Raw genomic sequence first — 43,503 nt, forward strand, 5'->3', positions numbered from 1 at the left:
GCGCTCGATCTCCCAGGCGATGCATATCTTTTGCCAAATAACACCCACACATTGCTAGCCCAACACCTCACGTAACCGGTACCACAACATCCCCAGCGCCAGCAGTGGCGAGCGCAGTGCCTTGCCACCGGGGAACGTCAGATGCGGCACTGCACTGAACACATCCAGGCCGTGGCTGTGGCCCAGGGCGATGCTTTCCGCCAGCAGCTTGGCTGTCCAGTGAGTCACGTTCAGCCCGTGCCCGGAATAGCCCTGGGCGTAATACACGTTGGGGTGTTGGCTCAAGCGCCCGACCTGGGGAAAGCGGTTGGCGGTGATGCCGATCATGCCACCCCACTGGTAGTCGATGCGCACATCGGCCAGTTGCGGGAATACCTTCAGCACCTTCGGCCGCATATACCCGGCGATGTCCTTGGGGTCGCGGCCGGAATAGTGGCAGGCGCCGCCGAACAACAGGCGGCGATCAGCGGTGAGGCGGTAGTAATCCAGGCCGACTTTCTGGTCGCACAGTGCCATGTTCTGCGGGATCAAGCGGCTCGCCAGTGTTTCGGGCAGCGGTTCGGTGGCCACCACGTAACTGCCGGCTGGCAGCACCTTGCCACTCAGCCGCGGTTCCAGGTCGTCCAGGTGGGCGTTGCAGCCCAGCACCAGGCGGCCCGCGCGCACGCTGCCGTGTGCCGTATGCACGGTAACGCTGGGCCCATGCTCGATACGCAGCACCGGGCTTTGCTCGAAAATGCGCACGCCCAGGGTATGGGCGGCGCGGGCCTCGCCCTGAACCAGGTCGAGCGGGTGCAGGTGCCCTGAACCCATGTCCACCAGGCCGCCGGCGTACCGGTCGCTGGCGACGATCTCATGCAGCTGCCCGCTTGCGACCAGCCGTGTTTCGTGGCGGTAACCTAGCGCTGCCAGGTCTTGCAGTTCATCCTTGAAGGCGTCGAACTGCGCGGGCGTGTTGGCCAGTTCGCAAAAGCCCCAGCGCAGGTCACAGGCAATGTCGTAGCGGGCGATGCGCGCGGCGACCAGCGCCACCGAGTCGATGCCGGCCTGCTTGAGGTAGCGCACGCCATCCTGGCCGACATGCCGGGCAAAACCGCTGACATCATGGCCGATGCCGCGAATCAGCTGGCCGCCGTTGCGGCCACTGGCACCCCAGCCGATGCGCCGCCCCTCCAGCAGCACCACCGACAAACCACGCTCGGCCAGCTCCAGCGCCGTATTGACCCCGGTCAGCCCACCCCCGACCACACACACATCAGCGCTCAGGTCAGCGTCGAGGCTGGGGTAGGGGGCCGCATCGCGCGCAGTGGCTGCATAGTACGAAGCGGTGTGTTGGGTATTGAATGACATAGAGGGTCTCGGCTCAGCGGTTGGACTTGATCTTGCTCCAGGAGCGGGTCATGACGCGCATGATCTTCGGGCTGGGGGTACTGGAAATGTACAGCTTGTCCAGTACCTCCTGCGGGGGGTAGATCTCGGGGTTGTCCACCAGCGCGGCATCCATGTAGGCCTTGGCGTCCGGGTTGGCGTTGGCATAGCCGACCGTGGCGCTGACCTTGGCGATCACCTTGGGGTCGAGCAGGTAGTTGATGAAGGCCAGCGCCTGCTCCGGGTTGTTCGCATCCTTCGGAATGGCCAGCAGGTCGAACCACAGGTTGCTGCCTTCCTTGGGAATGCTGTAGGCGACCTTCACCCCGTTCTTCGCTTCCACGGCGCGGTTGGCCGCCTGGAACACGTCACCGGAATAACCGAACGCTACGCAGATATTCCCGTTGGCAAGGTCGGAAACATACTTGGACGAGTGGAAATAGGTGATGTACGGGCGCAGCTCGAGCAAGCGCGCCTCGGCCTTGGCGTAGTCGGCCGGCTTTTCGCTACGCGGGTCCATGCCCAGGTAGTTGAGCACGGCGGGGAACAGTTCATCGGGCGAGTCCATGAAGGCCACGCCGCACTGCTTGAGCTTTTTCAGGTTATCGGGCTCGAACAGCACCGCCCAGGAATCGATGCGGTCTACGCCCAATGCAGCCTTGACCTTTTCCACGTTATAGCCGATGCCATTGGTGCCCCACAGGTAGGGCACCGCATACTGGTTGCCCGGGTCGTTCTGCTCAAGCTGCTTGAGCAGCTTGGGGTCCAGGTGCTTCCAGTTCGGCAGTTTGCTGCGGTCCAGCGGCAAGAATGCACCGGCCTGGGCCTGGCGGGCCAGAAAATGGTTGGAGGGCACTACCACGTCGTAGCCGGTGCGCCCCGCCAGCAGCTTGCCTTCGAGGGTTTCGTTGGAGTCGAACACGTCATAAACCACCTTGATGCCGCTGCTGGCCTGGAAGTCGGCCAGGGTGGTGTCACCGATGTAGTCGGTCCAGTTGTACACGCTCACAGTGGGCGTGGCGTGGCTGGTGGTGGCGAACAGCAGGGTGAATGCCGCGGGGATCAGGGCTTGCAGATGACGCATGGGAACACCTCGTTGGTTTTGTTCTACGAGTTCAGGTGTGGTGGGGGCTGCACAGCCCCCAGGGCGGCTCAGACGCTCAGCATCAGGAACTCGCGCTCCCACGAGCTGATCACGCGCTTGTAGTTCTCGTGCTCGGCCCGTTTGACCGCCACATAGCCCTGCACGAACTGCTTGCCCAGGTACTGCTGCACGGTCTCGCAGTCTTCCATGTGCTGCAGCGCATCTTCGATGGTGATGGGCAGGCGCAGGTTGCGCCGCTCGTAGGCGCGGCCCTGCACCGGGGCGCTCGGGTCGATCTGCTCGACCATGCCCAGGTAGCCGCACAGCAGGCTGGCAGCGATCGCCAGGTAAGGGTTGGCATCCGCGCCGGGCAGGCGGTTTTCCACGCGCATCGCTTCCGGGCTGGAGGTGGGGACGCGCAAACCGGCGGTGCGGTTTTCTTCACCCCACTCGACGTTCACCGGTGCCGAGGTGTCCGGCAGGAAGCGGCGGAACGAATTGACGTTGGGGGCGAACATCGGCAGCAGCTTGGGGATGTACTTCTGCAACCCACCAATGTGGTGCAGGAACAACGGGCTCATGCTGCCGTCGTCGTTGGCGAAGATCGGCTTGCCGGTGGCGATGTCGACCACGCTCTGGTGCAGGTGCATGGCACTGCCCGGCTCGTCGGTGATCGGCTTGGCCATGAACGTCGCAGCCACGTTGTGCTTGAGCGCAGCCTCACGCATGGTGCGCTTGAACACGGTGATCTGGTCGGCCAGGTCCAGCGCGTCGCCGTGGCGGAAGTTGATCTCCATCTGCGCCGGGCCGTCTTCGTGGATCAGCGTGTCCAGGTCCAGGCCCTGGATTTCACACCAGTCATACACGTCCTCGAACAGCGGGTCGAATTCGTTGGCGGCATCGATCGAGAACGACTGCCGGCCGCTTTCGGCCCGGCCGGAACGCCCCAGCGGCACTTGCAGTGGCAGGTCCGGGTCTTCGCAGCGCTTGGTCAGGTAGAACTCCATCTCTGGCGCGACAATGGGTTGCCAGCCCTTGTCAGCGTAAAGCTTGAGCACTTTCTTCAGCACGTTGCGCGGCGACAGCTCGATGGGGTTGCCTTGCTTGTCGAAGGTATCGTGGATCACGATCGCGGTAGGTTCGATGGCCCACGGGATCTGGTACACAGCGCTCGGGTCGGGGCGGCAGACCATGTCGATGTCAGCCGCATCGAGCAGGTTGTAATAGATATCGTCGTCAACGTAGTCGCCGGTGACCGTTTGCAGCAGCACGCTCTCGGGCAAGCGCATGCCACGTTCGTGAAGGAACTTGGCGGTCGGTGCGATCTTGCCGCGGGCGATGCCGGTCAGGTCGCTGATCACGCATTCTACTTCGGTGATCCGGTGTTCTTTCAGCCAGGTGGAGAGCTGATCGAAGGGGGCGTTCATACAGACCTCTTGGTTGGGTTTTTTATGTGGGAGGCGCTGCACCCGCCGAAGCCGTTGCACAGCTTCAAGGGCATCGCGCTTCCCAGGTGACACGCTGGAGGCTATCTTGGGCTCGGCAGCCCATCGCCATCTATCCACTTTCTTCGGCATTCAATGCACCAAAAGAGTGCAATCAGGACAAAGCGTGACAACGCCCAACGCCTTGCAGGTACAAGCTTTCCACACCTCGGATGTGTCCGAGCAGGTTCGCATCACCCCCGGTTGGCAGCAGCAGTACCGGCAGATGTCGCCGGGCCATTTCAGCGGCCAGTTGCGCTGCCTGGGGCTTGACGGCGTGCAGGTCTACGAAGAACGCCTCAACACCCGGGTAGAGCAGTTCTTCCGGGCGCCGAGCGGGTCACTGGCGTTCTGCTTCGACCAGAGCGAGAACAGCCTTTACCTGCTCAATGAACAGAGCCGCAACATCTGGATCACGCCAGAGAATTACCAGGAAGTGGCCGTCGTGTTCGACCAGACGTTTCTCGCCAGCCACGGCCTGGACCCTCGCAGGCTCGACGGTTTGTTCATGGTGCCGCTGGGCAGTGGCCAGAATGCGTTGTTCGGCAGTTGGCTCAGTGCCACCCTGACCCGCCTGGGCGAGGCTGGGTGCCCGTTGCAGGGGCAGGCGTTGGCGGAGCAGTTGCTGGAGGACTGCCTGTTCATCCTCGACAATGCCTGCCAGCGCTTGCAGGGCATGGCCATGGGCCGGCGGGACGAGGAGCGGGCGATCATGCACCGGGTCAGCGAGTGGGCGGCTGACTGCCCGGAAGAAACCTTGAACCTGGTGGAACTGGCGGCGGTGGCGGGCGTGTCGCTGCGCCAGTTGCAGCAGGCTTTCAAGGCCTACACCGGCATGCCGCCCGCGCACTGGTTGCGGTTGCGCCGGCTCAATGGGGCGCGGCGCGATCTGTTGCGGGGCGGTGGCGTGACCGTGGCGGAAGTGGCGATGCGTTGGTCGTTCTGGCATTTGGGAAGGTTTTCAGAGAGTTACCGGCAATTGTTCAAGGAATTTCCGAGCGAGACACTCAAGCGCGTCAAGCGCTGAACCGCCGGCCCGCAAGTGCAGCAGCCGGCGCCGAAAATTGCTATCGTGCCAGCCTGTTTCGACCCGAGGTGCCGATGTTCTACCTGCCTTTGCCCAGTGACCAGGCTGACAGCCTCGCCAGTGTTCCCCTTACCGACTTCTTCAGCAGCGCCAGCCTGCTTCAGGCCGCTGCGGTGTTGTTCGTGCAAAACCTGCCTCGCCAGCCGGCGACTGCCTCCGCCGATGCTCAGGAGCGCCGCTTTGCCGAGATCGTGCGGATCGCCAACGACGTTGAACGTGCCGCGCCTGGGCGCTTCCAGGGGCAGGTGGCGCAGCACTTCGACCGTGAAGCCTTCGCCATGGGCCTGGGCATGCTGGGCGAAAACGGCATTGCGCTGCTCAGTGGTGAAGTGGCGTACAGCGCAGATGAACTGCAGGACGACGAGGGGCAGTGGAATTTCCAGTTCGCCGACCGCTATCGCCAGCGCGCCACGCCGCTGCACCCCGTGCACCTGCCGGCGCTGGCCAGCGACCTGATGCTCAGCGACCAGCAGAACCGGCTGTTGCGTGAATTTCTGGGCGGTATCGACGAATCGGTCGCCGTGCAGGGCTTTGCCGGTACCGGCAAGACCTTTCTGATCCACCAGTTCGCCCGGTTGCTGGAGCCGCAGCGCACCTTGTTGCTGGCCTTGACCGAGGGCCAGTTGCGTGCGCTGCAGGCGCGGGTCAAGGATGCCGCTGCCTACACCGCGCTGACCTTCGGCCAGTTGGCCGACGAGCTGTTGAACCGCGACCTCACCAGCAACGGCTGGCGCCTGCGCGACCCTTACCGCACCAAGCGCTCGTGGCGCCCGCAAGAGGCGCAGGTGGTGCGCTGGCTGGCCATCCCCGACATTGGCCCGCTTGCCGCGCGCGACGTGGTCGCCTTGTGCATCCGCGCGGTGCGGGCGTTTTGCCACAGTGCCGACGCGCAGGTGCAGTTGCACCACCTGCCCTGGGCCGGGCCGGGCACATCGCCGCTGGACCAGGAAGTGTTGCTGGAAAAGGCACGGCTGTACTGGCAGGAGCTGATTCGCCCGTCAGCGCGGGAAATCCAGTTGCCGGTACGCGACTACCACCGGGTCAAGCTGCTGGCGCTGACCGGCCTGGTGATTGACAGCGGCTACACCCATGTCATCGTCGACGAGGCGCACGAGTTGTCGGCACCGATGCTTGCCGTACTTGACCGCAGCCCGCAAGCGGTCATCGCCCTCGGTGACGAACTGCAGAACCTGAACGGCCTCAGTGCGCACCATGGCAGCTTCATCCGCCAGCGCTGCATCGACCACTCGCTGCGCGCAGGGCCGGCGATGGACAACGTGCTCAACCCGCTGATACAGGCGCACCCGGCATCGATCCAGGCGGCCTTCAGTGGGAGCGCCGAGCACTACACCCGGGTCAGCTTCTTCGATGCGGTCACGGTGCCGGAACAGCCCACCGCGTTGATCGTCGATGACGAGTGGGGGCTGTTTGGCTGGTTCCAGCGCCTGACGCACCAGGGCGTGCCGTTCGTGCTGCTGCAAAGCGCGCGCAAGGACTTCGAACTGTTCGTGGAGGATTGCATCGAGCTGTACCGCCATGGCACCCGGCCTCGTCACCCGATGCTGTTCCGCTATGCCAGCTGGCAGGCGCTGGAGCAGGACAAGGGTGAGGACAAGGCATTCGTCGCGGTGGCCAACCTGCTGCGCAAGGGCTACACCCCGCAGCACTTTGCCCAGGCCAAGAGCCGTTACCGCTGGACCAAGGCGCCAAAGCTGTTCCTCGGGCGGGTAAGGGATGTGAAGAACATGGAGTTTGCCCGGGTGATGGTGTCGCCCGAGCTGATGGTCACGCCGCAGGTGGCCGGTAACCGCAATGAACGGGCGCGCCTGCTGGCAGGCTTGTACACCGCCTGTTCACGGGCGCGGCATGAGCTGATCGTGCCGGGGGGGATGCTGGACTGGGTCAAGGACCAGGTGCGCGATTGAGGTTGGCAGAGGCTGCAATGCAGCCCCTGCTTCACTGGACTCAGTTACGGTCCAGCCACACGGTCTGGGCATTGGTGAACTCCCGCACACCAAAGTGCGACAGCTCGCGCCCGAAGCCGCTTTTCTTCACGCCGCCGAACGCCACGCGGGGGTCGGATGCGCAGTAACCATTGATGAACACGCCGCCGGTATCCAGCGCGGCAGTCATGCGCTCGGCCAGCGCATAATCGGCGGTGTAGATGGTCGCCGCCAGGCCGAATTCGCTGTCGTTGGCCAGCTCCACGGCATGCTCGGCGTCACGGGCCGTGATGATCGCCGCCACCGGGCCGAACAGCTCTTGCTTGAATGCTGTCATGTCCGGGGTCACATTGGCGAACACGGTCGGGGCATAGAAGTTGGCAACGCCTTCGACCTTGTGGCCGCCCAGCAGCAGGGTGGCACCCTCGGCCAACGTCGCCTGTACCTGGCCATCCAGCTCGTCGCGCAGGTCGTAGCGGGCCATGGGGCCGATGTAGGTGTCGTCCTGCAGCGGGTTGCCCATGTTCAGCTGCCGGGTTGCCTCGACGAACTTGCGGGTGAACGCGTCGGCAATGCTTGCTTCCACGATCATGCGCTTGGCCGCTGCGCAGACCTGGCCGGTGTTCTGGTAGCGACCGATGACGGCTGCCTGGACTGCGGCGTCCAGGTCGGCGTCAGCCAGGACGATGAACGGGTCGGAACCGCCGAGTTCGAGCACGCATTTTTTCAGTGCGGCACCGGCCTGGGCACCGATCGCCATGCCGGCACGCACGCTACCGGTCAGGGTCACCGCGGCAATGCGCGGGTCGTTGATGGCGCGGGTGACGCCCTCCGGGGTCACGTTCAACACTTCGAAAACGCCTTGCGGCAGGCCGGCATCCTTGAACAGTTCGCCCAGCAAGTAGGCGCTGCCCATTACGTTCGGCGCGTGCTTGAGCACGTAGGTATTGCCGGCCAGGATCGCCGGCACGGCGCCGCGCAGTACCTGCCAGACCGGGAAGTTCCAGGGCATCACCGCCAGGATCGGGCCCAGCGGGCGGTATTCGATGCGGGCCTTTTCGACCTGGGTAGGCTCGGCGGCCAGCATCGCGGGGCCATGCTCGGCATACCAGCGGCACAGGCCAACGCACTTGGCGACTTCGCCGCGGGCCTGGGCGATGGGCTTGCCGATTTCACGGCTGATCATCTGCGCGAAGGCCTCGGCCTTGGCTTCAAGGGTGCTGGCCAAGGCGAGCAGGTACTCGCTGCGCTGACCCAGCGACACTTGGCGCCACTGGCGGTAGCCGGCCTTGGCACGCTGCAGCGCCGCTTCCAGTGCGGCGTCGGTGTCGAACGGGTAGGCGCCGATCTGCTCGCCGGTGTACGGGTCGAGGGAGATGGCGTGGGTCAGGCTGCTGATCGCACTCATGGCAGGGCACTCTCGTCGTTATTGAACAGTGGAGCCAGACTAGTGGGCTATGGCTTTAATGAAAACTGAATAATAATGAGCGAAACATTCACGTTTGGAGAAAGGCTGTGGACCTGGTGCAACTGGAGATCTTCAAGGCCGTGGCAGAGCAGGGCAGCATCAGCGCTGCCGCGCAGCATATCCATCGGGTGCCTTCCAACCTGACCACGCGCATCAAGCAGCTGGAAGAAGACCTGGGTGTGGAACTGTTCATCCGCGAGAAAAGCCGCTTGCGCCTGTCACCCGCGGGTTGGAACTTCCTGGAATACACACGGCGCATTCTCGACCTGGTGCACGAGGCCCGCCTGACCGTGGCCGGTGAAGACCCGCAAGGCACCTTCGCCCTGGGCTCGCTGGAAAGCACCGCAGCCGTGCGCATCCCGGCCTTGCTGGCGGCCTACAACCAGCGCTACCCCAAGGTGGACCTGGACCTGTCCACCGGCCCTTCAGGGACCATGCTCGAGGGGGTGTTGTCTGGCCGGCTGGTGGCTGCGTTCGTCGATGGCCCGGTGTTGCACCCCACGCTGGAGGGCATCCCGGTGTTCGAGGAAGAGATGATGGTCATCGCACCGCTCAATCATGCCCCGGTGACCCGCGCCCAGGACGTCAACGGTGAAAACATCTACGCGTTCCGGGCCAACTGTTCGTACCGGCATCACTTCGAAAACTGGTTCGTCCAAGACCAGGCGGTTCCCGGCAAGATCCATGAAATGGAGTCGTACCACGGCATGCTCGCCTGCGTCAGCGCCGGGGCCGGCCTGGCCATGCTGCCGCGCAGCATGCTCGACAACATGCCGGGCTGCAGCACGGTCATTGCCTGGCCCATGTCGGAAGACTTCCGCTACCTGAAAACCTGGCTGGTGTGGCGACGTGGCACAGTATCACGCAGCTTGAGCATGTTCGTGAAACTGCTTGAAGAAAAGAATGCAAGCCAATGATTTACAAATACTAATCTACGTCTAGTCCGCACGTCTGCACGGCGCTCGCGGTCTGGTACCGCCTCACACCGCAACGGTCTATGAGCAATAATGGCAATTTACTTCCAACTTTCTGATTATCGGACAATAATCAGAAAAGTATTACCTCGTGTGACCGGTCGCGATGAACCGGTCACCGTTTAATCGAGGGGCTACAGCCCCCGCTTGCCGTGTAGACCATCAGGAGAGTCGTAGATGAAAACCCGTCTCGCAGCATCGCTGGCCGTTGCCGTGCTGGCGCTTGCCGGCGCTGGCATGGCACAGGCCGCGCAGGTGTCCGGCGCCGTGGGCGTTACCAGCCAGGGCGACATGACCTACCGCATTGGTATGTCGTTCGACTGGGACAAGAAGTGGCTGCAAAGCGACATCGGCTATGTCAGCGGTTACTGGGACGCCGGCTACACCTACTGGGAGGGCGGCGACGCCAGTGGCGCCCATTCGCTGTCGTTCAGCCCGGTGTTCACCTATGAATTCAGCGGTTTCACCTACACCCCGTACATCGAAGCGGGCATCGGCCTGGCTGCGTTCTCCAAGACTGATGTGGGCGACCAGCGCCTGGGTTCGTCGTTCAACTTCGAGGACCGTATCGGCCTTGGCCTGAAACTGCCAGGGGAGCAGAAAGTCGGGCTGCGTGCGATCCATTATTCCAACGCCGGGATCAAGCAGCCCAACGACGGCATCGAGTCGTATTCGCTGTTCTACAGCAAAGGTTTCTGACAGGTAGGGCTGCTTATGCAGCCCCAGCCGTTCAGAAGGTGTACGCGACGCCAGCCTGTACCGTACGCGGCGCACCCGGGTAGGCATACAGGTTGAATGCGCCTTCGTCATACGCCTTGTTGAACAGGTTCTTCACATCCAGGTTCAGGCGTATATGGTCGTTGACCTGGTAGAAGGTCAGCAGATCAACCACCGTGTATTGCTCCATGGTGTAGGTGGTCGCCTCGGTCTGGCCGTTGCGGTCATCCACGTATTTCACCCCAAGCCCCAAGCCAAGCCCCTTGGCGACACCGTCCTGGAACTCATAGGTGTTGAGCAGGCTGAAACTGTTGCGCGGGATATTGGCCAGTCGCGTGCCGGTTGGCAGGCGGTTGTCCTTGGTCACTTCGGCATCCACATAGGCGTAGCCGCCAATGACGCGCCACTCGGGGGTGACATTGCCAGCAACGTTGATATCCAGGCCCCGGCTGCGCACTTCGCCGGCCGCCACGCTGTAGTTCGGGTCCACCGGGTCGCGGGTCAACACGTTTTCCTTGACGATGTGGTAGACCGCTGCGTCGACACTCAGCTGGCGGTCGAGCGCTTCCCATTTCACGCCCAGTTCGTAGGATTTGCCCTTTTCCGGGTCGAAGCCCCCGCCGCTGGCCGGGGTTCCCGTGTTGGGTTTGAAAGAGCGCGCGGTGTTGGCGTAGACGGCGACCGTGTCGGTGAGGTCATAGACCAGGCCAATCCGGGGCGTAGCACCGTTTTCGCCTTTGCTGAAATCACCGGCATTGTCCAGCTTGTTGTCGTAGTCATGCTCGAAGCGCTCGAAGCGTACGCCTGCCAGAGCCTTCAAACGCTCGGTCAGGGCCACCTGGTCCTGGATGAAGAAGGCCCAGGTCTGCAGGTTCTCCTTGTCCCAGGTCGTGGTGCGGGTCAGCGCCGGCCGTGGCTGGCCAAGTACCGGGTCGTAGATGTCGATGGGGTAGGTGCCCGCCACCGCAGAGGACCGCTGGATGATCGAGTTGTAGTCATAGTTCTCGTACTCCACCCCTGTCAGCAAGGTGTGGCTGAAGCCGCCGGTGTCGAAGTAGCCGGTCAGGTTCAGCTGCCAGTCGCGATCGGTCCACTCCAGCTTGCGGTAGTTGAAGTTACGCTCCAGCGTTCGCCCATCCAGCGGCGCGCCGTTGGCTTCGACCGCATTGCCCTTGAGCGAGCCATCGAGGAACTGGAACCCGCCCGCCAGCGTCCAGTTGTCATTGAGCAGGTGCTCGAAACGCACCTGCGCCATGTTGTTGTCATTGTGCAGCAGGTTGTCGCTGCCTTTTTCCCAGATATAGGTGTCACGCCAGGCGCTGCCACGCTGGGTGGCGTAGCGGGTCAGGCCGCGGTCCAGCGGGTGGTTGTTGCGCATGAAGTCGCCTTCGAACACGACCTTGGTGGTGTCGTTGACCTGCCAGCTGAGCACTGGCGCCACGTCATAACGCTCGCTTTGCACATCATCACGGAAACTGTCGCCGCCCTCGCCAAGCAGGTTCAGGCGGTAGGCCAGCGAGCCGTCTTGGTTCAGCGGGCCGGCGGCGTCGAGGGTGGCGCGGTGCATGCCCTGGTCGTCGAACTGGCTGCCCAGGGTGACCTTGGGGTCTGGTAGCGGCTGCTTGCTGACCACGTTGAAGGTGCCGCCGGGGTCGCCACGGCCGTACAGGCTGCTGGCCGGGCCGCGGATCACCTCCAGCCGCTCGACGGTATTGGCGTCTGGTGCGTTGGGGTAGCCACGGTTGATCGGGAAACCGTTACGGTAGAACTCGCCGGTGGTAAAGCCGCGCACGGTGAAGGTGGTAAGGCCCTGGCCACCGAAGTTGTTGGCCCGGCCGACGCCACCGGCATAGTCCAGGCCGTCTTGCAGGCGCGTGGCACCGGTGTCTTGCAGTACCGCCTTGGGCACCACGCTGACCGACTGCGGTGTTTCGTGCAGCGCGGTGTCGGTGCGGGTGGCACTGGCGGAACGGTTGGCCTTGTAGCCGAGCACTGGGCCATCAGCCCGTTCGCTGTCGGCTGTGCCAGTGATGCTCAGGGCCTGAAGTTCGATCTGGGCCGGGTCGCTGAGCGGTTCGGGCTCGGCGAGGGCCAATGGGGAGACAGCATGAAGCACACAAAGCGAAACGAACGTGCGACGCATCGACTGGACGATCCTGAAGTAGGGCGCTGGGAGAAATTTGCGCCGCGAAATTACTACGAATCATTATCAAATGCATTAATTTTAAATCGCACGCGCGTGCCAGATGCGCTGCACGCCTGGGCCGGCGTTCAATCCTGGTCATCCCACCCGCCACCCAGTGCCGCAAACAGGTTCACCTCTGCCAGCAATTGCGCCAGGCGGTCGTTGATCAGCCCTTGCTGGGCACTGAACAACGCGCGCTGCGCGTCCAGGAAGGTGAGGCTGCTGTCCACGCCAATGCGGTAACGGTGCTCGGCCAGGTCGTAATAGCGTTGGCTGGCCGCGACCAGGTCGCGTTGTGCCTGCAGTTGGCGCTGGTAGGTCGCCCGCGCGGCCAGGCCATCGGCAACTTCCTGGAATGCGCGCTGGACGGCTCGCTGGTACTGCGCCACCTGAATATCCTTCTGCAGGCGCGCGTAATCCAGGCTGGCGCGCAGGCTGCCTGCGGTAAAGATCGGCAGGTTGATCTGCGGTTGGAACAGCCAGGTCCCCGAACCTGCATCGAACAGGCCACTGAGCTGGGGGCTGGTGCTGCCGGCATTGGCGGTGAGGCTGATGCTGGGAAAGAACGCCGCCCGCGCAGCACCGATATTGGCGTTGGCGGCGCGCAACTGGTACTCGGCCTGGCGTATGTCGGGCCGCCGCTGCAGCAAGTCAGACGGTAAACCGGCCGGCAGCCTGGCAATCTGCTCGGCCGCCAAGGGCTGTGCGACCCCCTTCGCAGCAACCGGGGCACCCACCAGCAGCGTCAGCTGGTTGAGGTCTTGCGCGACCAGCCGCCGGTAACGCGCCACTGCCGCCCGGGTGCTGTCCACGCGGGTGCGCGCCTGCACCTCATCCAGTGCCGACAGCGTGCCCGCCCGGCGCTGGTTACGGGCCAGGCGCAGGCTGCGCTGGTCAGTGGCCAGGGTTTCGTTGGCCAGGGTCAGCAGCGCCTGGTCGGCCTGCCAGGTCAGGTACACACTGGCAACGCTCGCCACCAGGCTCAGGCGGCTACTGCGCCGTGCCTGGTCACTGGCCAGGTAGTTCAGCAATGCCTGGTCGTTGAGGCTGCGCACCCGGCCGAACAGGTCGATTTCGTAGGCGCTCAGCCCCAGCGTGGCCGCGTAGCTGGAACTGATCATGCCTTTGCCGGTACCGGTCATGCCCCTGGGCAGGTACTGACGCTGGCCGTGGCCATCAGCCGCCACCTGGGGTAGCCGTTCGGCGCGCTGCACGCGGTATTGTGCCTGCGCAGCCGCGACGTTGAGTGCGGCGGTGCGCAGGTCGCGGTTGTTGGCCAGGGCGGCCTCGATCAACTGGCGCAGCACCGGGTCGCGGAATACCTGCTGCCCGGCTTCGACCGGCGGTGGCGTATCGGCGGTATAGGCGGGCCCTTGCGGAAACTGCGCGGGTACCGCAGGGGCGGGGCGGTGGTAAGCAGGGGCAAGTGAACAGCCGCACAACAGCGCGGCAAACAAGGTCAACACATGTCGGGGCATTGCAGGTTCTCGCAGTCAGGCACCGGCCATCCATTTCGCCAGGCCGTGGCGGCCGCTGACCCCTAGTTTGGCCGTGGCACGCTTGAGGTAGGTTTCCACCGAGCTGTTCTTCACATTCAACCGCTGGGCCATTTCTGGCACGGTACCGCCAGTAAGCAGCCCCAGGCATACCTCCTGTTCACGGGTCGACAGGCGCACGGCCTCGTGCACCAGCCGTTCACAGAACGCCTGGCGCAGCGAACCTGCCTCAAGCTCGCCCTGGGCCCCCCCTGCAGCGCGCGTGGCGCCCTGTTCAAGCAGTTGACCGTGGTGCTCGACCAAGGGCAGCAGGGTGTCGGACAAGCACTTGAGCTGGGACAATTCACCCAGGGCGAAGGCGCGCTGGCACGGCAGGCGATGAAAGCTGATCACCCAGCGCTTGCGGCCATTGCACGACACCAGGTGGCACTGATGGGCACTCTGGCGCGGGTGCAAGGCGCCAGGCGGGGCCTTGAACTCGATCAGCAGTGGGTCTTTCATCTGCATGATGCGCTGCAGCAGCGGTTGGTGCTGGTTTTCGCCAGCGGCGGCGGGCTGCAGCCCAGCACTGCCCAGCACCTTGATATGGCTGACATTCGCCCGCTGCGGGTCAAGCGTCCATTCGCTGAGTTCGAGCCGGTGAACAGGCACCTGTGCTGCCACCAGGCCCAACATCTGGTCAGCAAAGCCTGCGGCGCCGGTGCTGGCGATCAATTCCCCCAATTGCAGGTAAAGCTGTGGGTCGGGGCGGTAGTCGCGGCTGTCGGTCAGCATCATTTCCTTGTCGTCCTTGGTTCAGGGTATTGCAGCAGGTGGTTTGGCGGGCCAGTGCTCCAGGGTGGAAGTAGGGTGGGGTGGGCGTATTCAAGCCCGCTGGCAGGCTGGCGTCTGTAATGGAAAACCGGGACAGAAAATGCCACCAAACGGCTGCCTTGGGTGGCGGCCGCACCACGCGGCGCGTGTGCCGAAGGCTGATTTGCCGGGTATTTGACGCCAGAACCACGGCGAATGCGCCCTGATCGCAGCGCGTAGACGCTGCCGTAGGCCATCGTGGGTGGTCGGCTATGGCCAATGTCCTACACGTTTTTCAGCAGGCCGCCCGCGCGTCCCGATTGTCCGGGTTTGGCAGGCCATACAGCTGTCGGCAGCGGTGCTTGAATGCGCGGATGATCAACCAGAAGGACCTGCCGAATCATGCCTGCCCCAGACACTTTCGCCCTGACCATCGCCCAGCGTGACATCTGGCTGGACCAGATCAGCCATGGCGACTCACCGCTGTACAACATCGGGGCGTACGTCGAGTTGCAAGGGAATGTGGATGCCGGGCTGCTGCAGCAGGCGCTGCAGCACCTGGTGGCTGAGCACGATGGCCTACGAACGGTGCTGGTCACGCAGGGCGGGCTTGCCCGCCAGTACTTCGCCACGCACATGGCGGTCACCCTGGGCCGGCATGACCTGCGCCAGGCCAGCGAGCCTTTCGCAGCTGCATCAGGCTTGCTCGAGGCGCAAATGCGCACCCCTTATCAGCTGGATGCCGCCAGCCCGCTATGGGCGGCCACCTTGATCCGCATTGGCGAACAGCGTTACCTGCTAGCGCTGCAAGCCCACCATCTGATCCTCGATGGCTGGGGTGTGGACCAGTGGTTCAAGCAGCTCGCAGACCATTACCGCCTGTTGCAGCAAGGCCTGCCCCTGCCGCACGGGGCGGCGTCCTACACAGCCTTCATCGAGGACGACGCCCAGTACCAGGCATCCGCGCGGCAAACCCGCGATCGCGACTACTGGCTGGCCAAGTACCAGCAGTTGCCCGATGCCCTGCTGGCCCCGCGCGAACGCGCGAGCGCGGCAACCGCCACGCCCAGTGGCGCGCAGCGCCAGCCGTTCGACCGCCAACTGCTGGCGCGCATGCGCCGCTGCGCTGCCGACCTGCAAGCCTCGCCGCTGCACGTGCTGCTGGCCGCCTTGCACGTCTGCGTGACGCGTACCTGGCAGCGCGACGAGTGGGTGGTCGGGCTGCCGGTGCGCAACCGCGGCAACGCGCGCTTCAAGGCGACCCTGGGGTTGTTCACCCAGGTCAGCGCGCTGCGCCTGGGTTTTGCCCGCGAGTGCTCGTTCGCCACGCTGGTGCAGGGCATCCGCGATGCGCTCAAGCAGGATTTTCGCCATCAGCGCTTCGCCCTCAGTGAGCTCAACCGCAGCCTTGGCACACTGCGCGAAGAACGGCCGCAGCTGTTCGAACTGATGGTCTCGTTCGAGGACGACAGCAACGCACTGCAAATCACCGATGCGCCTGGCCATACGGTGATGATCTGCAACGGCCACGAACCCACGCCACTGAGTGTCCACCTGCGCTGCAACAGCCACAGCGACGCAGCCATGCTGCACGTGGTGCACAACCGCGCCTGGTTTACCGACGATGAAGCCCAGGCCCTGGCGCAGCGCCTGCTACACGTGCTGGAGCAAGGGCTGCAACAGCCGCAGGCGACAGCCGGCGACTTCGACCTGCTTACCGCGCCTGAGCACGCTGCGCTCGAGCGGTGGAATGCCACGCAAATGCCAGTGGCGGCGGCGGGCCTGATTCAGCAGCGCATCCAGGCCCAGGCCAAGGCCCGGCCGGCCGCAGTGGCGGCGCGCTTCCATGACCAGGCGCTGACCTATGGCGAACTGGAGCGGCGCGCCGAACTGCTGGCGCAGCACTTGGCGGGCCTGGGCGTTGGGCCCGAACGCCGGGTAGCGCTGATCGCCCAGCGCGGGCTGGATACTTTGGTAGGGTTGCTGGCCGTGCTCAAGGCCGGCGCTGCCTATGTGCCCATAGACCCTGCGCACCCCCGTGAGCGGCTTGCCTATCTGCTTCAGGACAGCGCCCCGGAGGTGCTGCTGACCCTGTCCCGGCTGGTGGATCGGCTGCCGGCCCACACCCTGGCGCAGATCGAACTGGACCGCTTCGACTGGGCCGCAGCGCCCGCCGGGGCGTTCGAGTTCGCCGCACAAGCGCCCACAGACCTTGCCTATGTCATCTATACCTCCGGCTCTACCGGCTTGCCCAAAGGGGTAATGGTCGAGCAGCGCATGCTGGCCAACCTGGTCGACTGGCACTGCAGCAGCTTCGACCTCGGCCCTGGGCGGCAGCAATCGAGCCTGGCAGGTTTCGGCTTCGATGCCATGGCCTGGGAGATCTGGCCGGCGCTGTGCAGCGGCGCGACCTTGCACCTGGCACCGGTGCGCGACGGGGCCGAAGACATCGACGCCTTGCTCGCCTGGTGGCGCGCGCAGCCGCTGGACGTCAGCTTTCTGCCCACCCCTGTGGCCGAGCATGCCTTTGCCCAGGGCGAGCTGCACCCCACCTTGCACACCCTGCTGGTCGGCGGCGACCGCCTGCGCCGCCTGGCCCGCGAGCAGCGCTACCGCGTGGTCAACAACTACGGCCCCACCGAAACCACGGTGGTGGCCACCTCGGGCGAAGTACTGGCGGGCAGGCCGCTGCATATCGGCGGGCCGGTGGCCAATACCCGGCTCTATGTGCTCGATGCTCAGCGCCAGTTGCTGCCGCCCGGTGCCGCGGGCGAGCTGTATGTGGGCGGCCAGGGGGTAGCCCGTGGCTACCTGAACCGCCCGCAGATGACAGCCGAGCGCTTTGTTGCCGACCCGTTCAGCCGCGAGCCGGGCGCCCGCCTGTACCGCACCGGGGACCTGGTGCGTTGGCTACCCGACGGCACGCTGGAGTACCTCGGGCGCAACGACGACCAGGTCAAGGTCCGTGGGGTGCGGGTTGAGTTGGCTGAGATCGAGGCCGCGCTCACCCGCCATGCGGCCGTGCGCGAAAGCGTGGTCATGTTGCGCGATGGCCAGCTGCAAGCCTGGTTCATCGCCGACCTGCCGGTGACGCCGCGGGCGTTGCATGAGCACCTGCGTGAACGGCTGCCGGTCGCCTTGTTGCCGGGGGCCTTCGTGCGCCTTGAGCGCTGGCCGCTGACCGCCAATGGCAAGCTCGACCGCCGGGCGTTGCCGCACGCCGACGAAAACAGCCAGGTGCGCCGCGAACATGAAGCGCCGCAAGGCGCAGTCGAACAACAGCTGGCGCAGCTGTGGGGCGAGTTGCTGCAGGTTGAACGGGTAGGGCGCCAGGACCACTTCTTCGAACTCGGTGGCCATTCACTGTTGGCCGTGCAATTGATCGAACGCATGCGCCAGCAGGGCTGGCAGGCGGACGTGCAGGTGCTGTTCGGGCAATCGACCCTGGCCAGCCTGGCTGCCAGCGTGACTCGGGTCGAACAGCCAGTACTGCCGGGCAACCAGGTACCGCCGGGTTGCCAGCGCATTACCCCGGGCATGCTGGCACTCACCGAACTGGACCAGGCTGCCATCGATCGCATCGTGGCCACGGTGCCCGGTGGGGCCGCCAATGTGCAGGAAATCTACCCACTCGCCCCTCTGCAGCAGGGGCTGCTTTACCACCATGTTGCCGACGCCCGCGACCCCTACCAACAGCAAGCGTTGTTCGCCTTCGCCAGCCATGCACAACTGCAAGCCTTTGCCGCTGCCCTGCAGCAGGTGATCGAGCGCCACGATATTCTGCGCACCAGCCTGTGCTGGGAAGGCCTGGAGCACCCGCAGCAGGTGGTCTGGCGTCAGGCGCGCCTGCCAGTCGAGCAGTGGCACGGCCCCGCTGCGCAGTTGCGCAGCCACTTCGACCCGCAACGCCAGCCCCTGGACCTGCGCCGGGCGCCGATGATGGCGCTGGTGTGCAGCGAGGCTACCGACCAGGGCCGTTGGCTGGGCTTGTTGCGCTTCCATCACCTGGTCAACGATGCGGTATCGCTGCAGGTGCTGCTGGGTGAGCTGGCAGCCTGCATGGCCGGGCAGGGCGAGGGCCTGGCCACGCCAGTGGCTTACCGCGACTATGTCGCCGCCAGCACCCAGGCCGAGCGCCAGGCCGGTCACGCTGCCTTCTTCAGGGCGCAACTGGCCGGTATCGAACCGCAAGCACCGATCCCCGGTTATGGCGGGGCGCCAGTCGATGAGCAGCAGTTGGAGCGCTGCGACCATCGCCTGGCCGGCGAACAGGTTGCCGCGTTACGCCAGCAGGCACGGCACCAGGGCGCCAGCCTGGCCAGCCTGCTGCACCTGGCGTGGGCACAGGTGCTGGGCAACCTCGGCGGGCGTGACGAGGTGGTGCTGGGCACCGTACTGCTGGGGCGCAGCATGGCCGGCCCCGGTGCCGGCAGCGCGATGGGCATGTTCATCAACAGCCTGCCGTTGCGTGTCCCGCTGGCCCAACGTGTACCCGGCCAGGCGCTGCGTGAAACCCATGCCGGGCTGGCCGCCTTGCTGGCGCATGAGGATGCGCCGCTGATCCTGGCCCAGCGTTGCAGTGGCCTGCCCGCAGGCAGCGCACTGTTCGACAGCCTGGTGAATTACCGCCAGGGCAGCCTGCCGTTCGGCCAGGTGCTGCCCGGTGTAGCGCTGGTCGAGGCCAGCGAGGTCGAGAGCCACGGGCTGGTGCTGACCGTGGATGAGCAGGCAGATACGCTGCAACTGGCCGTGCGTGCGCCGCGTGCGATCGGGGCGCAACGGGTCATGGACTTCGTGCTCAACGCCCTGCAGCAATTGGCCGATGCGCTTGCCCGCGGCAGCAGTGAAGGCCTGCAGGCCCTGTGTGCAGTGCCACACAACGAGTTGCAGCGTTTGTTGCAGGGCTTGAACCGCACCGAAGACCCGCACAGCCCAACCTGGCAGACCCTGCCTGCGTTACTCGAGGCCCAGGTTTGGCGCACGCCACAGGCCATCGCCCTGCAGGCGGGCGACGAGAGCCTGGACTACCAAACGCTGAATGCCCAGGCCAACCGCCTGGCGCACCAGTTGATTGCCCAAGGGGTCGGCCCGGACAGCCGGGTGGCTGTGTGCGTGGAGCGCGGCATTTCGCTAATGGTGGCCTTGCTTGGCGTGCTCAAGGCCGGCGGTGCCTATGTGCCGCTGGACCCCGGCTACCCGCAGGAACGCCTGCGCTTCATGTTGCAGGACTGCACGCCAACCCTGGTGCTGGTGCACGGCGCTACCCAGGGCCTGTTCGCCGGCCTGGCCTGTCGCTGGCTCGACCTGGACGCGCACAGCTGGCAGGCCAACCCGGCCGATAACCCGCAGGTCGAGGGGCTGGGGCCGTCAAAACTGGCCTATGTGATGTACACCTCGGGGTCCACGGGCACCCCCAAGGGGGTCATGGTGGAGCACCGTGGGCTGTGCAACCTGATGCACTGGGGGTCGCAAATCTGCCCGCCGCGCCCTGGGGATGCGCTGTTGCAACGGGCGCCGTGCACATTCGATGGCTCGGTGTGGGAGCTGTTCTGGCCCTTGACTGCCGGCCTGCGCCTGGTCCTGGCGCGGCCGGACGGCCACCGTGACCCGGCGTACATGGTGCAGCTGATTCAGGCCCGGCAGGTCAGCGTCGTCAAGTTCGTACCGGCCCTGCTGCACCAGTTCCTCGAGCAGCCGGGCGTGGAGCGCTGCACCAGCCTGACCGATATTTTCTGCGGCGGCGGCGAGCTGACCCTGGCGCTGGTCCACAGCGTGCGGCAACGCTTGCCCGGCGTGCGCCTGCACAATGTCTACGGCCCCACCGAGGCTACGGTGGACAGCACCGCGTGGACCTTGCAAGCGCAGCAACCCTTGCCCACGCAGGCGCCGCCGATTGGTCGGCCAATCAGCAACACCCGGCTGTATGTGCTGGACGCGCACGACCGGCCGGTGCCCCTGGGCGCGGTGGGCCAGTTGCACATCGGCGGTGTCGGCGTAGCGCGCGGTTACCTGGGTTTGCCGCACTTGCAGGCCGAGCGTTTCATTGTCAGCCCGTTCGTCGAAGGTGACCGCCTGTACCGTACTGGCGACCTGGTGCGCTACCGCGCCGACGGCGAACTGGACTTCGTGGGGCGCAACGACTTCCAGGTCAAGTTGCGGGGGCTGCGCGTTGAACTGGGTGAAATCGAAGCGTTGCTGGCCGCCTACCCGGCGGTGGGGCAGGCGGTGGTCCTGATGCGAGAAGAGCGCCTGGTGGCGTACTTCACCTGCAACGATGGCCAGCCGGCGCCGGCGCTGGAGGCGCTGCGCAGCCACCTGCTGGCGCGCATGCCCGAATACATGGTGCCGCAGGCCTTCGTGCGCCTGGCGGCGTTGCCACTGAGCCGCAATGGCAAAGTGGACCGCAGCGCGCTGCCGGCGCCGGATGCCGAGGCCGTGATCAGCCGTGCATACCAGGCCCCGCAGGGCGAACTGGAAACAGCGCTGGCCGCGATCTGGACCGAGGTGCTGAAGATCGAACAGGTGGGCCGCGACGACAACTTCTTCGAGTTGGGCGGGCATTCGCTGCTGGCGGTCAGCCTGGTGGCGCGCATGCGCCAGGCCGGGTTGCATGTGGACGCCAGAACCTTGTTCAGCCAGCCGACATTGGCGGGGCTGGCGGCCAGCACCCAGCGCGAGCAGCTTGCCGTGGTGGTGCCACAAACCACCATCCCTGGCCTGGGCAAGCGCCGGCGCCTCTGACCGGCGCTTGCCATGAACGCAGCCTTGCATCGCGCAGGGCTGCTTCACCCTCCTGCCTTCAGCCCAGGGCGGCGCCATGCACCGCGCAGGCTCGAATTGTCCCCACTCTCCATGTCAGACCGCCCGGTCACGATCCATTAGCGTGTCCCCCAACCTTATTTCCAGGCAAAGCAGGATGCTTACCGATGCACTTCAGCGAACTGATGGCAGCTCTTTCCACCCGTGCAATCCGACTCCAGCGTGAAGACCAGGACCTGATCGTCCTCGGTGACGACGAAAACCTGGACGATCATTTGTGGGAGGCGCTGTCACGGCACAAGCCGGCCTTGCTGGAGATGCTTGCCGAACAGGATGACGACTGGCTCAGCCCGGCCTTTCGCATCACCCCCGACATGCTGCCACTGGTAACCCTGGACCAGGCCGCCATCGACCGCATCGTCGAGCAGGTGCCGGGCGGTGCTGCCAACGTGCAGGACATCTACCCGCTGGCACCGTTGCAGCAGGGCATGCTTTACCACCACCTGGCCGCCAGCGACGGCGACCCGTACCTGTCGCAGGTGCAACTGCATTTTGCCAGCAAGGAGCACCTGGAGGCCTTTGCCCAGGCGCTGCAATGGGTCATCCAGCGGCACGACATTCTGCGTACTGCCGTGCACTGGGAGTACCTGGACAACCCGGTACAGGTGGTCTGGCGTGAAGCTGCACTGGTCCGCGAGGCCCTCCCACTGGCCGGCAGCCACGCACTGGCCAGCCTGTGCCAGCGCTTCGACCCGCGTCACTACCGGCTCGACCTGCGCCAGGCGCCGTTGATGCAACTGGTGCATGCCCAGGGCGAGGGCGAGCAATGGGTTGCGCTGCTGATGTTCCACCACGTGATCATGGACCACACCGCGCTGGACATCGTGCGCCGCGAACTGCAGGCCCACCTTGCCGGCACCTGCGCGCAGCTACCGCCACCCATGCCGTTTCGCAATGTGCTGGCGGCAGCGCGCCAGGCCCTCGACGAACAGGCCCATGAACATTTCTTCGGTGAAATGCTGGGTGACATCGATGAGCCCACGCTCGCCTTCGGCCAGCAGGACAAGGTCGACCAGCCCCTGCAGCAGGCACGCCTGACCCTGGCGCCGGCGCTCAGCCAGCGCCTGCGTGCCCAGGCCCGGCAGTTGGGGGTGAGCCCGGCCAGCGTACTGCACCTGGGTTTCGCCCGGTTGATCGGCCAGCTCTCGGCACGCCAGGCCGTGGTGTTCGGCAGCGTGTTGCTGGGCCGCATGACCACCGGCGTTGGCGGCGAGCAGGCGCTGGGTATGTTCATCAATACCTTGCCGCTGCGCATCGACCTGGGCCAGCACAGCGTGCGCGACGGGCTGCTGGCCACCCATCGCCGGCTCAGCGCCTTGCTCGGCCATGAGCAGGCATCGTTGGCCCTGGCCCAGCGTTGCAGCGGCGTGGCCGCGCCGGCGCCGCTGTTCAACAGCATGCTCAATTACCGCCACAGTGACGCGGGCGACGCGGCGGAGATCATACCGGTTGCCCCCGGCATCGATATTGTCGGCGCCGAAGAACGTACCGATTATCCGCTGACCGTCAGTGTCGATGACCTGGGTGAGGACCTGCGCCTCACGGTACAGAGCCTGCCCCAATGGCATGCGCCGCGCCTGTGCGCGCAGTTCGAACAGGTGCTGGCCAGCCTGGTGGAGGCCTTGGAACAGGCACCGGGCACGCCGTTGCAAGCGCTGGCGGTGTTGCCGGCCGACGAGCGCGAGCAGGTGCTGCAACAGTTCAACGACAGCGCCCGGCACTACCCGCAGGGTAGCACCGTACATGCGCTGGTCGAGGCCCAGGCTGCCCACATACCCGACGCGCCGGCGCTGCTGCAGGCCGGCCAGGCGCTGAGCTACGGTGAACTCAATCGCCAGGCCAACCAGCTGGCCCACCAGTTGCGCGCGCGGGGTGTGCAACTCGGTGACCGGGTCGCCTTGTGCCTGCCGCGCAACGCCAGGCGGCTGGTGGGCATGCTTGGCGTGCTCAAGGCCGGTGCGGCCTACGTTCCGATTGACCCGGGTTACCCGGCCGCCCGCATTGCCTACCTGCTCGACGACAGCGCGCCGCTGCTGTTGCTGGCGGAAACCACCGTCGACGGCTTGCCCGGCGCTGTGCCGCGGCTGGACCTGGACCAGGCCGAGGCCTATGCCGCCGACGACAGCAACCCCCAGGTGCCGGGGCTGGATGCGCAGCAGCTGGCCTACCTGGTGTACACCTCCGGGTCCACCGGGCAACCCAAAGGGGTGATGGTCGAGCACCATGCCCTGGCCAACCTGGTGCACTGGCATTGCCAGGCGTTTGCCGTGGACAACGCCAGCCAGGCTTCCAGCCTGGCCGGTTTCGGCTTCGATGCCATGGCCTGGGAGGTGTGGCCAAGCCTGAGCGCCGGGGCCACCTTGCACCTGCCACCGGCACACATTGGCAACGAGCATGTCGACGAACTGCTCGACTGGTGGCTGCAGCAGCCGCTGACGGTCAGCTTCCTGCCTACGCCGGTGGCCGAGCAGGCCTTGCGCCGTGAGCATCAGCACCCGACCTTACGCACCCTGCTGGTCGGTGGTGACCGCCTGCGCCAGTTCGACCGCGACCCAGGCTTTGCCGTGGTCAACAACTACGGCCCGACCGAGACTACCGTCGTGGCCACCTCGGGGCTGCTCAGCCCAGGTAATGCACTGCACATCGGCCGACCGACTGCCAACACCCGGCTCTATGTGCTCGACCAGGGCCTGCAACCTGTGCCCGTGGGCGTCGCCGGCGAGCTGTACATCGGCGGTGCGCAAGTGGCGCGGGGCTACTTCAACCGCCCAGCATTGACCGAAGAGCGCTTCCTGGCCGACCCGTTCAGCTCCCAGGCCAATGCCCGCATGTACCGCAGCGGCGACCTGGTGCGCTGGAACAGCGATGGGACCCTTGACTACCTCGGGCGCAACGACGACCAGGTGAAGATCCGCGGGGTGCGGGTCGAACTGGGTGAAGTCGAAGCCGCCCTCGCGGCGCAACCGGGCGTCGACGCGGCCGTGGTGCTGGTCCGCGGCGAACGGCTGCTGGCCTGGTACACCGAAACCACCCCGTTGGACCCGCATACCCTGCGCGAGGCGCTGCGCGCCTGCCTGCCTGCACACATGCTGCCGGTGGCGTTCACCCGCCTGGCCGAACTGCCGTTGACCAGCCACGGCAAGCTTGACCGCCGCGCGCTCCCGGAACCGGCCACTGGCGAACTGTTCGGCCAGCAGTACGAGGCGCCGCAAGGCGCTACCGAAACGGCCGTGGCGCAGGTCTGGGCCGAGGTGCTGGGTGTCGAGCGGGTGGGGCGGCAGGACAACTTCTTCGAACTTGGCGGCCATTCGCTGCTGGCCGTTACGCTGGTCGAGCGGTTGCGTGGCGCAGGGATGGTCATTGATGTACGGGTGCTGTTTGCCCAACCGACCGTGCTGGCGTTGGCCGCTGTCGTGGGGGCCGGTGCGGAAATCGCCGTGCCCGCCAACCGCGTCCCGCAGGGCGCCGAGCGCATCACCCCGGGCATGCTCAGCCTGGTCGAGCTGGAGCAGACGGTCATCGACCAGGTGGTTGCCAGTGTGCCGGGCGGCGCCGCCAACGTGCAGGAGATCTACCCCCTGGCACCGCTGCAGCAGGGGGTGCTGTACCACCACCTGAGCGCGGAGCAAGGCGACCCCTACCTGCTGCAGACGCGCCTGGCATTCGACAGCGTGGAGCGCTTGCTGGCCTGGGCCGGGGCGTTGCAACAGGTGATCGACCGCCACGACATCCTGCGCACGGCCGTGCTCTGGCAGGGCCTGCCGCAGCCCCTGCAAGTGGTATGGCGCGAGGCACTGCTGGGTGTTCATGAAGTCGATGACCTGCCCGAGCAGCCCGGCGTGGCTCGTATCGACCAGTTGCACGCGCGCTTCGACGCCCGCCACCACCGCATGGACCTGGGCCAGGCCCCGCTGACCCGCTTGTACTACAGCCTCGACCCGGCCAACCAGCAAGTCGTGGCGGTACTGCTGTTCCATCACCTCACCCTCGACCATACCGCCATGGACGTGGTGGCCCGTGAAATGCGGGCGCTGCTGTTCGGCCAGGGCCACAGCCTGCCGCCGCCGGTGCCGTACCGCAACTATGTGGCCCAGGCCTGCCTGGGCGACCAGGGCGGGCATGAAGCGTTCTTCCGCGACATGCTGGCCGACGTCGAGGAGCCGACCTTGCCGTTGGGCCATGCCGACGTGCAGGGCGACGGCCGTGCTGTGCAGAGTGCCACGCAAGCCCTCGACGCTGGGCTGGCCGGGCGTTTGCGCAGCCAGGCCCGGCAGCTGGGGGTCAGCGCCGCAAGCCTGATGCACCTGGCCTGGGCCCGTGTGCTCGGCGTGCTGGCCAACCGCGACGACGTGGTTTTCGGCACCGTGCTGATGGGCCGCCTGCAAGGGGGCGAGGGCGCCGACCGCGCCTTGGGCATGTTCATCAATACCTTGCCGCTGCGGGTCGACACGCGGCAGCCAGTCGCCAGCGCCGTGCGCGCCGCCCACCGCAGCCTGGCAGCGCTGCTGGCCCATGAGCACGCACCGCTGGCCCTGGCCCAGCGCTGCAGCGGCGTGCCCGCTTCGGCGCCCTTGTTCAGCGCTTTGCTCAATTATCGGCACAGTGCCGACGATGCGCCGCGTGAAGGCGAGGGCATATGGGAGGGGGTGCGGCTGCTGGGTGGCGAAGAGCGCAGCAACTACCCCTTGACCCTCAGCGTCAACGACCTGGGCCAAGGGTTCACGTTCAGCGTTCTGGCTGTGCCTGGCATTGGCGCGGCGCGGGTGGCGGCCTGGATGTGCAACGCCGTCGCCGAACTGGTCCAGGCCCTGGAGCTCAGCCAGGGCACCCCACTGAACGGCCTGTCCATCCTCGACGAAGACGCCCGTCAGCAGTTGCTCGGCCGCTTCAACGCCACCGCGCAAGCCTTCCCCCCGGCGACCACGGTGCAGGCGTTGATCGAGGCCCAGGCCGCCCGCACGCCAGACGCCAGCGCAGTAAGCCAGGGTGAGGAAACGCTCAGTTACGGCGAGCTGAACCGGCGTGCCAACCAGCTGGCGCACCAGCTGATCGCCATGGGCGTGCAGTGTGGTGACCGCGTTGCACTGTGCCTCGGGCGCCACTGCGAACGCATTGTCGGCCTGTTGGCGGTGCTCAAGGCCGGCGCGGCGTACGTGCCGGTAGACCCGGGGTACCCGGCCGAGCGCATTGCCTACCTGCTGGCCGACAGTGCCCCACGCTTGGTACTGGCCGACACGCAAACCACCGGGCTGCCGACCGCTGTCCCTCGGCTCGACCTGGATTCGCCAGCGGCTTACCACCGCCTCAGCGACAACCCACAAGTACCTGGGCTGGGTCCCCAGCAACTGGCCTACCTGGTCTACACCTCGGGCTCCACCGGCCAACCCAAAGGCGTGATGGTCGAGCACCACACCCTGCTCAACCTGGTGCACTGGCACTGCCAGGCATTTGCCGTGCAGCCCGGTACCCGTACCTCGAGCGTGGCCGGCTTCGGTTTCGACGCCATGGCCTGGGAGGTCTGGCCGGCCTTGTGCGCTGGGGCCACCCTGCACCTGCCGCCGGCAGCGGTCGGCAACGAGCACGTGGAGGAACTGCTGGACTGGTGGCAGCAACAGCCCTTGGCGGTGAGCTTCCTGCCCACCCCGGTGGCCGAGCAGGCATTGCGTCGCTCGGTACAGCACCCGACCCTGCGTACCCTGCTGGTGGGTGGCGACCGCCTGCGCCAGTTCGACCGCGACCCAGGCTTTGCCGTGGTCAACAACTACGGCCCCACCGAAACCACCGTGGTCGCGACTTCGGGGGCCTTGCAGCCCGGTGCGGCGCTGCACATCGGCAAACCCGTCGCCAATACCCGGGTGTATGTGCTGGATGAGCGCCGGCAACCAGTGCCTGCCGGTGTGGTTGGCGAGCTGTACATTGGCGGCGCGCAGGTTGCACGGGGCTATTTCAACCGCCCTGAGCTGACCCAACAGCGCTTCCTGGCCGACCCTTTCAGCCGCCTGCCGGGCGCGCGGATGTACCGAAGCGGTGACCTGGTGCGGTGGAATACCGACGGGACGCTGGACTATCTGGGCCGCAATGACGACCAGGTGAAGGTCCGCGGTGTGCGCGTGGAGCTGGGCGAGATCGAGGCCGCGCTGGCTGCCCAGCCGGGCGTGCGTGATGCGGTGGTGCTGGTCCGCGACCAACGCCTGCTGGCCTGGTTCACTGCAAGCGCCGCTGTGACGGTCGACCACCTGCGCCAGGCCTTGCAAGCCTGCCTGCCGGCCTACATGGTGCCGCAGGCGCTGATGCGCCTGGAAACACTGCCGCTCACCCCCCATGGCAAGCTCGACCGCCGCGCGCTGCCCGACCCGGACACTACCGACCTGGTCGGGCACGGCTACGAAGCCCCTGTGGGCGAGACCGAAGTCGCCATGGCGGCCATATGGGCGCATGTGCTGGGTGTCGACCGGGTAGGGCGCCACGATAACTTCTTCGAGCTGGGTGGCCACTCGCTGTTGGCGGTGAGCCTCATCGAGCGCTTGCGCCAACGAGGCCTGCCAACCGATGTGCGGGTGCTGTTTGGCCAGCCCACGGTCGCCTCGCTGGCATCTGCCATAGGCCAGAACCGGCAAGTGGCCGTGCCGGAAAACCGTATTGCGCCTGGCTGCACACAGCTCACCCCGGACATGCTGCCGTTGCTGACCCTGGACCAGGCGTCGCTGGAGCGCATTGTTGCAGCGGTACCTGGCGGCGCCGCCAATGTGCAGGATATCTACCCATTGGCGCCGTTGCAGGAAGGTATTCTCTACCACCACCTGAGTGCGACCGGCGAAGACCCCTACCTGCTGCAATGGCCGATCCGCTTTGACAGCCTGGCCCGCCTGCAAGCCTTTGCCGGCGCCCTGGACAAGGTCATCGCCCGGCACGATGTGCTGCGCACCGCCGTGCTCTGGGACAGCCTGGCACAGCCGGTCCAGGTCGTGCTGCGCACGGTCGCCCCGGTTGCCACAGGCGCGGCCACCCGCACGGCCTTTGACCTGAGCCAGGCCCCGCTGATCCGCCTGCACTATCACGGCGCAGAAGGCCCCATCGAAGCCACTTTGCTGTTCCACCATATCGCCCTCGACCACACCGCCATGAAAGCGGTGCTGGCTGAAATTCGCGACCACCTGCACGGCCTGCAACCCACGCAGGCCCCGGTGCCTTACCGCAACTACGTGGCCCAGGCACGCCTGGCCGTCAGCGAGGCTGACCACGAGGCGTTCTTCCGCGCGCAACTGGCCGATATCGACGAACCGACCTTGCCCTATGGGCTGACCGACTTGCAGCTCCAGGCCAGCCAGTTCGAGCAGGCCAGCGTGGCCCTGCAACCGGCTGCGTACCAGCGCCTGCGCAGCCAGGCGCGCCAGCTGGGTGTCAGCGCTGCAAGCCTGTTGCACCTGGCCTGGGCACGGCTGGTGGCGGGCACCAGTGGCAAGTCCAGCGTGGTGTTCGGCACCGTCCTGCTGGGCCGCCTGCAGGGTGGGGCCGGCGCCGATCGCGGCCTTGGCATGTTCATCAACACCTTGCCCCTGCGCCTCGACCTGCAGGGCCTGGATGTGCGCGAAGGGGTGCGCCAGGCCCACCAACGGCTGGCGGCACTGCTGGTGCATGAGCACGCGGCGTTGGCGTTGGCCCAGCGTTGCAGCGGCGTGGCCGCGCCCACACCGCTGTTCAGCGCCATGCTCAACTACCGCCATGGCGCCACGGCCAGCGAGCTGCAGGCACATGAGCAAGCGCTGGAAGGCGTGGAGGTATTGTCCCCGCGCGGGCATGGCAACTACCCGATCAGCATGAACATCGATGACCTGGGTGATGGCCTGCGCATCAGTGCGCAGGTCACCGCGCAGGTCGGTGCGCAACGCCTGTGCGAACAGATGCAACAGGTGCTGGTCGGCCTGCTGGACGCGCTGGAGCACGCGCCGGGCACACCGGTGCAACAGCTGTGCGTGCTCAGCCCGGCGGAGCGCGCACAGCTGCTGCAACGCCCTGCGCCACAGCCGCATGACCTTGAGCAGCCGCTGCACCACCTGTTCGAAGCTCAGGTCCGCCGTACCCCCGATGCCGTTGCGCTGGTGGCCGAAGAAGGCGAAATCAGTTACCGCCAGCTCGACGAACAGGCCAACCGCCTGGCCCACCACCTGGTCGGGCTGGGGGCCCAACCCGATGCCAGGGTGGCGATCTGTGTCGAGCGTGGGCTGAACATGGTGGTTGGCCTGCTGGCCATTCTCAAAGCCGGCGCTGCCTATGTGCCGGTCGACCCAGGTTACCCCGCCGAGCGTATTCGCCATATGCTGGCCGACAGCGCACCGCTGGCCGTGCTGGTACACGGTGCCACGCGCGACATCGCTGGCACCCTGGACCTGCCATGGGTCGACCTGGACCAGCCGTGCTGGCAGCAGCAACCGATCAGCAACCCGCGCATCGCCGGGCTGGGCGCCCGGCACCTGGCCTATGTGATCTACACCTCGGGCTCCACGGGCGTGCCCAAGGGGGTGATGGTCGAGCACCGCAACGTGGTCAACCTGGTGCACTGGAGCCGCCGCTTGTGCCCACACGTGGGCGAGGGCGGTGTGCTGCACAAGACCCCGGTCAGCTTCGATGCTTCGGTCTGGGAGCTGTTCTGGCCGCTGTGCAGCGGCTTGCGCCTGGTGCTGGCGCGCCCGGATGGCCAGCGCGACCCGGCTTACCTGGTGCAGTGGGTGCAGGCGCAGGCGGTGGCGGTGGTCCAGTTCGTGCCGGCCTTGCTGCAACAGTTCATCGAGCAGCCCGAGAGCCGCCACTGCAACAGCCTGACCGACATCGTGTGTGGCGGCGGTGAGCTGAGCGCAGCGCTGGCGGCCCAGGTGCGCCAGCGCTTGCCGCAGGTGCGCCTGCACAACGTCTACGGCCCTACCGAAACCACGGTGGACTGCAGCGCCTGGACCTTGCAGCCAGATGCCGCGCTCCCTCAAGGCAGCCTGCCCATCGGCCAGGCGGTCGACAATACCTGGCTCTGCGTGCTCGACAGCGACGACCAACTGGTGCCGTATGGTGTGGCCGGGCAGTTGCACATTGGCGGCGCCGGGGTAACGCGGGGTTACCTGGGGCTGCCTGAGCAGCAGGCGCAGCGCTTCATCGCCAGCCCGTTCGTCGAAGGTGAGCGCCTGTACCGCAGTGGTGACCTGGTGCGCCTGAACCAGGACGGCAACCTAGTATTCCTTGGCCGTTGCGACGAGCAGATCAAGCTGCGTGGGTTGCGCATCGAGCCGGGCGAGATCGAAGCCTGCCTTGCACAGCTCGCCGACGTGCGCGAGGCCGTTGTGCTCGCGGTGGACGACGTGCGCCTGGTCGCCTACTACACGGGTACGGAACAGCCGGTCGATGACCTGCGCCAGGCATTGCTGGCCCGGCTGCCCGAGTACATGGTGCCGGCCCAGTACATCCACCTTGAACAGCTACCCCTGACCCCCAACGGCAAGCTTGACCGCAAGGCACTGCCAGCGGCCGATACGGCCTTGCAAGGGCGACCTTACGAGGCCCCTGTGGGCCACACCGAGGCCTTGCTGGCGCGGTTGTGGCGCGAGCTGCTGGAGGTTGAGCAGGTGGGTAGGCACGACAATTTCTTCGAGCTGGGTGGGCACTCGCTGCTGGCCGTGAGCCTGACCGCGCGCTTGCGCCTGGAAGGTTTGCAGGTCGATGTGCGGACCTTGTTCGGCCAGCCGACCATTGCCGCACTGGCCTCCACGCTCGGTGCCGAGCAAGGTGTGGAAGTGCCGGAAAACCGAATTCCATCCGGTTGCACGCAGATCACCCCGCAGCTGCTCAGCCTGATCGACCTCGACCAGCCTGCCATCGACGCTATTGTCGCCAAGGTGCCAGGCGGCGCCGCCAACGTGCAGGACATCTACCCGTTGGCGCCGTTGCAGGAGGGGATTCTCTATCATCACCTGAGTGCCGAGCACGACCCCTACGTGCTGTTCTCCAAGCTACGCTTCGCCAGCCGTGAACGCTTGCACGCGTTCGCCAGCGCGCTGGACGCGGTCATCGCCCGGCACGATGTGCTGCGCACGGCCATTCTTTGGGAGGGCCTGCCGCAACCGGTGCAAGTGGTCTTGCGGGCCGTCGCACCGGTTGCGCAGGCAGGCGGCGACAACAGCCCATCCAGCACTGAATTCGACCTGAGCCAGGCGCCGCTGTTGCGCCTGCTGTACACCGACGCCGACGGCCCGATCGAGGCCACCTTGCAGTTCCACCACATCGTGCTCGACCACACGGCGCTCGACGTGGTTGGCGAAGAGCTCAGTGCCCACCTGCAGGGCGCTGCGGCCCCGGCCCATGCCCCTGTGCCGTACCGCAACTACGTAGCCCAGGCGCGCCTGGGCATCAGCCAGGCCGGGCACGAGGCGTTCTTCCGTGGGCAGCTCGCTGATATCGACGAGCCAACCCTGCCGTTCGGCCTGAGTGACGTGCAAGGCGATGGCCGCGACATCCACGAGGCCAAGTTGCCCCTTTCTGCCGACCTGGCCGGCCGCTTGCGCCACCAGGCGCGGCAGTTGGGCATCAGCGTGGCCAGCCTGTTCCACCTGGCCTGGGCGCGTTTGCTGGCCGCGGCCAGTGGCAAGCCCAGCGTAGTGTTCGGTACCGTGTTGCTGGGGCGTCTGCAGGGCGGCGAGGGTGCCGAGCGCGCGCTTGGGATGTTCATCAACACCCTGCCACTGCGCATCGACCTCGCCGGCGTCAGCCTGCGCGAGGCGGCCCATGTCACCCACCAGTCGCTCAGCGGCCTGCTGGCCCACGAGCATGCCTCGCTGGCCCTGGCGCAACGTTGCAGTGGCGTCGCCGCGCCGCTGCCGCTGTTCACCGCCATGCTCAACTACCGTCACGGTGCCCAGCCCGACACGGCGCAGCGCCAGGGCTGGGACGGCATCGAGGTGCTGCAGGGACAGGAGCGTACCAACTACCCATTGAGCTTGAACGTGGATGACCTGGGCGAAGGCTTCCGCCTGGTGGCCATGACCACTGCCGGCGTTGGCGCTGCGCGCATCTGCGGGCAAATGGAGCAGGTGTTGCAGGCCATGGTGCAGGCCCTGGAGCATGAACCGGCGCTGGCGTTGCAGCGCTTGCCGGTGCTGCAGGCCGAGGAACGCCAGCGGGTGCTGGCCGGGTTCAATGACACAGCCGTCGCCTACGACCTCGGGCAGACCTTGCACGGCCTGATCGAGGCGCAGGTTCGGCGCACCCCCGAGGCGCTGGCGGTCAGGGCCGAGGAGGGCGAGCTGACCTACGGCCAGCTCAACCAGCAGGCCAACCGCCTGGCGCACCACTTGATCGGCTTGGGGGTCAAACCGGACGATCGCGTGGCCATCTGCGTCGAACGCGGGCTGTCGATGGTGGTGGGGCTGCTGGCCATTCTCAAGGCCGGTGGCGCTTATGTGCCGGTGGACCCGGATTACCCGGCCGAGCGCGTGCGGCACATGCTCAGCGACAGCGCGCCGGTGGCGGTGCTGGTGCATGCGGCTACCCGGCACGTGCCGGAGGCGGGTCTGCTCATTGATCTGGACCAGCCGAGCTGGGCGGATCAGCCTGTGGTTGACCCGGTTGTAGCAGGGCTGAATGCCCGGCACCTGGCCTACGTGATCTACACCTCCGGTTCGACCGGGCTACCGAAAGGCGTGATGAACGAGCACGCCGGGGTGGTCAACCGCCTGCTGTGGATGCAGGACGCTTACGGCCTGGATGCGGCCGACGTGGTGCTGCAGAAAACCCCGTTCAGTTTTGACGTGTCGGTGTGGGAATTCCTCTGGCCGTTGCAGACCGGTGCACGGCTGGTCATGGCCCGCCCCGGTGGGCACCGAGACCCCGAATACCTGCGCGAGGTAATCGCCCGCGAGCACGTCACCACCCTGCATTTCGTACCCTCGATGCTCGACGTGTTCCTGTCCTCGACAGCCCCTGTCGCCGGGGCTGCTACGCAGCCCGATCACAACGCAATGCCGCGCCTACCCTACGGGGAAGCAGTGCCTGATGATCAATATTCCGAGCCTTCCCAGCCCTCGAAGACGAACGAGGCCCCTGTAGGAGCGGCCTCGTGTCGCGAAAGGGCCGCACAGCGGCCCCAGGATTTCCAAACCGACATCATTACCGCCGGGACAGCCGCGCAGCCCGATCACAACACAATGCCGCGCCTACCCTTGATACGTGTGATCTGCTCCGGTGAGGCATTGCCGGGGAATCTGGTGCGGCGCTTCCACGCTCAGCTGCCAACCGTCGAGCTGCACAACCTCTACGGCCCGACCGAAGCCGCGGTGGATGTCAGCGCCTGGCACTGCACCAGCGCTCCGGACAACACCCCGATCGGCAAACCCATCGCCAACACCACCCTGTACATCCTCGACGACCAGCAGCAACCGGTGCCCCAGGGGGTAGCCGGCGAGCTCTACATCGGCGGCGTGCAGGTGGCCCGGGGTTACCTCAACCGTGCCGAACTCACCGCCGAGCGCTTCATCGACGACCCGTTCGTACCCGGCGCACGCCTGTACCGCACCGGTGACCTGGCACGCCACCTGCCCGACGGCAACATCGAATACCTCGGCCGCAACGACGACCAGGTCAAACTGCGTGGCCTGCGCATCGAACTGGGTGAAATCCAGGCCGGCCTCACGGCCATCGAAGGCGTCAAGGAGGCGGTGGTGCTGGCCCATGACCAGCGCCTGGTTGCCTACTACACTGGCGACGCACAACCGGTGGACACCCTGCGCAGCGCATTGCTCACCCATCTGCCCGAATTCATGGTGCCGGCACAGTTCATGCACCTGCAGGCTCTGCCGCTGAGCCCCAACGGCAAGCTCGACCGCAAGGCTCTGCCAGCCCCCGGCCCCCTCCAGGACCGCCCGTTCGAGGCCCCGCAAGGCGACACCGAACACCTGCTGGCGGCCCTGTGGGCCGAGCTGCTGGGCGTAGAGCGGGTAGGGCGGCATGACAACTTCTTCGAACTGGGCGGGCACTCGCTGTTGGCCGTCAGCCTGACCGCGCGCCTGCGTGCCCAAGGCCTGCACGCCGATATCCGCGTGTTGTTCGGCCAACCCACCCTGGCTGCGCTCGCCGCGGCGCTGGGCGCTGACACACGCGTGGCGGTGCCGGCCAACCGTATTGTCCGGGGGACCACGGCGATCACCCCGGCCATGCTGCCGCTGGCCGACCTGTCGCAGGCGGCCATCGACACCCTGGTCGCGCAGGTGCCCGGGGGTATCCAGAACATTCAGGACATCTACGGCCTGGCGCCGTTGCAACAGGGCATTCTCTACCACCACCTGGCCAGCGACGGCGCCGACCCGTACGTGTTGCAAGCGCGCTTCGCCTTCCCTGGCCAAGCCGAACTGGACGCTTTTGCCGCCGCCCTCGACCAGGTCATTGCCCGCCACGACATCTTGCGCACCAGCATTCACTGGCAAACCCTGGAAGAACCGGTGCAAGTGGTCTGGCGTACGGTGCCGTCGCTAGCCGCCAGCATGCACTGCGCACCCGCCTACACAGGTATCGGCCTTGGCCAGGCCCCGCTGGTGCGGCTGTTGCCCGAGCAGACCGACACGGGCCTGCAAGCCACGCTGCTGATCCACCACATCATCCTTGACCACGCCGCCGTCGAGCAGTTGGTGGCGGAAATCACGGCTGTGCTGCAGGGCCGCCCGCTCGCCGAGGCCAGCGTGCCTTACCGCAATTATGTGGCCCAGGCGCGCCTGGGCGCCGATCCCCAAGCCGATGAAGCATTGTTCCGCGAACTGCTGGGCGACATCGATGAGCCCACCCTGGTCTACGGCCTGCACGATGCGCACGGTGACACCCGTGACGTACACGACAGCCGCCTGACCGTGGATGCCGCACTGTGCGGGCGCTTGCGCGAGCAGGCGCGGCACTTGGGCGTGAGCGTCGCCAGCCTGATGCACCAGGCCTGGGCGCAAGTACTGGCGCAGTTGTCCGGCCGCGAAGAGGTGGTGTTCGGCACGGTGCTGCTGGGCCGCCTGCAGGGCGGCGAAGGTGCCGAACGGGCGCTGGGCATGTTCATCAACACCTTGCCCCTGCGCGTCAGCGTCGGTGCCGCAGGCACTGCCGAGGGCGTGCGCCTTACCCACCAGCGCCTGGCGCGGCTGCTGGCCCACGAACAGGCGTCGCTGGCCCTGGCCCAGCGCTGCAGCGGCGTGCCGGCGAGCCAGGCGCTGTTCACCAGCCTGCTGAACTACCGCCACAGCGCCCCGGCCAAGGTCGAACTGCGCCAGGCATGGCAGGGCATCGAGCAGATCGCCGCCCACGAGCGCAGCAACTACCCACTGGTGGTGAACATCGATGACCTGGGCGAAGGCCTGGTGCTCACCGTGCAGGCGGTGTCGCAGGTAGACGGCGGGCAGGTTTGCCGCCTGCTGGCGACCGCGCTGGCGCAACTGGCCGATGCCTTGCAACAGGCCCCGGCCACGCCGTTGCATACGCTCAGCCAACTGGCGCCCGGCGAACGCGAACTGCTGCTGCAGGGCTTCAACGCCACCCGCCGAGACTACCCGCACGAGCATGCGCTGCACCAACTGGTCGGCACCCATGCCGCCCTCACGCCACAGGCGACCGCCGTGGTGCACGGGCAGCGCGAGTGGTCCTATCAGCAACTGGATGAGCATGCCAACCGCTTGGCTCACCACCTGCTCAGCCTGGGCGTAAACCCGGGTGAGCGGGTGGCACTGTTGCTGCCGCGCAGCTTCGACCTGCTGGCCGCGCAATTGGCCGTGAGCAAATGCGCCGCGGTATTCGTGCCGCTGGACAGCAATGCCCCGGTTGAACGCCAGGCGTTCATGATCCAGGACTGCCAGGCCCGCGTACTGCTGACGCTCGCCAGCCAGGGGCAAACCGGCGGGGCCGTGCGGGTAGAGCTGGACCGCTGCGACCTGTCCGCCTGCCCCCACCATGCACCGGCCCTGACGGTGACCGCGCAAAGCGCGGCCTACGTCATGTACACCTCGGGCTCGACGGGCACGCCGAAAGGTGTGCTGGTTCCTCACCGGGCGATCGTCAGGCTGGCCATCAACAACGGCTTTGCCGAGTTCAACCGTGACGACCGGGTGGCCTTCGCCTCCAACCCGGCATTCGACGCCAGTACCCTGGAGGTATGGGCGCCGCTGCTCAACGGCGCCTGCGTGGTGGTGATCGACCAGCCGCAGGTGCTGTGCCGCGAGGCCTTGCGCGATGTATTGGTGAGCCAGCAGGTGAGCGTGCTGTGGCTGACCGCAGGCTTGTTCCACCAGTTTGCCGATGCCTTGCTGCCAGCCTTCGCCAAGCTGCGCTACCTGATGGTGGGCGGCGACGTGCTGGACCCGGCAGTGATCGCCCGGGTGCTGCGCGACGGTGCGCCGCAGCACTTGCTCAATGGCTACGGCCCGACCGAGGCCACCACTTTCAGCACCACCCATGAAATAACGGCTGTGGGCCAAGGCAGCATTCCGATCGGCAAGCCCATCGGCAATGGCCGCTGCTACGTGCTCGATGCCCGTCGGCAACCGGTCCCGCTGGGCGCCGTAGGCGAGTTGTATATCGGTGGCGATGGCGTGGCGCTGGGTTACCTTGGCCAGCCCGCGCTGACCGCCGAACGCTTCCTCGATGACCCTTTCAGTGGCCAGGCAGGGGCGCGCATGTACCGCAGCGGCGACTTGGTCAGCTGGCAGGCCGACGGCACGCTGCGCTACCTTGGGCGTGCCGACCAGCAGGTCAAGCTGCGCGGGTTCCGTATCGAACTCGGGGAAATCGAAGCGTGTCTCGGCCAGTGCGAAGGCGTGCGCGACAGCGCCGTGGTCCTGCGTGAAGACGCCCCGGGCGACAAACGCCTGGTGGCTTACTTCACCGCGCACGCGGCAGCGCCGCTGGTCGCCGACTTGCACGGCCGCCTGCAAAGCCTGCTGCCGGACTACATGGTGCCGGCGGCCTACGTGTGCCTGGCCGAGCTGCCATTGACCGCCAACGGCAAGCTTGACCGCCGTGCACTGCCGCTTCCGGGCAGCGACGCCCTGGTGAGCCGGGCTTTCGAGGCCCCGCAAGGGGCTGTGGAAGTTGCCCTGGCCGCCATCTGGGCCGAGGTGCTGAAGGTCGAGCAGGTCGGGCGCCATGACCACTTCTTCGAACTGGGTGGCCATTCGCTGCTGGCGGTAACCCTGGTCGAGCGCATGCGCAAGGCTGGCCTGCTTGCCGATGTGCGTGTCCTGTTCGCCCAGCCGACCCTGGCGGCACTGGCCGCTGCCGTGGGCAGTGGGCGCGAGGTGGACGTACCGGCCAACCGGGTACCGGTCGACGCCCAGGTGATCACCTCGGCGATGCTCAGCTTGATCGAACTGGATCAGGCCAGCATCGACCGTATCGTTGCCAGCGTGCCGGGTGGTGCAGCCAACGTGCAGGAAATCTACCCGCTGGCACCGCTGCAGGAAGGCATTCTTTACCACCACCTCAGCGCCGAGCAGGGCGACCCGTACCTGCTGCAGTCACGCCTGGCGTTCGACAGCCTGGCCGACCTGCAGCGCTGGGCTGGCGCGCTGCAGCAGGTGATCGACCGCCACGACATCCTGCGCACCGCTGTGCTCAGCGAAGGCCTCGAGCAGGCGGTACAAGTGGTTTGGCGCAAGGCCCGCATGGCGGTTACCGCTGTCGAGGGGCTGGGCAGCGAAGCGGTGCTCGATGCCTTGCAGGCACGCTACGATGCCCGCCACCAGCGCCTGGACCTGGCCTGCGCACCTTTGCTGCGCCTGGTGTATGCGGCCGACCCGCGCAACCAGCGGGTGGTGGCGATACTGCAGTTCCACCACCTGGCCCTGGACCATACCGCCATGGAGGTCATCGCGGGCGAAATGCAGGCATTGATGGACGGGCAGGGCGCACAGCTGCCCGCGCCGGTGCCGTACCGTACGTACGTGGCCCAGGCGCGGTTGGCGGCAGACGATGCCGGCCATGAGGCATTCTTCCGCGAGATGCTGGGTGACCTGGATGAGCCCACCCTGCCGTTCGGACTGGCCGATGTGCAGGGCGAAGGGCATGCCATCGAAGAGGCCCAACTGCAGCTGGATGCCACCTTGGCCCGCAACCTGCGCGAACAGGCCCGGCGCCTGGGCGTCAGTGTCGCCAGCCTGGCCCACCTGGCCTGGGCGCGGGTACTGGGGGTGCTGGCCAACCGCAGCGACGTGGTCTTCGGCACGGTGCTGATGGGCCGCCTGCAAGGCGGTGCAGGGGCTGACCGGGCACTGGGTGTGTTCATCAACACCTTGCCGCTGCGCATCGACCTGTCGACGCCGGTAGTGCAGGCGGTGCGCCTGACCCACCAGCGGCTGTCTGCGCTGCTGCAACACGAGCATGCCTCGCTGGCCCTGGCCCAGCGTTGCAGCGCCGTGGCGGCGTCTTCGCCGCTGTTCAGCGCTTTGTTCAACTACCGCCATAGCAGTGCCGCTGGCCCTGCTGCCGGCAGCCAAGGCGTGCGCCTGCTGGGAGGGGAGGAACGCAGCAACTACCCGTTGACCCTCAGTGTCGACGACCTGGGCGAAGGTTTTGCCTTGAGCGTTCTGGCCCAGCAGGGCGTAGGCGCCGAGCAGGTGGCATGCTGGATGAGCCAGGCACTCGCGCAACTGGCCCAGGCACTGGCGCAGGGCGCAACCGCTGCGGTGAGCACGCTGCCGATTATCGACCAGGCGGCACGCCAGCAGTTGCTGGACACCTTCAATGCAACCCGGCGCGACTATCCGACCGGGCGCACCGTGCATGCCCTGGTCGAAGCCCAGGCCGCACGCACGCCGCAGGCTGCGGCGCTGGTCCAGGGTGGCCGGGTGCTGAGCTATGGCGAGCTGAACCGTAGCGCCAACCGCCTGGCCCATTACCTGATTGCCCAGGGCGTGCAGGTGGGTGACCGGGTTGCCCTGTGCCTGCCGCGCAGCCTGGAGCGCCAGATCGGCTTGCTGGCCGTGCTGAAGGCCGGCGCTGCCTATGTGCCGATCGACCCGACCTACCCGGCCGAGCGGATCGCCTACCTGTTGGCCGACAGCGCGCCTGCGCGGGTGGTGGTCGAGTCTGCGACCCGGGCCTTGGTGGGCGACGCCCCGTGCATCGTGCTGGACAGCGACGCCTGGCAAGGCGCAGCGCAGGGCAACCCGCAGGTGGCTGGCCTGGATCACCAGCAACTGGCCTATGTGATCTATACCTCCGGCTCCACCGGGCAGCCCAAGGGGGTGATGGTCGAGCATGCGACGCTGGCCAACCTGGTGCACTGGCACTGCGAGGCCTTTGCCGTGACGGCAGGCAGCCATACCAGCAGCGTGGCTGGGTTCGGCTTCGATGCGCTGGCCTGGGAAATCTGGCCGACGCTGTGCGCAGGGGCGGTGTTGCACCTGCCGCCGCTGCAAGTGGCCAGTGAACACGTGGACGAATTGCTCGACTGGTGGTTGGAACAACCGCTGGCCGTCAGCTTCCTGCCAACGCCGGTCGCCGAACAGGCCCTGCGCCGGGAGCGCCAGCACCCGACCTTGCGGACCTTGCTGGTCGGTGGCGACCGCTTGCGGGCGTTCGAACACGACCCAGGCTTTAGCGTGGTGAACAACTATGGCCCGACCGAAACAACGGTGGTGGCCAGCGCTGGCCGGGTGCTGCCTGGCAGCGTACCGCACATCGGCAAGCCCATCGCCAACACCCGTGTCTATGTGCTCGATGAACAGCGCCAGCCAGTGCCGGTGGGCGCGGCCGGTGAGCTGTACATCGGCGGGGCCGGGGTGGCACGCGGTTACTTCAGGCGTGAGGCGCTGAGCGCCGAGCGCTTCCTGGCCGACCCGTTCAGCAGCGAGGCCCATGCGCGCATGTACCGCAGCGGTGACCTGGTGCGTTGGAATGCCGATGGCACCCTGGACTACCTGGGCCGCAACGATGACCAGGTGAAGATCCGTGGTGTGCGGGTCGAGTTGGGCGAAATCGAAAGCGTGCTGGCTGCCCAACCGGGCGTGATCGATGCCGTGGTGCTGGTGCGCGGTGAGCGCCTGCTGGCCTGGTTCACCGCCAGCGCGCCGGTTGCCCCGGACGCGTTGCGTGAGGCGATGCAGGCGAGCTTGCCGCCACACCTGGTGCCGTTGGCGTTCACCCGCCTGGACCATTTGCCGCTGACCCGGCATGCCAAGCTCGACCGCAAGGCCTTGCCAGACCCCGACCCGGCGCTGCTGGCCAGGCAGGAGTACGTGGCACCGCAAGGCGCAGTCGAAAGCGCACTGGCTGCCGTGTGGGCCGAGATGCTGCAGGTCGAGCGGGTGGGGCGGCACGACAACTTCTTCGAGCTGGGCGGCCATTCCCTGTTGGCGGTGAACCTGACGGCACGTTTGCGCCGCCAGGGCCTGCAGGTCGATGTGCGGACCTTGTTCGGCCAACCGAGCATCGCTGCGCTGGCGGCCACCCTGGGCCAGGCACGCGAGGTGGTGGTGCCGGAGAACCTGATCCCTGCCGGCTGCACCCACATCACCCCGGCCATGCTGCCGCTGCTGGCCCTGGAGCAGGGCGCGATCGAGCGTATCGTCGCCCAGGTGCCGGGCGGTGCGGCCAACGTGCAGGACATCTACCCACTGGCGCCGTTGCAGGAAGGTATCCTCTACCACCACCTGAGTGCTGCGGGCCACGACCCGTATGTGCTGCAATCACGCTTCGCCTTCGCCAGCCGGGAGCACCTGGCACGCTTTGCCCGCGCACTGGACAACGTCATCGCGCGTCACGACGTGCTGCGTACCGCCATCCTCTGGGACGGCTTGCCCCAGCCGGTGCAAGTGGTGCTGCGCGACGTTGCACCGCTTGTACCACAAACCCTTGGCAGCGGTGCTGCAGCGGGCCGACCGGTCTCTGCGGCTCTGGACTTGCGCCAGGCCCCGCTGCTGCGCCTGCTGTACACCGATGCGGACGGCCCGATCGAAGCGACCCTGCAGTTCCACCATATCGTGCTCGACCATACCGCCATGGAAGTGGTGGCCGAGGAGCTGATCGGCTTCTTGCAGGGCAACGACGAACCTGCACACGCCCCCGTGCCTTACCGCAACTATGTGGCCCAGGCACGCCTTGGACTCAGCCAGGATGCGCACGAAGCGTTCTTCCGTGAGCAACTGGCGGCGATCGACGAGCCGACCCTGCCGTTCGGCCTGAGCGATGTCCAAGGCGATGGCCGCGACATCGAAGAAGCGCAGCTGTGGCTGGATGACAGCCTGGGGCAACGGCTACGGGTGCAGGCGCGGCAACTGGGCATCAGCGTCGCCAGCCTGTTCCACCTGGCGTGGGCGCGCCTGCTGGGCGCCGCCAGCGGCCAACCGCGCGTGGTGTTCGGCACGGTGCTGCTAGGCCGCCTGCAAGGCGGCGAAGGCGCCGAGCGTGCGCTGGGCATGTTCATCAACACCTTGCCGTTGCGCATCGACCTGGCCGGCGTCAGCCTGCGCGAGGCGGCTCATGCTACCCACCAGTCCCTCAGCGCGCTGCTGGCCCACGAGCACGCCCCGCTGGCATTGGCGCAACGCTGCAGCGGCGTGGCGGCGCCGCAGCCATTGTTCAGCGCAATGCTCAACTACCGGCACAGCAGCCAGGCCACCGCCAGCCAGAAGCAGGCGACAGCAGGGATGGAAAGCCTGGAAAGCCAGGAGCGCAGCAACTACCCGCTGGGCCTGAACGTGGACGACACCGGGGGTGGTTTCCGCCTGGTGGCCATGACCACTGCCGGCGTTGGCGCTGCGCGCATCTGCGGGCAAATGGAGCAGGTGTTGCAGGCCATGGTGCAGGCCCTGGAGCATGAACCGGCGCTGGCGATGCAGCGCTTGCCGGTGTTGCAGGCCGAGGAACGCGAGCGGGTGCTGGCCGGGTTCAACGACACGGCCGTCGCCTACGACCTCGGGCAGACCTTGCACGGCCTGATCGAGGCGCAGGTTCGGCGCACCCCCGAGGCGGTGGCGGTCAGGGCCGAGGAGGGCGAGCTGAGCTACGGCCAGCTCAACCAGCAGGCCAACCGCCTGGCGCACCACTTGATCGGCTTGGGGGTGAAACCGGACGATCGCGTGGCCATCTGCGTCGAACGCGGCTTGTCGATGGTGGTGGGGCTGCTGGCCATTCTCAAGGCCGGTGGCGCTTATGTGCCGGTGGACCCGGACTACCCCGCCGAGCGCGTACGGCACATGCTGACCGACAGCGCGCCGGTGGCGGTGTTGGTGCATGCGGCTACCCGGCACGTGCCGGAAGCGGGTCTGCTCATTGATCTGGACCAGCCGAGCTGGGCTGATCAGCCTGTGGTTGACCCGGTTGTAGCAGGGCTGAATGCCCGGCACCTGGCCTACGTGATCTACACCTCCGGTTCGACCGGGCTGCCGAAAGGCGTGATGAACGAGCACGCGGGTGTCGTCAACCGCCTGCTGTGGATGCAGGCCGCTTACGGCCTGGGTGCGGCCGACGTGGTGCTGCAGAAAACCCCATTCAGCTTTGACGTATCGGTGTGGGAGTTCCTCTGGCCGTTGCAGACCGGCGCACGGCTGGTGATGGCCCGCCCCGGTGGGCACCGTGACCCCGAATACCTGCGCGAGGTAATCGCCCGCGAGCACGTCACCACCCTGCATTTCGTTCCCTCGATGCTCGACGTGTTCCTGTCCTCGACAGCCCCTGTGGGAGCGGCCTCTTGTCGCGAAAGGGCCGCACAGCGGCCCCAGGATTCCCAAGCCGACACCATTACCGCCGGGGCTGCCGCGCAGCCCGATCACAACCCAATGCCGCGCCTACCCTTGATACGTGTGATCTGCTCGGGTGAAGCCTTGCCGGGGAATCTGGTACGGCGCTTCCACGCTCAGCTGCCAGCCGTCGAGCTGCACAACCTCTACGGCCCGACCGAAGCCGCGGTGGATGTCAGCGCCTGGCACTGCACCACTGCCCCGGACAACACCCCGATCGGCAAACCCATCGCCAACACCACCCTGTACATCCTCGACGACCAGCAGCAACCGGTCCCCCAGGGTGTAGCCGGCGAGCTGTACATCGGCGGCGTGCAAGTGGCCCGGGGTTACCTCAACCGCGCCGAAC

General features: G+C 66.5%; 13 protein-coding genes. 6 read left to right on the forward strand and 7 right to left on the reverse strand.

Annotated features, from left to right (window positions below):
• Positions 1 to 54: 54 nt before the first annotated feature.
• The 3 genes from GYA94_RS20150 to GYA94_RS20160 all read right to left on the reverse strand — a co-directional run bounded on the left by GYA94_RS20150 (position 55) and on the right by GYA94_RS20160 (position 3,879).
• Positions 55 to 1,350, reverse strand: a complete 1,296-nt coding sequence (locus GYA94_RS20150; RefSeq protein WP_161892951.1) for an NAD(P)/FAD-dependent oxidoreductase — start codon at positions 1,348 to 1,350, stop codon at positions 55 to 57.
• Between the two features lie 13 nt (positions 1,351 to 1,363).
• The gene (locus GYA94_RS20155; protein WP_161892952.1) at positions 1,364 to 2,452 is read right to left on the reverse strand and encodes a polyamine ABC transporter substrate-binding protein; all 1,089 of its coding nucleotides are present in this window, start codon (positions 2,450 to 2,452) and stop codon (positions 1,364 to 1,366) included.
• A 68-nt stretch (positions 2,453 to 2,520) separates the two neighbouring features.
• Complete coding sequence (locus GYA94_RS20160; protein WP_009682756.1) at positions 2,521 to 3,879, reverse strand: glutamine synthetase family protein; 1,359 nt, start codon at positions 3,877 to 3,879, stop codon at positions 2,521 to 2,523.
• 184 nt (positions 3,880 to 4,063) lie between these two features.
• Between GYA94_RS20160 and GYA94_RS20165 the strand changes: the two genes are divergently transcribed.
• A complete protein-coding gene (locus GYA94_RS20165) occupies positions 4,064 to 4,963 on the forward strand; it encodes a helix-turn-helix domain-containing protein (RefSeq protein ID WP_161892953.1) in 900 nt (299 codons plus the stop codon).
• A gap of 74 nt (positions 4,964 to 5,037) precedes the next feature.
• Positions 5,038 to 6,948, forward strand: coding sequence for an AAA family ATPase (locus tag GYA94_RS20170; RefSeq protein WP_110677537.1), 1,911 nt, complete (start codon positions 5,038 to 5,040; stop codon positions 6,946 to 6,948).
• A gap of 40 nt (positions 6,949 to 6,988) precedes the next feature.
• Here GYA94_RS20170 and GYA94_RS20175 read toward each other — a convergent pair whose 3' ends face one another.
• Positions 6,989 to 8,374, reverse strand: coding sequence for an aldehyde dehydrogenase family protein (locus GYA94_RS20175; RefSeq protein WP_054904725.1), 1,386 nt, complete (start codon positions 8,372 to 8,374; stop codon positions 6,989 to 6,991).
• A 107-nt stretch (positions 8,375 to 8,481) separates the two neighbouring features.
• Between GYA94_RS20175 and ptrR the strand changes: the two genes are divergently transcribed.
• Positions 8,482 to 9,351 carry a putrescine utilization regulator PtrR gene (gene ptrR / locus GYA94_RS20180; RefSeq protein ID WP_161892954.1) on the forward strand — a complete coding sequence of 290 codons (870 nt, stop codon included), beginning with the start codon at positions 8,482 to 8,484 and terminating at the stop codon, positions 9,349 to 9,351.
• A gap of 234 nt (positions 9,352 to 9,585) precedes the next feature.
• Entirely contained in the window at positions 9,586 to 10,107 is a 522-nt protein-coding gene (locus GYA94_RS20185) for an acyloxyacyl hydrolase (RefSeq protein WP_110677531.1), read from the forward strand.
• Between the two features lie 31 nt (positions 10,108 to 10,138).
• Here GYA94_RS20185 and GYA94_RS20190 read toward each other — a convergent pair whose 3' ends face one another.
• From GYA94_RS20190 to GYA94_RS20200, 3 genes are all read right to left on the reverse strand, one after another.
• Positions 10,139 to 12,268 (reverse strand): TonB-dependent siderophore receptor, encoded by a 2,130-nt coding sequence (locus GYA94_RS20190; RefSeq protein WP_161892955.1) that lies wholly within the window; start codon positions 12,266 to 12,268, stop codon positions 10,139 to 10,141.
• Between the two features lie 128 nt (positions 12,269 to 12,396).
• Complete coding sequence (locus GYA94_RS20195; protein ID WP_161892956.1) at positions 12,397 to 13,788, reverse strand: efflux transporter outer membrane subunit; 1,392 nt, start codon at positions 13,786 to 13,788, stop codon at positions 12,397 to 12,399.
• Positions 13,789 to 13,803: 15 nt separating this feature from the next.
• Entirely contained in the window at positions 13,804 to 14,583 is a 780-nt protein-coding gene (locus GYA94_RS20200; protein ID WP_161892957.1) for a helix-turn-helix transcriptional regulator, read from the reverse strand.
• A 417-nt stretch (positions 14,584 to 15,000) separates the two neighbouring features.
• Between GYA94_RS20200 and GYA94_RS20205 the strand changes: the two genes are divergently transcribed.
• A complete protein-coding gene (locus tag GYA94_RS20205; RefSeq protein WP_161892958.1) occupies positions 15,001 to 21,339 on the forward strand; it encodes a non-ribosomal peptide synthetase in 6,339 nt (2,112 codons plus the stop codon).
• 185 nt (positions 21,340 to 21,524) lie between these two features.
• Positions 21,525 to 43,503 (forward strand): non-ribosomal peptide synthase/polyketide synthase (locus GYA94_RS28790; protein WP_438826250.1); only part of this gene is annotated, 21,979 nt, incomplete at its 3' end.

The sequence above is a fragment of the Pseudomonas juntendi genome, from assembly GCF_009932375.1.
In the GTDB taxonomy this organism is placed as follows: Bacteria; Pseudomonadota; Gammaproteobacteria; order Pseudomonadales; family Pseudomonadaceae; genus Aquipseudomonas; species Aquipseudomonas juntendi.

Excerpts from the sequence above, each read along its gene's own strand:
- GYA94_RS20195 (WP_161892956.1), bottom strand. The coding sequence starts at position 13,788 with ATGCCCCGACATGTGTTGACCTTGTTTGCCGCGCTGTTGTGCGGCTGT.
- GYA94_RS20185 (WP_110677531.1), top strand. The coding sequence starts at position 9,586 with ATGAAAACCCGTCTCGCAGCATCGCTGGCCGTTGCCGTGCTGGCGCTT.
- GYA94_RS20175 (WP_054904725.1), bottom strand. The coding sequence starts at position 8,374 with ATGAGTGCGATCAGCAGCCTGACCCACGCCATCTCCCTCGACCCGTAC.
- GYA94_RS20200 (WP_161892957.1), bottom strand. The coding sequence starts at position 14,583 with ATGATGCTGACCGACAGCCGCGACTACCGCCCCGACCCACAGCTTTAC.
- GYA94_RS20150 (WP_161892951.1), bottom strand. The coding sequence starts at position 1,350 with ATGTCATTCAATACCCAACACACCGCTTCGTACTATGCAGCCACTGCG.
- GYA94_RS20205 (WP_161892958.1), top strand. The coding sequence starts at position 15,001 with ATGCCTGCCCCAGACACTTTCGCCCTGACCATCGCCCAGCGTGACATC.
- GYA94_RS20155 (WP_161892952.1), bottom strand. The coding sequence starts at position 2,452 with ATGCGTCATCTGCAAGCCCTGATCCCCGCGGCATTCACCCTGCTGTTC.
- GYA94_RS20170 (WP_110677537.1), top strand. The coding sequence starts at position 5,038 with ATGTTCTACCTGCCTTTGCCCAGTGACCAGGCTGACAGCCTCGCCAGT.
- GYA94_RS20190 (WP_161892955.1), bottom strand. The coding sequence starts at position 12,268 with ATGCGTCGCACGTTCGTTTCGCTTTGTGTGCTTCATGCTGTCTCCCCA.
- GYA94_RS20160 (WP_009682756.1), bottom strand. The coding sequence starts at position 3,879 with ATGAACGCCCCCTTCGATCAGCTCTCCACCTGGCTGAAAGAACACCGG.